Source organism: Citreimonas sp. (assembly GCF_042096055.1).
Classification (GTDB): domain Bacteria; phylum Pseudomonadota; class Alphaproteobacteria; order Rhodobacterales; family Rhodobacteraceae; genus Citreimonas.
Genome location: NZ_JBELMH010000017.1, coordinates 1 through 42,111 on the forward strand (window position 1 = coordinate 1; position 42,111 = coordinate 42,111).

General features: G+C 68.0%; 39 protein-coding genes. 31 read left to right on the forward strand and 8 right to left on the reverse strand.

Annotation, left to right across the window (positions count from 1 at the left end):
* Positions 1–177: 177 nt before the first annotated feature.
* The gene (locus tag ACFDTC_RS06035; protein ID WP_375257977.1) at positions 178–1,194 is read right to left on the reverse strand and encodes an NAD-dependent epimerase/dehydratase family protein; all 1,017 of its coding nucleotides are present in this window, start codon (positions 1,192–1,194) and stop codon (positions 178–180) included.
* A gap of 325 nt (positions 1,195–1,519) precedes the next feature.
* Between ACFDTC_RS06035 and ACFDTC_RS06040 the strand changes: the two genes are divergently transcribed.
* The 15 genes from ACFDTC_RS06040 to ACFDTC_RS06110 all read left to right on the forward strand — a co-directional run bounded on the left by ACFDTC_RS06040 (position 1,520) and on the right by ACFDTC_RS06110 (position 16,481).
* Positions 1,520–2,170, forward strand: a complete 651-nt coding sequence (locus ACFDTC_RS06040) for a Wzz/FepE/Etk N-terminal domain-containing protein (RefSeq protein WP_375257978.1) — start codon at positions 1,520–1,522, stop codon at positions 2,168–2,170.
* A gap of 14 nt (positions 2,171–2,184) precedes the next feature.
* Complete coding sequence (locus ACFDTC_RS06045; RefSeq protein WP_375257979.1) at positions 2,185–3,669, forward strand: polysaccharide biosynthesis tyrosine autokinase; 1,485 nt, start codon at positions 2,185–2,187, stop codon at positions 3,667–3,669.
* A gap of 218 nt (positions 3,670–3,887) precedes the next feature.
* Positions 3,888–4,787: a hypothetical protein gene (locus ACFDTC_RS06050; protein ID WP_375257980.1), complete on the forward strand. Its 900-nt coding sequence runs from the start codon at positions 3,888–3,890 to the stop codon at positions 4,785–4,787.
* Entirely contained in the window at positions 4,784–5,617 is an 834-nt protein-coding gene (locus ACFDTC_RS06055) for a sulfotransferase (RefSeq protein ID WP_375257981.1), read from the forward strand. Before ACFDTC_RS06050 ends, ACFDTC_RS06055 begins: the two co-directional genes overlap by 4 nt.
* Positions 5,614–6,897, forward strand: coding sequence for a lipopolysaccharide biosynthesis protein (locus ACFDTC_RS06060; protein WP_375257982.1), 1,284 nt, complete (start codon positions 5,614–5,616; stop codon positions 6,895–6,897). The genes ACFDTC_RS06055 and ACFDTC_RS06060 overlap by 4 nt, the downstream gene beginning before the upstream one ends.
* Position 6,898: 1 nt before the next feature.
* Positions 6,899–7,867 carry a sulfotransferase domain-containing protein gene (locus ACFDTC_RS06065; protein WP_375257983.1) on the forward strand — a complete coding sequence of 323 codons (969 nt, stop codon included), beginning with the start codon at positions 6,899–6,901 and terminating at the stop codon, positions 7,865–7,867.
* Between the two features lie 12 nt (positions 7,868–7,879).
* Positions 7,880–8,563, forward strand: a complete 684-nt coding sequence (locus ACFDTC_RS06070) for a hypothetical protein (RefSeq protein WP_375257984.1) — start codon at positions 7,880–7,882, stop codon at positions 8,561–8,563.
* Positions 8,564–8,592: 29 nt separating this feature from the next.
* Positions 8,593–9,573: a glycosyltransferase gene (locus ACFDTC_RS06075; protein ID WP_375257985.1), complete on the forward strand. Its 981-nt coding sequence runs from the start codon at positions 8,593–8,595 to the stop codon at positions 9,571–9,573.
* Positions 9,570–10,808, forward strand: coding sequence for a glycosyltransferase (locus ACFDTC_RS06080; protein ID WP_375257986.1), 1,239 nt, complete (start codon positions 9,570–9,572; stop codon positions 10,806–10,808). Before ACFDTC_RS06075 ends, ACFDTC_RS06080 begins: the two co-directional genes overlap by 4 nt.
* Positions 10,805–12,082, forward strand: coding sequence for a hypothetical protein (locus tag ACFDTC_RS06085; protein WP_375257987.1), 1,278 nt, complete (start codon positions 10,805–10,807; stop codon positions 12,080–12,082). Before ACFDTC_RS06080 ends, ACFDTC_RS06085 begins: the two co-directional genes overlap by 4 nt.
* Positions 12,079–12,672 carry an acyltransferase gene (locus ACFDTC_RS06090; RefSeq protein WP_375257988.1) on the forward strand — a complete coding sequence of 198 codons (594 nt, stop codon included), beginning with the start codon at positions 12,079–12,081 and terminating at the stop codon, positions 12,670–12,672. The genes ACFDTC_RS06085 and ACFDTC_RS06090 overlap by 4 nt, the downstream gene beginning before the upstream one ends.
* A complete protein-coding gene (locus ACFDTC_RS06095; RefSeq protein ID WP_375257989.1) occupies positions 12,669–13,895 on the forward strand; it encodes a glycosyltransferase in 1,227 nt (408 codons plus the stop codon). The genes ACFDTC_RS06090 and ACFDTC_RS06095 overlap by 4 nt, the downstream gene beginning before the upstream one ends.
* The gene (locus ACFDTC_RS06100; RefSeq protein ID WP_375257990.1) at positions 13,892–14,752 is read left to right on the forward strand and encodes a sulfotransferase domain-containing protein; all 861 of its coding nucleotides are present in this window, start codon (positions 13,892–13,894) and stop codon (positions 14,750–14,752) included. The genes ACFDTC_RS06095 and ACFDTC_RS06100 overlap by 4 nt, the downstream gene beginning before the upstream one ends.
* Positions 14,749–15,921 carry a glycosyltransferase gene (locus ACFDTC_RS06105; protein WP_375258021.1) on the forward strand — a complete coding sequence of 391 codons (1,173 nt, stop codon included), beginning with the start codon at positions 14,749–14,751 and terminating at the stop codon, positions 15,919–15,921. The genes ACFDTC_RS06100 and ACFDTC_RS06105 overlap by 4 nt, the downstream gene beginning before the upstream one ends.
* Positions 15,918–16,481, forward strand: a complete 564-nt coding sequence (locus ACFDTC_RS06110; protein ID WP_375257991.1) for an acetyltransferase — start codon at positions 15,918–15,920, stop codon at positions 16,479–16,481. The genes ACFDTC_RS06105 and ACFDTC_RS06110 overlap by 4 nt, the downstream gene beginning before the upstream one ends.
* Before the next feature lie 151 nt (positions 16,482–16,632).
* Here the strand turns inward: ACFDTC_RS06110 and ACFDTC_RS06115 are convergent, their stop codons facing one another.
* A complete protein-coding gene (locus tag ACFDTC_RS06115) occupies positions 16,633–18,852 on the reverse strand; it encodes a hypothetical protein (protein ID WP_375257992.1) in 2,220 nt (739 codons plus the stop codon).
* A 356-nt stretch (positions 18,853–19,208) separates the two neighbouring features.
* On the opposite strand from ACFDTC_RS06115, the gene ACFDTC_RS06120 reads away from it, so the two are divergent.
* From ACFDTC_RS06120 to ACFDTC_RS06150, 7 genes are all read left to right on the forward strand, one after another.
* Entirely contained in the window at positions 19,209–20,531 is a 1,323-nt protein-coding gene (locus ACFDTC_RS06120; protein WP_375257993.1) for a UDP-glucose dehydrogenase family protein, read from the forward strand.
* Between the two features lie 96 nt (positions 20,532–20,627).
* Complete coding sequence (gene galE / locus ACFDTC_RS06125; protein ID WP_375257994.1) at positions 20,628–21,608, forward strand: UDP-glucose 4-epimerase GalE; 981 nt, start codon at positions 20,628–20,630, stop codon at positions 21,606–21,608.
* Positions 21,605–22,528 (forward strand): glycosyltransferase family 2 protein, encoded by a 924-nt coding sequence (locus ACFDTC_RS06130; protein WP_375257995.1) that lies wholly within the window; start codon positions 21,605–21,607, stop codon positions 22,526–22,528. Before galE ends, ACFDTC_RS06130 begins: the two co-directional genes overlap by 4 nt.
* 202 nt (positions 22,529–22,730) lie before the next feature.
* On the forward strand, positions 22,731–23,474 hold the full coding sequence (locus tag ACFDTC_RS06135) for a glycosyltransferase family 2 protein (protein WP_375257996.1): 744 nt from the start codon (positions 22,731–22,733) through the stop codon (positions 23,472–23,474).
* An 8-nt stretch (positions 23,475–23,482) separates the two neighbouring features.
* A complete protein-coding gene (gene gmd, locus ACFDTC_RS06140) occupies positions 23,483–24,607 on the forward strand; it encodes a GDP-mannose 4,6-dehydratase (protein ID WP_375257997.1) in 1,125 nt (374 codons plus the stop codon).
* A gap of 15 nt (positions 24,608–24,622) precedes the next feature.
* Positions 24,623–25,600, forward strand: a complete 978-nt coding sequence (locus ACFDTC_RS06145) for a GDP-L-fucose synthase family protein (RefSeq protein ID WP_375257998.1) — start codon at positions 24,623–24,625, stop codon at positions 25,598–25,600.
* Positions 25,601–25,613: 13 nt separating this feature from the next.
* Positions 25,614–27,044: a mannose-1-phosphate guanylyltransferase/mannose-6-phosphate isomerase gene (locus ACFDTC_RS06150; RefSeq protein WP_375257999.1), complete on the forward strand. Its 1,431-nt coding sequence runs from the start codon at positions 25,614–25,616 to the stop codon at positions 27,042–27,044.
* Positions 27,045–27,062: 18 nt separating this feature from the next.
* Here the strand turns inward: ACFDTC_RS06150 and ACFDTC_RS06155 are convergent, their stop codons facing one another.
* The 5 genes from ACFDTC_RS06155 to ACFDTC_RS06175 all read right to left on the reverse strand — a co-directional run bounded on the left by ACFDTC_RS06155 (position 27,063) and on the right by ACFDTC_RS06175 (position 30,895).
* The gene (locus ACFDTC_RS06155; RefSeq protein WP_375258000.1) at positions 27,063–28,349 is read right to left on the reverse strand and encodes an MFS transporter; all 1,287 of its coding nucleotides are present in this window, start codon (positions 28,347–28,349) and stop codon (positions 27,063–27,065) included.
* A 76-nt stretch (positions 28,350–28,425) separates the two neighbouring features.
* Positions 28,426–28,905: a DUF6505 family protein gene (locus ACFDTC_RS06160; RefSeq protein ID WP_375258001.1), complete on the reverse strand. Its 480-nt coding sequence runs from the start codon at positions 28,903–28,905 to the stop codon at positions 28,426–28,428.
* Positions 28,902–29,621: a DUF4444 domain-containing protein gene (locus ACFDTC_RS06165; protein ID WP_375258002.1), complete on the reverse strand. Its 720-nt coding sequence runs from the start codon at positions 29,619–29,621 to the stop codon at positions 28,902–28,904. The genes ACFDTC_RS06160 and ACFDTC_RS06165 overlap by 4 nt, the downstream gene beginning before the upstream one ends.
* Positions 29,622–29,631: 10 nt before the next feature.
* Entirely contained in the window at positions 29,632–30,699 is a 1,068-nt protein-coding gene (locus tag ACFDTC_RS06170) for an Mrp/NBP35 family ATP-binding protein (protein WP_375258003.1), read from the reverse strand.
* A gap of 4 nt (positions 30,700–30,703) precedes the next feature.
* Positions 30,704–30,895 (reverse strand): DUF6494 family protein, encoded by a 192-nt coding sequence (locus tag ACFDTC_RS06175; RefSeq protein ID WP_375258004.1) that lies wholly within the window; start codon positions 30,893–30,895, stop codon positions 30,704–30,706.
* A gap of 64 nt (positions 30,896–30,959) precedes the next feature.
* Here ACFDTC_RS06175 and ACFDTC_RS06180 point away from each other — a divergent pair, with 64 nt between their 5' ends.
* Positions 30,960–31,727 (forward strand): hypothetical protein, encoded by a 768-nt coding sequence (locus tag ACFDTC_RS06180; RefSeq protein WP_375258005.1) that lies wholly within the window; start codon positions 30,960–30,962, stop codon positions 31,725–31,727.
* On the opposite strand, the gene ACFDTC_RS06185 is transcribed toward ACFDTC_RS06180, so the two are convergent.
* Positions 31,721–33,670 carry a 4Fe-4S binding protein gene (locus ACFDTC_RS06185; RefSeq protein WP_375258006.1) on the reverse strand — a complete coding sequence of 650 codons (1,950 nt, stop codon included), beginning with the start codon at positions 33,668–33,670 and terminating at the stop codon, positions 31,721–31,723. The genes ACFDTC_RS06180 and ACFDTC_RS06185 overlap by 7 nt on opposite strands.
* Positions 33,671–34,044: 374 nt before the next feature.
* On the opposite strand from ACFDTC_RS06185, the gene ACFDTC_RS06190 reads away from it, so the two are divergent.
* The 8 genes from ACFDTC_RS06190 to ACFDTC_RS06225 all read left to right on the forward strand — a co-directional run.
* Positions 34,045–34,581: a DUF3305 domain-containing protein gene (locus tag ACFDTC_RS06190; protein WP_375258022.1), complete on the forward strand. Its 537-nt coding sequence runs from the start codon at positions 34,045–34,047 to the stop codon at positions 34,579–34,581.
* The gene (locus tag ACFDTC_RS06195) at positions 34,578–35,183 is read left to right on the forward strand and encodes a DUF3306 domain-containing protein (protein WP_375258007.1); all 606 of its coding nucleotides are present in this window, start codon (positions 34,578–34,580) and stop codon (positions 35,181–35,183) included. The genes ACFDTC_RS06190 and ACFDTC_RS06195 overlap by 4 nt, the downstream gene beginning before the upstream one ends.
* A 14-nt stretch (positions 35,184–35,197) precedes the next feature.
* Entirely contained in the window at positions 35,198–35,803 is a 606-nt protein-coding gene (locus tag ACFDTC_RS06200) for a molecular chaperone (protein ID WP_375258008.1), read from the forward strand.
* A gap of 124 nt (positions 35,804–35,927) precedes the next feature.
* Positions 35,928–36,113 (forward strand): twin-arginine translocation pathway signal protein, encoded by a 186-nt coding sequence (locus ACFDTC_RS06205; protein ID WP_375258009.1) that lies wholly within the window; start codon positions 35,928–35,930, stop codon positions 36,111–36,113.
* A 104-nt stretch (positions 36,114–36,217) separates the two neighbouring features.
* Positions 36,218–39,115: a formate dehydrogenase subunit alpha gene (locus tag ACFDTC_RS06210; protein WP_375258010.1), complete on the forward strand. Its 2,898-nt coding sequence runs from the start codon at positions 36,218–36,220 to the stop codon at positions 39,113–39,115.
* A gap of 12 nt (positions 39,116–39,127) precedes the next feature.
* Positions 39,128–39,721, forward strand: coding sequence for a formate dehydrogenase FDH3 subunit beta (gene fdh3B, locus ACFDTC_RS06215; RefSeq protein WP_375258011.1), 594 nt, complete (start codon positions 39,128–39,130; stop codon positions 39,719–39,721).
* A 180-nt stretch (positions 39,722–39,901) separates the two neighbouring features.
* Complete coding sequence (locus ACFDTC_RS06220; protein ID WP_375258012.1) at positions 39,902–41,155, forward strand: formate dehydrogenase subunit gamma; 1,254 nt, start codon at positions 39,902–39,904, stop codon at positions 41,153–41,155.
* Between the two features lie 7 nt (positions 41,156–41,162).
* A partial coding sequence (locus ACFDTC_RS06225; RefSeq protein WP_375258013.1) for a WD40 repeat domain-containing protein occupies positions 41,163–42,111 on the forward strand: 949 nt, incomplete at its 3' end.

Consider the following 42,111-nt stretch of genomic DNA (forward strand, 5'->3'; position numbering starts at 1 on the left):
TGATCAGGCAGAGACCCGCAAGGTCCGTGGGCTCGATCTGCATGTCCGCCGCCTTCTTCCGTCCTTCACGCGCCCGTCGCCCGCGTCCCCGTGCCGATCCAAGCCGGTCGCACACGCGGCGTCAACGGCCGCGCACACGCCGCGGCGCAGGTGTCGCCGCGCGGTCACGAGCGCCGCTTAAGCCACGTCGTAGTAGTCGCGGTACCATTCGACGAAGCGGCGGACGCCATCGCGCATGTCGGTCTGCGGCCGGTAGCCGGTCAGACGTTCGAGCAGAGACGCCTCGGCCCAGGTGGCAGGCACGTCGCCGGGCTGCATGTCCATGAAGTTGCGGGTGACCGGCACGCCCAGCGCCTCTTCGACCGCGTCGACGAAATCCAGCAGGCGTTCGGATTTGGAGTTGCCGATGTTGACCACCCGGAACGGCGCTACGGGCGACAGGCTGTCGCCCTCCTCGATCGACTCGGGGCCGTCGGGCCGCACCGGTGCCGCGTCGATTAGCAGCCGGATCGCGCGCACGAGATCGTCGACGTAGGTGAAGTCGCGGTACATCTCGCCGTGGTTGTAGACGTCGATGGGCCGGCCGTTCAGCGTCGCCTCGACGAACTTGAACAGCGCCATGTCGGGACGACCCCAGGGACCGTAGACGGTGAAGAACCGGAACATGGTCGTCGGCAGGTCGTAGAGATGGGCGTAGCTGTGGCCCATCGCCTCGGTCGCCTTCTTGGTCGCCGCGTAGATCGTCATCGGCGTGTCGGCCTTGTCGGTCTCGCGGAACGGCATCTCGGTGTTGGCGCCGTAGACCGACGAGGTCGACGCCATCATCAGGTGCCGCACGGAGTGTCGGCGCGCGGCCTCCATCACGTTGAAGGTGCCCATCACGTTGGCGTCGACGTAGGCGCGCGGGTTCTCGAGGCTGTAGCGCACGCCCGCCTGCGCGGCGAGGTGCACGATCACGTCGGGCTCGAACCCGTCGATGGCGGCATCCAGCGCCTCGCGATCCTCGAGCATCGCCTCGGTCGCCGAGAAACCGGGCGTCTGCGACAGCATCGCGTGGCGCCGGGCCTTCAAGCGGACGTCGTAATAATCGGTCATACCGTCGAAGCCCGCCACGGCGTGCCCCTCGTCCAGCAAAAGCCGGGCCAGGTGAAATCCGATGAAGCCTGCGGACCCGGTAATGAAAATGCGTTGCATCAATGCCCCCGGTCAAAGTGATGACGCGCCGCGCCGCGCGCCTCTTTCCGCGGCACCGATAAAGAACCCCGTGCCCGGAGGAAAGGGTGCCGGCACGCGGTTCATTCCGCATTCACCGCTTTTCGCTTTTCGCGCGAACGTTAAATGACAGGAAGTTCGCACCCGCATAAACCAAAGGAGTATTCGGTGCGCAAAATTCACTCTGTCAAGCCGGCCTATATTGTCCAATCCGCGAAACTGTGAAAGGCAAGCTTGGATCCATGGGACCTGAACAACAATGCTCGAGAAAACTTCGGCAACCCGCCTGACACCAGCGCAGCCGAACGTGGAAAGCGACGATGAATTCAACATCGCCGCGTTCCTCGGCGCGCTGTGGCGGGGGAAGTGGATCCTGCTGGTTTGCGCCCTGCTGACCGGCGCGGTCGGCGCCTACAACGCCTATGTGGTCGCGGTGCCCAAGTATCGGGCAACCACGACGCTGGTGTTCCAGAACACCGACAACCAGCTGGTCGATATCGAAAGCGTCGTTTCCGGCGTTCGGACCGATTTCGAAGGCATCAACACCGAGATCGAGGTGATCCGCTCTCGCGGTCTGCTCGAGTCCCTTGTGCGCGAACTGGATCTTCACGAGGACCCCGAGTTCAACCCCGCCCTGCGCCCGCCGCCGCAATATTCCCTCGACACTCTGATCGGCCCCGTCATCGACGCCGCGCGCACCGCGGCATCCGAGCTGGGCCTGCCCATCGCGCCGCCTACGGTGCCGGACAACAACGTGTCCGAGCCAGCCATGAGCGACGAGGCCGCCGCGATCAACCGTGCCGTGAACCAGGTGCGCGCCAGCATCAACGTGAACCTGCAGCGCAACACCTACCTGTTCACCATCCGCGCCACGACCGAAAACCCGCAGAAATCGGCGCTGATCGCGAACACGCTGGCGGAATTGTACATCGCCGACCAGATCGACGTGAAGTCCTGACGATCGAGAACGCGGTGTCTTGGCTGTCAGAGCGGGTGGTCGAGCTCGAGGCCGAGCTGAACGAGCGCGAGAACACGCTGAACGAATTGCGCAGCCAGATCGGCGTGACCGACCAGGCCGCGCTGGAAGCGATGAACCAGCAGCTTCAGAGCATCCGCGACCGCGTGGCTCAGACCCGCGCCGACCTGAGCGTGGCTCAGTCCCGGGTCGAGAGGCTCGAGAACGCCCGCGAGACCGGCGACATTCAGACCATGGCCGAGGCCGCCGGCGACGCGGCCCTCCAGCGGATCCTGGGCGACGACGGGGCCGCCAGCCCCGAGGACAGGGCGCTGTTCGGGGAACGCTACGCGCAGGTGCTGCAACAGGCCCGCGACGCCGCGGACCGCCTGTCGCGCCAGCAGGAGGCGCTGCAATCCTCCTTCTCGCAGCTCGAAGACGAGGCCGAGCAGCGCGCCAGCCGGCTGATCGAGCTGCAACAGCTCGAACGCGACACCGAGGCGACCCGCACCCTATACGAGACCTTCCTGACGCGCCTCAAGGAAACCTCGGTCCAGCGCGGCCTGCAACAGGCCGACAGCCGCATCCTGTCCGAGGCGCTTCCGGGTGGCTACGTCGAGCCGCGCAAGTCGCGCATCATCGTGATGGCGGCGTTGTTCGGCGTTCTCATCGGCTCGGCTTTCGTGCTGTACCGCCAGTTCGTGCACCACGGCGTGCGCAGCACCGAAGAGCTCGAGGAGATCACCGGCCTCGGCGTGATCGGCCAGGCGCCGCGCTTCCCGGTGAAGCGCCGCAACCAGCTGATTGGCTACCTCAACAGCAGCCCGACATCGGCCGGGGTCGAGGCGATCCGCAACATCCGCACGTCTATCATGCTGTCGAACGTCGATCATCCGCCGCAGGTGATCATGCTGTCCTCGGCCGTGCCGGGCGAGGGCAAGACGACCATGTCGGTGTCGCTGGCCCACAACTTCGCCAACCTGGGCAAGCGGGTGATCATCGTCGAGTGCGACCTGCGCCGCCGCACGCTGCTGAACTATTTCGACCTGCCGGGGAACACCTCGGGGATGATCGCGGCGCTGGACGGGCGCAAGTCGCTGGACGACGTCATCGTGAAAGGCGACAAGCTGGCCTTCGACGTGCTGCCGGGCGACCGCTCCAGCGTGAACGCCGCCGACATCCTGGCGTCGCAGAAGTTCAGCGACCTGATCGCGACGCTGCGCGAGCACTACGACATCGTCATCCTCGACACGCCGCCGGTGCTGATCGTGCCGGATGCGCGCGTCGTGGGTCAGCACGCCGACGCCACCGTGCTGGTGGTCAAATGGAACCAGACCAACCGCAAGATGATCCAGGACGCGCTGCGCGCCCTGCGCTCGGGCGACGTTCGGGTGCTGGGCACGGTGCTGTCGCAGATCGATCCGCGCGGGTTGAAGCGATACGGCTATGCCGGGCGGTATGGCGCGTATTCGTACTACGCTAAGCGGTACTACGATACCTGACACAGGCCCGGTCTCGCGGCGCCTCAATAATGGGCAAACGGGCACGGCGACGCTTCATTGCCGACCGGCACTATCGGCGCGCAGCACGATCGGTTTGATTGCGGTTACCGCTTGCGTAAGGTAAGGCCAAGCTGGGCCGAGCCCGGACCTCGTCCGGATGCGAAGTCGTAAAGACCCGGTTTTCAATGGTACACGTGACGCGGCGGGGCAGGTCGATCTTGGTTGGAGTTGCGAAACAGGTTTCGCGCGCGATCCGCACGCCGCTGCAGAAGGGTGCGCTGCACCTGTACGGCGGGGGCGTGCGCGTCGCGTCGGCCTTTCTGCCGCGGTTGCGGCACAATCCCGGCACCCGCTGGCTGTTCGTCGCGTGCCTGCCCAACGGCGGCTCGACGGCGCTGGCGAAGATGCTGGGCAGTTCGCGCTCGGCCGTGCGTCTCACCCCGTCGGGCGAAGGGCAGTGGCTGGTGCCCGCGATGTCCGCCACCGGGCGGCGCTGGGATCCCGACCTGCCGCTGGACTACGCGCAGATCCGCCGCGTCTGGCTGAGCCGCGTGCCCGCCGGCCGGGACTGCGTCGTGGTCGAGAAATCTCCGCCCAACCTGTGCCGCTTCCGTACGCTGACCGCCGCCTTTTCGGAAATGCCGACGCTGGCCCTCGTCATGAGCCGCGACCCGGTCGCCGTCTGCGCCAGCTGGGCCAAGCGCTACGCCCCCTCGACCGTGATCCGCACCTGGCACCCCGAGCTTGCGGGCCAGGGTCTGGAACGCGACGACATCGCCTTTCACGAGGCGCTGGGCCGGATCTGCGGCCGCCGGTTCGAGATGCTGCGCGACGCGGCGGACATTCCCGGCGCCATCGTCACCACCTACGAGGACGTCGCGCGCGACCCCGAAGCGTTGCGTGACAGACTGGCCGACGCCCTGCCGCAACTGTCCGACATCGACCCGCGCGTCAGCCTGGGCGTGAAGGATTACCCCGAGCAGAGCTTTCGCGACATGAACGCCGCGGATATCGCACGACTGTCATCTGATCAGGCTAACGCGATCCGGCGCGGCCTCGCTCCGCATGATGCAGCGCTTCGCCATTTCGGATACACGTCGACGAGCACCCCCGCATGAGCACGCTGCCGAACTTCCTCGTCATCGGGACCGCGAAGGCGGGCACCTCGTCGCTGGCGCGCTACCTCGACCAGCATCCCGAAGTGTGCTTCGCCCGGGTGCAGGAACCCAACTTCTTCGCCTTCGACCACCAGTTCGCCCGGGGCGAGGATTACTACCGCTCGCTCTATTCCCATCACGCGGGCGAGCCGCGCGCCGGCGAAAAGAGCTGGCGCTACTCGTGCAACGCCGTGTACCCGCAGGCCTTCGACCGCATCCGCGAGATGCTGCCCGAGCTGAAACTGATCTACGTGCTGCGCGACCCGGTCGCGCGGGGCATCTCGATGTGGCGCGAACTGCGCGATGCGGGTCAGGACATCGTCGACTCCGATTGCGAGCGCGCGCTGCTGACCGACCCGCTGATCCTCGACAGCATGGCCTATGCCTCGACCTATCGCCGCTTCGCCGACGCCTACGGCGCCGAGAACGTGCTGGTCCTGTTCTTCGAGGACATGGTCCGCGATCAGGACGCGTTCCATGCACGCGCCACCGATTTCCTGGGCATCTCCCGTTTTACCCCCGAGGCGCCGATCCACGAGAACCTGTCGGTGGGCCTGCGCAGCGACGGCAGGATTCTCGAATTCATGCGCCGTGCCGGGCTGGACGGCCTGGCCCGGAAGGTTTTGCCGGACAATCTGCGGGCGTTGGGACGGCAGCATTTCAAGAAGCCCATCGGCAAGGTCGAGCTGTCGCCGCAGACACGCGCGGCGTTCCTCGACAAGGTTCGCCCCGAGGCCGCCGAGGCGCTGGCGCTGGCCGGCAAGCCGGCCGATTTCTGGGCGCTCGAATGAGCTCGCCGCTCAAGCGCATCGTCAAGAACTTCGGCGTCCTGCTGTCGGGGCAGTTTATCGTCACGGGCTTGGGATTCCTAGCGCTGACGCTGAACACCCGCGCGCTGGAGCCCGCCGACCTGGGCCGGCTGTTCCTGGTGCAGGCGACGTGCGAGCTGATCTCGAAGGTGATCGCGTTCCAGAACTGGCAGACCTTCATCAAGCTGGGTGCCGAGGACGAGGCCGGCGAGAACCCGGTCACGCCGCTGTGGGTCTTCGGCGTCACGCTGGACTTCGCGGCCGCCGCCATCGCGGCGGTCATCTCGGGGGTGCTTCTGGCGTTCTTCCCTGGGGTGGTGGGCCTCGACCCGGAAACCGGCCGCTGGGGTCTGGTCTATGCGGCGGCGCTTCTGTTCTCCGGCACCAGCACCTGCATCGGCACGCTGCGGCTTTACGATGCGTTCAGCCAGGTGGTCACGGTCAACAGCGTCCAGGCCGCGCTTCTGCTGGTGAACGCCGCGGTGCTGTTCTGGCTCGACGCGCCGCTTGCGGCGTACCTGGTTGTGATTCCGCTGGTCGTCGCTGTGACCTCGGTCGCGATGATCGTGTTGGGTTGGCGCAAGCTGCGGCAGACGCATCCGGGCGACACCAGGCTTTGGCCCGACGCGGGCCAGCGCCGTCGCTTCCTCAGCTTCGCCTTCGGGGTCAGCGCGTCGGGCAGCCTGACCGCGTTCCGCCAGCGCGGCGAGATGCTGATGGTCGGCGCCATCCTAGACCCGGCCGCCGCAGCGCTGTTCGGCGTGGCCTACCGGATGTCTGCGTTGGTCGCGCGCTTCGCCCAGTCGGCGCGCGTGTCGGTCTACCCCGAGTTCAGCCGCATGGTGGCGTCGGGCGGGTTCTCCGACGCGGCGGCGCTGGCGTTCAAGCTGACGCGCTGGACCGCCGCCGTGGCCGCGATCGCCATGCTGGTCATCGTCTTCGCCGGCGGCGAGATCCTGGCGCTGCTGTTCGGCGAAACGTTCCGCGCGGCCCTGCCGAACCTGGTGCTGCTGGGGCTGGGATCGGCGATCTATGCCTGCATCTTCGCCTTCGGCCCGCTGGTGCAGATCACCTTCGGCAGCTGGCGTTTCTTCGCCTTCACGCTGACCGCCTTCGCGGGCTTCGTCGTGGCGGGCGCCCTGGGGCCGTATCTGTTCGGACAGCCGGCGGCCGGCGCCGGCGCGGCGGTCTACTCGATCATCCTCGCCACCTTGCTGACGGTGCAAATCCGCCGGCACGCAAAGAAACAACAGGACACCTGACATGGCACGGCTGCTGCTTCACCTCGGCTATCCCAAGACCGGCACGACGACGCTTCAGACCAGCGTCTTCGACGTGCTGCACCGCGCGGGCCACATCCGCTACCTCGGGATGGGCGGCTTTCACCGCGACGCTACGCCGCGGCGGCGGACCTTCTTCACCACGCTGAACGAGGCGCTGTATCTCGAATCCGACGCGGCGTTCGCCGAGGCGTTGCCCGGCCTGCGAAAGGCCTATACCGACCTGATCGCCGACCTGCCGGGCGACGGCCCGGTGGTGCTGTCGAACGAGCATTTCCTGCTGTCGAGCTGGTCCAGCCGCCAGCGCGACGCGCGCATCTTCCCGTCGCGCACCGCCCCGCGGCTGGCGCAGGTGTTCGGCGACGAGGCTGTCTCGCTGCTGATCGGCACGCGCGAGACCGCGGCGCTGATGCGGTCGATGTACGTGCAGCGCCGGTCGAACAAGGCGCACGTCAATCATGACCGCATCGAGGGCACGCTTTCGGATTACGTCGATCACGTCTGCGCCCGGCGCGACTTCACCGCCGAGATGTTCGAGTTCGACCAGAACCGCGCGCGCTACCTGGCCGCGTTCGACAACCCGCCGCTGCTGGAAATCGGCCTGGACGAGCTGGCGCGCGATCAGCGCGACACGGTGCTGCGCCTGCTGAGGTTCATGGACCTGCCCGACACCGCCGCCGACGCGCTGAGCTTTCCGCTGGACCACCACAACGTTAAGTCCAAGACCGGCAGCGGCACCGTGGTCGAGAACGTGCCCGCCTTCCTGCGGCCCGTCGCGCGCAGCCGTCTGCTGTCGCCTCTGGCCCGCCGGCTGGCGCGCTCGGGTCCGCTGGGCCGGCTGCGCGACACGCTCATCGCGCCCGAGGAGATCCCGAACCTGAGCCCCGACCAGGCGGACGCAATCCGGAACGCGTTTCCGGCCAACGCCCGCTCCGCCCGCGCCACCGACTGAGGACCGAAGCAGATGGCCCTATACCTGAAGAACGACGCGATCTTCCTGCACATTCCCAAGACCGGCGGCAGCTTCGTCTCGCGCATCCTCTACGACCAAGGGCTGGTCTCCTACCAGATCGGCGGCAAGCATTCGGACGCGTCGCACATCCTGGTGCCGCCGCTGGGCTCGAAGCGGCCCAACCGGCGACCCAAGGAGTGGCTGAAATACGCGCTGGCGGTGCGGCGGCTGCGTCGCAACCCGTCACCGGTGCTGGTGCACGCGGTGCGCAACCCGTATTCATGGTACGAAAGCTGGTTCAAGTACATGAGCGCGCCTGACCGCGCCTGGCGCGACTGGGGCACAACCGGACAACCGCTCGACTACCACCCGAACATGGAGCTGAACGGCATCCGGGGCGACGACTTCAACGCGATGATGGCGGACATGATCGAGAAGCAGCCGGCCTACGTAACGCGGCTCTACTGCCGGTTCGGCAGCTTCGGCAACACCCGCGTGCTGAAGCTCGAGACCATCGCGCAGGACCTGTGCGACCTGCTCGACGACATCGGCGCGGAATACGACCGCGACAAGGTGCTGGAAGAACCGCCATACTGGGTCAGCAAGAAGGCCCCGATCGAGTGGGATCCGAAACTGCGCGCCCGCATAGCCGAGCTGGACCGCGCCGCGTTCGAGATCTACGGCTACACCCCCTGACGCGCGCCGCGCGGCCGAGAAAGAGACCCATGTCCTGGCACTTCGTCATCCCGCCCGCCTTCGCCGAAGAGGTCGCCGCCCTGCCCGACAGGGTGCTGGGGCAGGATTATCCCTACTGGCTGGGCGGCCGGTTCAACTGGGTTGCGCAAAGCTACCTGGTGCTGCGGCAGTACCGCGAGGGCCTGACGCTGGGCATGGCGCCCGAACCGGACCGCATCAACTTTGCCCATTGCATGGGCTGGCGCGCCATGGGCGCCCGGCGCGGCGAATTCCGCATCAGCGTGCGCGCGGACTACCCGCGGCTGTTCGACGTCGATTTCGAGATCCTGCAGAATCCCGCCGTTCCGCTGGGACCCCGGCAGGCCTACCTGCCCTACTGGCCCGTCCCCGGCGTGATCCCGCGCGATCCGTCGCGGCAGGGCTTGAAGGTGCTGGCCTATGCCGGCCGGATCGGGCCGCTGAACCTGGCCGACGATCTCAAGGGGGGGCCGACCGGCCTGCCGCGGGGGCTCGAGTTCCGGATCATCCCGCCCCACCTGTGGCACGACCTGTCGCAGATCGACGCGCTGATCGCGATCCGCACCTTCGACGGCGCGCCCCATGACGCGAAACCGCCCAGCAAGCTGTTCTCGGCCTGGAGGGCGGGCATCCCGCTGATCGCCGGCGGGGACAGCGCGTTCTCGGCGGTAGGAACGCCGGGACACGACTACCTGCGCGTCCGCACCCGGGAGGAATTCACCGACGCGCTGCAGCGCCTGCACGACGACCCGGACTTCTATGCGCGGATCGCCGACAACGGCCATGCCCGCGCCGACGAGGTGAGCCACGAGGCCTTCGCCCGAGACTGGATCGCGGTCTTCGACGACCGGATCGCGCCGCGCTTCGAGGCGTGGAAGCAGGACCGGCTGAAGGGTCTCTACGCGCTGGCCGCGCGCGGGGCGGACCGCGGGCGCGACACGGCCTCGGGCCTGAAGTCGCGGCTGCGTTCCCTGTCGAGACGTCCCACATGAGAGAGCGCGCGATCACCGTCCAGCTCGGCGCCCGCCGGCAATACGCCGTACCGGCCGCATTGGCCTCGGCCGACAGGCTCGAGGCGCTGTACACCGACCTCTGCGCCGGGCGCGGCATCGGGCGGCTGTCGACGCTGATCGGCCGCGTCCCTCCGCTGGCAAGGCGTCTCAACCTCGAGCGGCGGCGCCCGCCGGCCGACGTGCTTGCCCGCACGCGCGTGTTCCCGCGCTGGTTCGTCGACATGCAAAAGGCGTTGCGCAACGCCAAGGACCCGGGCGACCGGACGCGCCGCCTGCGCGCCGCGCAAGAGGCCGCGGCGCGCCGGATGATCCGCGCGGGCTACGGCGACGCGACGCATGTCGTTTCGATGTTCGGCGAGGCGGTGGGGTATCTCGCGGAAGCGAAGAAGCGGGGGCTGGTGACGGTCACCGACATGAACATCGCCCCCAGCACCGAGGCCATCGTCCGCGAAGAGCAGGCGCGCCACCCGGACTGGGAGGCGCCCAAGATCTTCTACGGCCAGAGCTCCGCGGCCGAGGCCGGAGTCGCCCCCGCGATGGACGCGGTGCTGGCGGCGACCGACATCTTCCTGTGTCCGTCCGACTTCGTGCGCCAGGACCTGGTGCAGAATTTCGCCGTCTCGCCCGACCGCGTCCGGCTGATGCCCTACGCAGTCAACCCGAAGTGGTTCGCGCTGACCCCCGCTCCGGTCCGGGGTCGCATCCTGTTCGCCGGCGGCGCCGAGTTGCGAAAGGGAATCCACGTCCTGGCTGAGGCCGCGCGCCTGCTGGCCGAGGCCGGCGCCGATGTCGAGGTGCAGGTTGCCGGAAGTGTGCCCGACGCCATCCGCACCCGCGCCGAGACGCGCCACCTGTCGTTTCTCGACCGGCTCGACGCCGCGCGCATGGCGCAGGCCTTCGCCTCGGCGGACGTGTTCGTGCTGCCGTCGCTCGCGGAAGGGTCGGCCGGCGTGACCTACGAGGCGCTGGGCAGCGGCGTTCCCGTGGTGACCACGTTCGAGGCCGGCTCGATCGTGCGCGACGGGCAGGACGGGCGCATCGTGCCGGCCCGCGACGCGCCCGCGCTGGCGGACGCCCTGCAACAGCTGGTCGAGGACCGCGCGATGCGCGACGCAATGGCCGCGTCGGCGCGGGAGCATGCGCGCGCCCACAGCTGGGCGGCCTTCGCCACACGACTCGAGACGGCGATCTTCGGGCGGGAGGGGCAACCATGATCCTCGTCGTCGCGGTCGCGCTTGCCATCGTCATCCACGGGCTGCAGCGCCCGGCGGGCTATCTGCAGCTGCCCACGCTGATCGGCCTGCTGTGCCTGGGGTGGTTCGTGCCGCAGCTAGCGCAGATCGCCGGGGACACGACGGTGCCCGCATCCGGGCTGAACCGCCTTCTGGCGATGATAACGCTGTCGCTCGGCGCGTTCTGGGCCGGCTGGTACGCGACGCCGTCCACCGTGCGGACGCGCCCGCCGCCGGATTTCTCGCGTCTCGTGCCCGCGGCGGCGATCCTGACGTTCGTCAGCGTCGGCATCAACCTGCTGCTCGAGAGCTACCGGGCCGATATGTCGGGCATCCAGCAATGGAGCGGCCCGATCACCATCATCGCCTTCTTCGCCCAGATCCGCGACATCGCGCTGGCGGTGTCGCTGCTACTGTTCCTGGGGCATCGCACGCGCGTGACGGGCATCCTGCTGCTGTTGAACCTGGCGATCACGGTGCCGGTGGCGTTCACCCTGCTGCGCCGGTCCGAGATGATCGGCCTGGGCGCAGCCACCATCTGCGCGTTCTGGTTCGCGCGGCGCCAGCAGATCAGCATGGTGATCATGATCCCCGCCGCCCTCGCGCTGAGCGTCGTGATCTACGTCATCGGTCCGCTGCGCGGCGCCGCCCGCACCATCGAGATCATGACCGGTCAGCGCCCCAACCTCTTCGATCCCGTTCTTTGGAGCAGCATCGACCTCAACGCGGCGATCGCGAGCAGCGCGCAGAAGGCGCTGGACGTGCGCAACGCGCTGTACCTGATCGACTACCATGCGGAATCCTACGCCTACGGCTTCGGCTCTACGGTGTGGAACGGCCTGATGAAGCTGTACGTGCCGGGCCAGATCTTCGGCTACGAGTTCAAGCAGTCGCTGTATATCGGCGAACGCGGCGGCGCGTACGACGACATCCTGCTGCTGTACGACTTCCGCTTCGCCGAGGGCACGACGGCGACCGGCTTCGGCTCGGCCTTCGCGGATTTCGGCTATCTCGGGGCGCTGAACTTCCTGATCATGGCGGTGGTCCTGAAGCGCATGTTCGCGCGCGCCGAGGCGGGCAGCTTCTGGTCGCAGGTCGCCTACATGTGCTTCCTGCCGCTGGTCATGGTGTCGATGACCCACGGCCACGACCGGTTCTACATCTCGATCCCGTTCCTGGTGACGATCATCCTGCTGTTCCGCGCGATATCGGAACGCCGCTTCGTGTTTCGCAGTTCGCAAAGGGGAATTCGATGAGAACGAGGGGCACCACGCTGGTCCGCGGCTTCCACGCGATCCTGCGCCGGCTCACCATCTCGGCCCGTCTTCTGTACTACCAGGCGACCGTCTTCGCGTGGCACCGCGCGGCGCCCGCCGGAACCAAGGTCTATGGCCGGCTGCGGGTGCCGCACGTGCCCTGCGCCCTGACGATGGGGCGGGGATGCGGCTTTGGCCATGACGTCGTGCTGAGCACCGGGCGCTCCGCGCATATCCGCCTCGGCGACGAGGTCACAATCAACGACGGCTGCCTGCTGATCGCCAGCGAGGCGATCGAGATCGGCGATCGCGTGGCCATCGGCGAATACGTGTCGATCCGCGACCAGCAGCACATCCACGTGCCGGGCAAGGGCGTGCGCAACCAGGGCTTCGACGTGGCGCCGGTGCGGATCGGGTCGAACACCTGGATCGGCCGGGGCGTGTTCATCGGCCCCGGCACGCGTATCGGCGCAGACTGCATCGTCGCGGCCAACAGCGTGGTGCACGGCACGTTCCCCGACGGCGTGCTGATCGCGGGCGCGCCGGCCGTGACGAAGAAATCCCTCGTGGGCGCCGAGGTGGCGTCGTGACGCGCGTCGCGATCCTCTCGCGCCAGGTGACGGCGTATCATCACGCGCGGTTCGACGCCTGCGTCGACCGCTTCGCGAAGGTCGACGTGCTGTCCCTGGCCAACGAGGGCAAGTTCGCCCAGATCCTCGCCCGGGTCGACAGCACGCGGTACGGACTGCACCGCGTCTTCCCCGACCTCGCCACGTACCGCCAGGCAGCCGCGCAGGGGAACGTCTCGACCGAGGTGACGAGAAGGCTAGACGCGCTGGACCCCGACGCCGTGGCGATTCCCGGTTGGGCCTCGCCGGAAAGCTACGCCGCGCTGACCTGGGCGCGGGCCAACCGGCGCGGCATCGTGCTGATGTCCGACAGCCAGGCGCTCGACGCGCGGCGCAATCCGCTGCGCGACTGGATCAAGAGCCGGATCGTCCGCAGTTGCGACGCCGGTCTCACGGCGGGCCGGCGTCATCGTGATTACCTGGCGCAGCTGGGCATGCCGGCCGACAAGGTTCGGCTGGGCTACGACGCCGTCGACAACGACCATTTCCGGCGCGGCGCCGATGCCGCCCGCGCGGACGACGCCGCCACGCGCCAGCGGCTGGGCCTGCCCGCGCGCTACGTTCTGGCCTCGGCCCGCTTCATCGCCAAGAAGAACCTGCTTGCGGTGATCGAGGCCTATGCGCAGGCGGGCCGCAGCCGGCCCGACGACGCGCTGCCGGACCTGCTGGTCGCCGGCGACGGCGAGGATCGACCGGCGCTCGAGTCCGCGATCGCGCGGCTGGGGCTGGTCGATCGCATCCATCTGCCGGGCTTCTTCGACTACGACTCGATGCCCGCGCTCTACGGCCTGGCGCACGGATTCGTGCATGTGCCGCTGACCGAGCAATGGGGCCTCGTCGTGAACGAGGCCGCCGCCGCGGGCCTGCCGATGGTCCTATCTGAGACCTGCGGCGCCGCGACCGAGCTTCTGGAACCTGGCCGCAACGGCTGGATATGCGCTGCCGAAGACGGCGCGGCGCTTGCCTCGGCGCTGGGTGCGATGATTTCCCTGTCTACCGAAGAGGCCGCGCGCATGGGCGACGAAAGCCGCGCGATCGTCGCCGACTGGGGACCGGATCGTTTCGCCGACGAGCTGGCCGCCGCGGTGCGCGTCGCCCAAACCGGCCAGGGCGGCCCGCTTTCGCTGCTGGACCGCCAGATCGTTCGCTACATGAGCCGCAAGGTGATCGAGACCGTCGCATGACCGAGCCCGTCCTGAGCCGCCGCAATGCCGACAAGCCGGTTCTGATCGCGTCGCACCCGCGCTCCGGCACGCATCTGGTGATCGACCTGCTGCGCCGGCAATTTTCCAGCACCCGCAATTGGCGCTGGTGGGGCCTGCCGCTCGATCACCTCTATCTCAACCTCGAGCGGCTGGAATCGCGGAACCGGCATTTTCCCGAGGCGTTGGCCCGCCGGATCGTGAACCGCCCCCGGCGTGCGATCCTGAAGACGCATTTCCAGGCCGATTTCGCCGCAAGCTGGGTCGAAGAGGAATCCCGCGCCCCCGCGCGGCCCTGGCTGGATCTGGTCGACGGGGGGCAGACCTTCTACATCGTGCGCCATCCTCTCGACGTGATGGCGTCTTACCATCAGTTCATGGCGGGCTTCGACGCGGATGTCGCCCGGCTGTCCTTCGCCGACTTCCTGACCAGCCCGCACTGGAGCGGCGAGACCGACAGGCTGGGCTGGTGGCGCGCCCATGTCGAGGGCTGGGAAGCCCGCCCGAGCGTTAAGGTCCTGCGCTACGAGGACATCGTCAAGCGCACCGACGCCACGCTGTCGCGCATCGAAGAGACCCTGGGCGAGAAGCGGACCGGCCGCACGCCGCTTCTGCCCCCGAAGATCACGTCGATCACCCGCACCCGGCTGGACCGGCTGACGCGGCTGTCGCCGGACTCGACCGGCATCGTCGCGGATCGCGAGGCGTTTCCCGCCGCCCGCTGGCAGGAGGTTCTGGACCAAGCCGCTCTCGATGCCGTCGCCACCCGACTGTCGCCGCTGCTCGACCGGTTCGGCTATGGCCTGACCGGGGAAAAGGTGCGGCCGTGGCCGGCGTGACGCGTCCCGTCTGCCACCTGACCGGCGGCCTGACGCGTGCGTCGGGGGGCGTCATAGAGGCGATCGTCGGGATGGCCGGCGGGCTTGAACACGCAGGCCGGAGCGTCGAAGTGGTCGGCTTGGGCCAGCCATCCGACACGCGCGAGTTGCCCGGAACCCTGTCGGCCCGCGCCGTGCCGGCGCTGGGCCTCAAAGGCATGACCCGCGTCACGATTCTGCGCGAGGCGCTGCTGGAGACGGATGCCGATATCGTTCACCAGCACGGGTTGTGGAACCCGACGATGACCTTCGCGGTCCGCGGCTGGAAACGCCGCGCCGGCAGCGACTCGCGTGTCGTGATCTCGCCCCACGGGATGCTTGATCCGTGGGCGCTGACGAACAGCCGCTGGAAGAAACGCGTAGCCCTGGCGGCGTTCGAACGGCGTGCGTTGCAGCAAGCGGATTGCCTGCACGCGCTCAACGACTCGGAACTCGCGTCGATCCGCGCGCTTGGGCTGCGCAATCCCGTGGCCGTCATCCCGAACGGCGTCCACCTGCCCGACCTGGACGCGCCGCAGGCGGCGGCGAACGAGGCGGATCCGCGGCAGGTCCTTCTGTTCCTCGGCCGGCTGCACCGCAAGAAAGGCATTGCCGAGACCATGCAGGCCTGGGCGCGGCTGATCGAGGAAGAGCCGGATATCGCGCGCCAGTGGCGGCTCGTCGTGGCGGGCTGGGACGATGGCGGTCACCTTGGCACGCTGGAAAAGCTGCGCACGACGCTGGGACTGGAGGCGCATGTCGGCTTTCCCGGCCCTGTGTTCGGCGCCGAAAAGGCAGCGCTGCTGGGCAATTGCGGCGCGTTCATCCTCGCCTCGTATTCCGAGGGGTTGCCGATGGCCGTGCTCGAAGCCTGGGCGCACGCCAAGCCGGTCTTCATGACCCGGGCATGCAATCTTCCCGAGGGCTTCGAGGCCGGGGCGGCGATCCAGATCGACACCGATCCAGCCGAAATCGCGCAGGCCCTGCGGAGCCACCTTGGCGGAGCGCAACTGCAGCAAATCGGCCAATCCGGCCGGAAGCTGGTCGAGGCGCGGTTTTCGTGGAACAGCGTGGGCCTGCGGCTGGACGCGGTCTATGCCTGGCTTTCGGGAGAGCGGCCGGATGCGCCCGACGACGTGGAGACCGCATGACGGAACATGACACTGCGAGCGACGAGGACTGGGTCGCCCGGAACCGCTCGGCACGGAAATGGACGCGTCGCGAACTGGCGGGACGCGCGTTGTGGTCGCTTGGGGCGCTGGCGTTCCGCTTCAGCCCGCGCCCTCTCTGGGGATGGCGTCGCTGGCTTCTGCGCCGCTTCGGCGCGCGGGTCGGCGCGCAGGTGCATGTCTTCCCGACCGTGCGCATCGCCATTCCGTGGAACCTCGACCTGCACGATTTCTGTGCCGTCGGCGACGGGGCCATTCTGTATTCGCTGGGCCCGATCACGATCGGCGCGCGCGCGACCGTGTCGCAATACGCGCATCTTTGCGCGGGCAGCCACGACTGGCGCGATCCGACGATGCCCCTGCTGAAGCCTCCGATCAACATCGGGCGCGACGCATGGATCTGCGCCGACGCCTTCGTCGGCCCGGGCGTATCCGTCGGGGACGGCGCCATCCTGGGTGCGCGGGCCGTCGCGACCAGACCGGTGCCCGCGCAGGAAATCCATGCCGGAAACCCGGCTCGCAGGATCGGCCGGCGCGACTAGGGCCGCAGGCAAAGGCCCCGGGATGCATCCCGGGGCCTGCTTGGTCAGGTGGTGATGAACGGATCGGCGCAATTGATCCGGACCGAGACGATCGGGCGCTCGACCGTGTTGTTGATCGTCAACGTGCCGAAGGTCAGGTTGGCGCCATAGATCATCGCATTCTGCGACGTACCCCCTTCAGCGCCGCGCCGACGCTTTCGCCGTTCACGCCGCTCCAGCCGGAATGCCCCAGCACGCTGGCCACACGCCGGCCCGGTCGAGTCAGATCCACGGCCAGATCGAGTCGACTGCCGACGATGCCTGGCCCGTAGTTCCGGATGATGAGCGTCCGCGTGCCCGTCGACGGACCGGTATAGGGCCGGATGACATCGACCACGACCTCCTCGGGCACGCCGATGACCACCTGTCGGTTCAGGTTGGTGCCGTCGTAGGTGTGCGCGTCGAGGAAATACTTCGAGGTCAATTCGAGGTAGTTGCGCGTGATGCGCTGCCCCTTGGTGCCGATCATCACGTCGTCGAGCTCGGTGCTCAGCGGCTCGCAGAACGCGCCGATTTCATCACCCGCCGCAAGCGGACCGCTGACGTCGAGCCGGATGTACGCCACGTTGTCGCCGCCCCAGATCTCGCGCACCTTGCCGCCGACGCCGTTCGGACGCGTGCCCTCCGCCGTCTTCTCGACGCGGAACACCGTCCGGTCGACCTCGCACCCCATGATGAACGTGCGGCGGTTGTTGTCCTCGGTCAGGCCGGCGACGGTCAGCGTCTGCGTGCCCGCGTCCCAAGACACCCCCGGCGCGCCGATGACGACGCTGCGGACCATGGTGGACGCCATCACCGGCGGCAGTTGCTCGAGATAGCCACCCGAGATGCGCAGCTTCGACACGGGCATGAACCCCGGGATCAGGCCGATCGTGCCATCACCGTAGGTGATGTCGGCGTTCTCGATCAGCAAGCGCCGCGGCGAGATGTCGAAGCCGTCGTGGATGCGGATGCCCCCGCTCAGCTTCAACGCCTCGAGGCCGGTGCACATCGACAGCCGCGCGACGCTGCCGCCGTTGATCTCGAGGTACGAGGACACCTTGTCCACCTCGAGCGCGCCCCATTCGCCGGTATGCTCGCACTGGTTCAGCGCACCCTGTCCCAGCGAGGTCGACAGGAACCGGCCCGCCTTGCAGCGATTCAGCGTGACCCGGCGCCCGACGAGGTACCAGCTGCCCCGCGTCGCGTGCGGACCACGGATAAGCTCGATGTCGTTGTAGATGTGGTCGATGTCCCAGCGATACGTCTGTTCGATCTTGTAGATGTGCGCACGCCCGTCCCCGTTCGTGTAGCTCGACGCGTAATGAAAGTCCTCGCGGTGCTGGTACTTGAGCCGGGTGCCGAAGGTGATGACGCCGGTCGTGACGTCGACCGCGGTGATCTTGTGGTACTCGAAATACCGGTAGTTCGGCGGCGCGCCGTTCATTTGCTGGTCGAAGGAACCCAGCATGATCCACTCGCCGACCACGAAGGCGGCGGCCTCGGCGGGCACGAGGCAGGTCACCGTCTGGGACCCCGGCCGCGTGGTCGCGATCTTCGCGCTCGTCACGCAGAGGAAGCCGTCCTTGGCGGCCGCCTGCTGGCTCATGCCGTGGTGCTGCATGAAGGTCTTGTTCGCCGCCATGTGCTGGGGCGCGTCGTTGCGGAAGCGGCACCCGTTGCCGTTCAGCACCAGGCCCGCGATGTTGGTCGCCCAGAACGGATCGGTGTAGGTGTAGGTCGCGCCGGGGCGGAAGTTCACCACCGTCTTCCGGCTGGTCGTGGACTCGCGCCGTGCCCGGCGCGCCATCGCCTCGAACGCCGCCTGATCGTCGGCGACGCCGTCGCCGATCGCACCGAACGAATCGAAGGCATAGCCTTCGAGGGGCATCACGACCGCCACGCGCACGCCGCCGACCGTCTGCAGATCGAACAGCGGGTCGCCCGCCGCCAGCACCTTGTACGTGTAGCTCTGTCCGGTCACGGCGAGGGTGTCACCTTCGGCCACCGGCGACGCGGCGTCGGTGTAGCTCAGCGAGGCGTCGGCCAGCATCTCCTGGACGGTGGCGTACCCGCTCGGCGCCGCGATCGGAGTCTCGACGGTGGTCGATGAATCGATCGGCACGCCGTCCTCATCGCTCAGGACGCGGCCGCGCTCGTCCTCGATCACGATCCGGTAGATTCCATCGATGAGATAGCAGGGCGGAAAGTTGCCGTCCGCGTCCGAGGTGCTGGGGTTGGGTTGCTGCAGCGTCAGGCCCGGATCCGAATAGGTGCTGCGCAGGATGCTGCTGCCCCTGGCGTAGACGTAGCGCCGAGCGCGCAAGACGGGTGTGCCCTCCACATCGCTCACGGTCCTGGCTGAGGCAATTTTCAAAAGGCCCATCTTGGCGTTCTCCATGTAGTGCGGTCAGGTCGCCGCGCCGGGCTTTCCCCGGTGCCGCGTCCACGAATGCTGTGAAAGATCGTGGGGTGATCATTCCGCGTTGCGATTTAAGTGTTGCTCTATGGACCGCTCGGCGCCTCGCGCCTGGGGCAACGGCGGTGCCCGCGCCAAGGCGGCGCCGGCGCGAAGGTCTGCCCGAACCCGCCGCACCACCGCCACGCCGAGGACCGCATGCGTGGCGCGGAACGGATTTTCACTTGTGCGTCACACGATGCTGTGAAAAGCCGACGGGTGTTTGGCACAAATTCATCAAGGTGGTGACGATGAAGATCGCTATGATCGGGACCGGCTACGTCGGTCTGGTGTCGGGGGTTTGTTTTTCCGATTTTGGCCACGAGGTCGTCTGCGTCGACAAGGACGCCCGCAAGATCGAGATGCTCGAGAAGGGCTCCGTCCCGATCTTCGAGCCCGGGCTTGACCGCCTGATGGAGCGCAACGTCGACGCCGGCCGTCTGTCCTTCACGATGGACCTGAACGCCGCGATCGAGGGTGCCGAGGCGGTGTTCATCGCCGTGGGCACGCCCACGCGGCGCGGTGACGGTCACGCCGACCTGACCTACGTCATGGCCGCAGCCGAGGAGATCGCGAAGGCGGCGAAGGACTACATCGTCATCGTCACCAAGTCGACCGTGCCGGTCGGCACCAACCGCAAGGTGGCCGAGGTGGTGCGCGCGGCGAACCCCGACCTCGACTTCGACGTCGCCTCGAACCCCGAGTTCCTGCGTGAAGGCGCCGCGATCGACGACTTCATGAAGCCCGACCGCGTCGTCGTCGGCGTCCAGACCGACCGCGCGGCCGAGGTCATGGCCAGCATCTACCGCCCGCTCTACCTGCGCGAGTTCCCGATCATCACGACCGACCTCGAATCCGCCGAGATGACGAAGTATGCCGCCAACGCGTTTCTGGCGACGAAGATCACCTTTATCAACGAGATCGCCGCGCTGTGCGAGAAAGTCGGCGCCGACGTGAAGCAGGTCGCGCGCGGCATGGGCCTCGACAACCGGATCGGCAACAAGTTCCTGCATGCCGGGCCGGGCTACGGCGGGTCGTGTTTCCCGAAGGACACCAAGGCGCTGGCCCGCACCGCACAGGAATACGCGGCGCCGATCCAGCTGGTCGAGACCGTCATCAAGGTCAACGACGAGGTCAAGCGCCGCATGGTCGACAAGCTGCTGGACCTCTGCGACGGCAGCTTCAACGGCAAGACCGTGGCCGTGCTGGGCGTGACCTTCAAGCCGAACACCGACGACATGCGCGACGCGCCGTCGCTCACGATCATCCCGGCGCTGGTGGGCGGCGGATCGACCGTGCGCGTCTGCGACCCGCAGGGCCGCCGGGAGGGCGAGACGCTGCTGCCGGGCGTCACCTGGCACGACGACCCCTATGCCGCTGCCGCCGATGCCGACCTGGTGGTGATCCTGACCGAGTGGAACGAGTTCCGCGCGCTGGACCTCGAGGCGCTGGCGAAGCGGATGCGCACGCCGCGGCTAGGCGACCTGCGCAACGTCTACTCGGTCGAGGATGCGCGCAAGGCCGGTTTCCAGGCCTATGTCAGCATCGGCCGCGCCGATCTCATGGCCGGATAAAACTGATGGTCGCGACGACCCTCCCGGTCGCCGCACCCCAAGATCGGGACTTCATCCTTGGTCCCGACCGGTTCACGATTAGCGGAGAGTGTCCTCATGCCCGCGGATAAGCCCGTTCTGGTCACCGGCGGCGCCGGCTATATCGGCAGCCACACCTGCAAGGCGCTCGCGCAGGCGGGCTACACGCCGATCACCTACGACTCGCTGTGCCGGGGCAACGCCTGGGCCGCCCGTTACGGCCCGCTCGAGACCGGCGACCTGCTGGATGGCGAGCGTCTGCGGGACGTCATCCGAAAGCATGCCCCGATCGGCGTGATCCACTTCGCCGCGTTCTCGTACGTGGGCGAGTCGATGCAGAACCCGCTGCTCTATTACCGCAACAACGTCGGCGGCACCGCGACGCTGCTGCGCGCCATGCAGGCCGAGGGGGTATCGCGGTTCGTGTTCTCGTCGACCTGCGCGACCTACGGCACGCCCGAGCGCAGCCCCATCGACGAGGATTGCCCCCAGCGGCCCATCAATCCCTATGGCCAGAGCAAGCTGATGGTCGAGCAGATGATGAAGGACTGCGCGCAGGCCGGTCAGCTGGACGCCATCGCGCTGCGCTACTTCAATGCCGCCGGCGCAGACGCCGACGCCGAGATCGGCGAGGCGCACGACCCCGAGACGCACCTGATCCCGCTGGCGCTCGGGGCGGCGAAGGGCACGCTTCAGCCGCTCACCGTCTTCGGCGACGACCACGACACGCCGGACGGCACCTGCATCCGCGACTACATCCACGTCACCGACCTGGCCTGTGCCCACGTCAAGGCGCTCGACCGGACAGGCAACGCGCCCGGCTTCACCGCCCTGAACCTGGGCACCGGAACCGGCGTGTCGATCCGCGAGGTCATCGAGATGACGCGCGCCGTGACCGGCCGCGACGTGCCGCACAGCTACGGCCCGAGGCGCGCAGGCGATCCGGCCGCACTGGTCGCCGATCCGTCGCGCGCGGCCGCGACTCTGGACTGGACGCCGACGCACTCGGACCTGCGCAACATCCTGCAGACCGCATGGGCGTGGATGGAACGGACATGACCGTCTCCGTGGTCATCCTGACCCGGGACGAGGCCATGCACATCGAGCGCGCGATCCGGTCCGTGCAATCCTTCGCGACCGAGGTGCTGGTGGTCGACAGCGGATCCAAGGATGGCACCGTCGAGCTTGCGCAGAACGCCGGCGCGCGCGTGCTGCACAATCCGTGGACCAACCACGCGACGCAGATGAACTGGGCGATCCCGCGTGTCGCGGACGATGCCGAATGGATCATGCGGCTCGACGCGGACGAGATCGTGCAGCCCGACCTCGCCCGCGAGATCCGCGACAAGCTGCCCGGCATCGGCGCCGAGACCGACGGCATCCTCGTCGGCCGCCGCATGAGCTTCATGGGCAAGCCGATCCGCTGGGGTGGCGTCTTCCCGATCCGCATCCTGCGCCTCATCCGCAAGGGCCGCGGCCGGTGCGAGAACCGCTGGATGGACGAGCACCTCGTCGTCGAGGGTCCGACCGTCACGTTCGACAACGAGATCCTGGACGACAACCTCAAGCCGCTCACGTGGTGGACGGAAAAGCACAACGCCTATTCCAGCCTCGAAGTGGTCGACCTGCTCAACCTCGAAGCGCGCTTTCTCGACACCGATACGATCGCCGACGCGCGGGGCGGCCAGGCCGGGATGAAGCGCTGGCTGAAGGAACGCGTGTACGCGCGGCTGCCCGGCGGATCGCGCGCTTTCGCCTATTTCCTCTATCGCTACGTCGTGCGGCTGGGCTTTCTCGACGGCGTCGAGGGCACCGCGTTCCACGTGCTGCAGGGCTTCTGGTACCGCTACCTGGTCGACATGAAACTGCGCGAAACGCGGACCTACATCGCGCGGACGGGGTGCCACCCTTCCGAGGCCGTCCGCGACGTCCTCGGCATAGATCTCGGCGGGCGCACCCTGGCCGACGACGGCGCGTGAAGCGTCGCACGAAAGCTTCGAACGAATGCACGCCGGTCGGACCGGCGATCACGCCCTTGGCTCTGCGCATACGTGATTGCCCGTTTCCGCCGCATTGCGGCCGCGCGCGGGCCGGATGGCGACATAGGATTTGCGGTGAGCGATGGTGCCGTGTACCCATGCCGGCGTACCCGGTTCACACGATGTGCAAAGGTGTCGCGCGATGCTGAAGATCTCGGTCGTCACAGCGGTCTTCAATCGCGAGAACACCATTGCCGAGGCGCTCGACAGCGTCGCCTCGCAGGACCATCCCGATATCGAGCACGTCGTCCAGGACGGCGGGTCGACCGACGGAACAATGGAAATCGTCCGCGCCCGCAGCCGACCCACGCTTCTTCCGCACAGCGAACGGGACGGCGGCATCTATGACGGCATCAACCGCGGGATCGAACGCACAACCGGCGACGTCGTCGGGCTGATGCACTCGGACGATCTATTCGCGCACCCGTCGGTCCTGTCCTGGGTGGCCGAGGCGCTGTCCGATCCGGACGTCGACGGCGTCTACGGCGACCTGGACTACGTCGCGGCCGAGGATACCAGCCGCATCATCCGTCGCTGGCGGTCCGGCGAATACAGCCCGCGCAAGCTGCGACAGGGCTGGATGCCACCGCATCCCACGCTCTATCTGCGGCGCGGGGTCTTCGACCGGATGGGGCTTTACGACACCAGCTACCGCATCGCCGCCGATTACGACGCCATGCTGCGCTACCTCGTGCGGGGGAACCTGCGCCTAGCCTACGTGCCGCGCGTCTTCGTCAACATGCGGATGGGTGGCGAAAGCAATCGTTCTGTCGCAAAGATCGTGCAGAAAAGCCGCGAGGATTACCGCGCCATCCGGGCCAACGGGGTCGGCGGCGTCGGGACGCTCGCGCTCAAGAACCTCGGAAAAATTCGTCAATTCCTTTGAAAGAACCCATGACCAAACGCGCGCTCATCACAGGCATCACCGGGCAGGACGGCTCGTACCTCGCGGAACTCCTGCTCGAAAAGGGCTACGAGGTGCACGGCATCAAGCGTCGGGCCTCGCTGTTCAACACCGCCCGGATCGACCACATCTATCAGGACCCGCACGAGGTGCGCCCGAACCTGCGGCTGCATTACGGCGACCTGACCGACACGTCGAACCTGACCCGCATCCTGCAGGAGGTCCGCCCGGACGAGGTCTACAACCTCGGTGCGCAGTCCCACGTGGCGGTCAGCTTCGAGGCGCCGGAATACACCGCGGACGTGGACGGCACCGGCACGCTGCGCCTGCTCGAGGCGATCCGCTTCCTCGGGATGGAAAAGTCCTGCCGCTTCTACCAAGCCTCGACGTCGGAGCTGTACGGCCTGGTGCAGGAGACACCGCAGAAGGAGACGACGCCCTTCTACCCGCGCTCGCCCTACGCGGTGGCCAAGCTCTACAGCTACTGGATCACCGTGAACTACCGCGAGGCCTACGGCATGTACGCCTGCAACGGCATCCTGTTCAACCACGAGAGCCCGCGCCGCGGCGAGACCTTCGTGACGCGCAAGATCACGCGTGGCATGGCGAACATCGCCCAGGGTCTCGAACAATGCCTCTACATGGGCAACATCGACGCGCTGCGCGACTGGGGGCACGCCAAGGATTATGTCCGCATGCAGTGGATGATGCTGCAGCAGGACACGCCCGAGGATTTCGTCATCGCCACGGGCAAGCAATTCTCGGTGCGCGAGTTCATCACGTGGTCGGCCCGCGAACTGGGGATCGAGCTGGAATTCTCCGGCACGGGCATCGAGGAAACGGCGACCGTGGCGCGCGTCACCTCGGACATGGCGCCGGCGGTGAAGCCCGGTGACGTGATCATGCGCATCGACCCGCGCTACTTCCGTCCTGCGGAGGTCGAGACGCTACTGGGCGACCCGTCCAAGGCGAAGGCCAAGCTCGGCTGGCAGCCCGAGATCACCGCGCAGGAGATGTGCGCCGAGATGGTCGCGCACGACCTGCAGACCGCGCGCCGGCACGCCTTGCTCAAGGAGCACGGGCTGGCCGTGCCGGTTAGCCTGGAAGACGGCTGAGGGGAGGACGGACCGATGCCCAGGATTTATGTGGCAGGCCATCGCGGCATGGTGGGCGGCGCCATCCTCCGCGCGCTCGAAGCGCGCCGCGAGGCCGGCGAGGACCTGACCCTGCTGACCCGCACCCACGCCGAACTCGACCTGATCGACCGTGCGCAGGTGCGTGCCTTCTTCGCCGATGAACGCCCCGACCTCGTGATCCTGGCCGCCGCCAAGGTCGGCGGGATCATGGCCAACAACACCTATCCGGCCGAGTTCATCCACGACAACCTGATGATCCAGGCCAACGTCATCCACGAAGCCTGGAGCGCGGGCGTCACCAAGCTGCTGCAGCTCGGCAGTTCGTGCATCTACCCGCGCATGGCGCCCCAGCCCATGGCCGAGGACGCGCTGCTGACCGGTATGCTCGAGCCAACGAACGAGCCCTACGCCATCGCCAAGATCGCCGGCATCAAGCTGTGCGAAAGCTACAACCGGCAGTACGGCGTCGACTACCGCTCGGTCATGCCGACGAACCTCTACGGTCCCGGCGACAACTTCCACCCCGAGAACAGCCATGTACTGCCCGCGCTGATCCGCCGCTTCACCGAGGCGCGCGAGACCGGACAGGACAGCGTCACCATCTGGGGCACCGGCTCGCCCCGGCGGGAATTCCTGCACGTGGACGACATGGCGCAGGCCAGCCTGTTCGTGCTGGACCTCGACGCCCAGACCTATGCGCGCGAGACGCAGCCGATGCTGAGCCACATCAACGTCGGCACCGGCACCGACGTGTCGATCCTGGAACTGGCGCAGATGGTGGCCCGGGTCACCGGCTACGAGGGCCGAATCGAGACGGATCCCAGCAAGCCCGACGGCACGCCGCGCAAGCTTATGGATGTCAGCCGTCTCGACCGGCTGGGCTGGCGCGCCTCGATCGATCTGGAAGAGGGGATCGAGGGCACCTATCGATGGTTCCTGCAGCACCGCGACGATTTCCGCGGACGCGCGTGACGAAGGAGTGGCCATGACCGACCTCATCCATCCCCTGCTGCTGTGCGGCGGCTCGGGCACGCGGCTGTGGCCGTTGTCGCGCAAGAGCTACCCCAAGCAATTCACGCAGCTGATCGGCGACGAAAGCCTGTTCCAGGCCTCCGCCCGGCGCCTGTCCGGCCCCGGCTTCGCCGCGCCGATCGTCGTCACCGCATCCGACTTCCGCTTCATCGTGACCGAGCAATTGGCCGGAATCGAGACCGCCGCGGCGGCCACGCTGATCGAGCCCGAGGGCCGAAACACCGCACCCGCTATCCTGTCCGGCGCGCTGGTGCTGGCGGCCGAGGACCCCACAGCATTGATGCTGGTGGCGCCCTCCGACCACGTCATCCCAGACCCCGCCCGCTTCCGTGATGCGGTGCAGGCCGCGGCGCCCGAGGCGCGTGCAGGGCGGCTGGTGACCTTCGGCATCCGCCCTGACCGGGCCGAGACCGGCTATGGCTGGCTCGAGCTCAGCAGCGATCCCGGCGATTTCGCGCCGGTCGCCCAGCCCCTAAAGGCCTTCGTCGAAAAGCCCGATGCCGCGACCGCGCAGACGATGCTCGAGGGCGGACAGCACCTGTGGAACGCCGGCATCTTCCTGTTCCGGGCGGATGCCCTGATCGCCGCGTTCGAGGCGCACGCCCCGTCGATCCTCGCCGGCGTCCGGGATGCCGTCGCGCGGGCGAAACGCGACCTGAGCTTCACGCGGCTCGACCCGGATGCCTGGGCCGGACTCGACGACATCTCGATCGATTACGCGGTGATGGAGAAGGCCGACAGCCTCTCGGTCGTGCCCTATGCCGGCGCGTGGTCCGACCTCGGCGGCTGGGACGCCGTCTGGCGCGAACAGGGCCCCAACGAGAACGGCGTGGTCACCACCGGCCCCGCAACCGCGATCGACTGCGAAGGCACGCTGCTGCGGTCCGAACACGAAGGCCAAGCGCTGGTCGGCATCGGCCTGCGCGACATGATCGCGGTGGCTATGCCCGACGCGGTCCTCGTCGCCCCGCGCGACCGTGCGCAGGACGTCAAGAAGGCGGTCGCGGCGCTCAAGGCCAAGGGCCAGCCGCAGGCCGAGACTCTGCCGCGCGATTTCCGCCCCTGGGGCTGGTTCGAAAGCCTGGTGGTCGGCCCGCGCTTCCAGGTCAAGCGCATCCACGTGCATCCCGGCGCGGCGCTGTCGCTGCAAAGCCACCACCACCGGGCCGAGCACTGGATCGTCGTGCAAGGCACCGCCAAGGTCACGATCGACGACGAGGTCAAGCTGGTGACGGAAAACCAGTCGGTCTACATCCCGCTCGGTGCCGTGCACCGAATGGAAAACCCCGGGAAGGTCGACATGGTCCTGATCGAGGTACAGACCGGCTCCTACCTCGGCGAGGACGACATCCTGCGCTACGAGGACGTCTACGCCCGCACCTGAGGCACGGCGAGCGGCCCTTCAGGCCCGCACGATGTCGGCCCGCGCCTGCGCGGCGCCAAGAAACTCGGCCTCGTCGTCGCCCTCGGCCAACGCGGCAGTTTCCGGGGTCGCGGCCCGGGTGGAGCCGAAGATGCGGAAGTTGCCCTTCGCCGAGCTGGCGACGGCGGGGCTGCGGTAAATCCGGTACAGCGTGAAGGCGATCAACGCCGCGTGCGAGATCACCGTGGCCACGAAAAGGCCCCGCGGCCCGAAGTAGTCGGTCATCAGGAAGCCCGCGGCTAGCGGGCCCACGATCGAACCCAGGCCGAACACCATCAGAAGGCCGCCAGAGACCTGAATAGACGTGCCGGGCGGCGCGTGGTCGTTCGCATGCGCCACGATGATCGGGTACATCGAGAAGATCGCCGCGCCGAAAAGGCCCACCAGCGCCAGGTTCACCATCCGGTCCTCGGGCGCCAGCAGAACGAAGGCCAGGTCCGCCGCCAAGGCGGCGAGCGCCACGGCGATCAGAACGACACGGCGATCCATGCGGTCGCTCGCGAAGCCGATGGGAATCTGCGCGGCCGCCCCGGCGAGGACCGGGATGCTTGCGAACAATGCGATCGCGGTCAGGTTCAGCCCGATCCGGTCGGCGTAGACCGCCGCCAGCGCCCCGAAGGACGCGTTCGACACGCCCACCAGGAAGACGGCCACGACCGCGACAGGCGAGTTCCGCCACAGCGCCGGCAGGTTCAGCTTGACCGAGGTCAGCGGCGCCGGCGTCGCCTGCGTGGACAGCGCCGTGGGCACCAGCGCCAGCGCGTAGACGATCGCCGCGATCGCAAAGAAGACAAAGCCCGATGCGTCGCCCAGAGAGATCGCCATTTGCCCGGCCGTGACCGCGGCCAGGTTCACCATGGTATAGACGCCGAAGATCTTGCCGCGGGTCGAGGGCTGCGCGCGGTCGTTCAGCCAGCTTTCGACGATCATGGCCGCGCCGGCAAAGCAGAAGCCGGCGATCGCGCGCGTCGGGATCCAGGCCCACATCTCAACCAGCAGCGCCTGCAACAGCACCGCGACGGCGGCAAAGGCGCACATCACGCCGAAGGTGCGGATATGCCCTACCGCGCCCACCAGGCGCGGCGCGAAGACGCAGCCCAGCACGTAGCCCACGGCCCATCCCGTCCCCAGAAGGCCCAGCGCATAGGCGCTGAACCCTTCCGCCGACCCGCGCACGGGCAGGATCAGCCCGTTCAGCCCGCCTGCGAAAAGAAGCAGAGCCGACCCGAGCAGCAGCGCGGTGACCGGAAGGAACTGTCTGACCATGCCGTGCCTTCGTCCGGTGTCTTGTGCGTCGCCATCCGTCCTCGCCCAATCGGGCGCGCGACGCAAGTTCCGGGCGTCACTCGTCGGGCGAGCCGTGGATCGCGAACTGCTCGAGGCCGGCGTCCTGCGCCTCGATCACGCGGTAGCTTTCGCGCACGCCGGCATCGGTCAGCTCGCGCGCCACGGTCAGCAGCGTGTTGGGCGCGTGATCCTCGCACAGGTCGATCATCTGGCCGATCTCCTCGCGCGCGACGGGCTTGGCCGCTTCGACCGAGGGCGCGCCGTAATAGGTGACGAAGTGCTGCGCCAGCAGCGCGACCAGCGTCTCGACCTCGGCCGGTTCGATCTGCGTGACCGCGACGAAGGTGACCCGGCCGCCGGTCTCGAGACCCATCCAGCCGTTGGCGAAGGCCTGACGCGGCTTGCCGGTCAGGTCGCCTTCGGTCCAGTCGGAAAACTCGAACCCGCCCGAAATGCACCATTCGCCGGTCCGCGCCGGGCTGGCAAAGACGTGCTGGTCGGATTCGTCGAAATGAATGGCGCGTGCCAGTTTCATGGCGTGTCCTCCAGAACAACGGTCAGCGGGATCAGGTGCGTGCGCGCGTCGTCGCGCAGCAGCATGCCAAAGCGTTCGTCGACTCCCAGGAACGTGCCCGTCCGGCCGTCCGCGGTGATCTCTTCGCCGATGCCGTGGGCAAGGCCGCGCCATTCGGCGTGCAGCGGCTTGGTGCCTTCGGCCTCCCAGCGGGCGATCCAGTTCAGGCTGTGCCGGGCCCAGGATTCCACCAGCCGACCGGGGTCCACGTCGGCGCAGCCCTCGGCGTAGAGCGCCGTGCGGTCGGGCTCGAGCCCGCCATCGGCCAAGTCCAGCAGCGGCATTTCGAAGCCGACGACCAGCCACAACGGCACGGCGTCCGCCTCACGCTCCGACGCGACCGCGCGGAAGCCGCCACAGGACGCGCCGTTGACGCGGACGCCGCCGGTCCATTCGAGGTGCACGGCGACCTCTGGCGGGGCCAGCGCGCCCAGCGCGTTCTGCAGGCCGACACCGCACAGCGGCAGCATCGACATGGCGTCCGCCAGCGGCACCTCGGGCGCGAAGACCAGCGCGGCCCCCACCCGGTCGGCCGCCACGCGATAGCAGATCAGGCCGGCGTCGCAGCCCTGGATCGCGCGCATCACGGCGATCTCCAGCGGATCGTCCGTCACCGCCTCGCCCGTCATCGCGGGCGGAAAGGTCAGCACGTCGGGCGAGGCTTCGAGGTCGGACATGCTCATCTCCTCAGGCCGCGCCCCGAGCCACGAGCGCCGAGGCGATGTCGTGGAAGGCCTTCGCCTGCGGGCTGTCGGGCTGGCTGACCGCGATCGGCGCACCGCCGTCCGACGCGAGCCGGATCTGCAGGTGCAGCGGCACCTCGGCCAGCAGCGGAACGCCCAGCTTCTTCGCCTCGGCGGCGACGCCGCCATGGCCGAAGACGTGCTCCTCGTGCCCGCAGTTCGAGCAGATATGCGTGCTCATGTTCTCGATCATCCCGAGGATCGGCACCTTGAGCTGGTTGAACATGTCGATGCCCTTGCGCGCATCCAGCAGAGCCACGTCCTGCGGCGTGCTGACGATGATAGCGCCGTCGACCTGCGCCTTCTGCGCCAGCGTCATCTGCACGTCGCCGGTGCCCGGCGGCAGGTCGACCAGCAGCACGTCGAGCGCTCCCCACTGCACCTGGCTCATCATCTGCTGCAACGCGCCCATAAGCATCGGGCCGCGCCAGACCACGGCCTGGTCCTCGTTCGTCATCAGGCCGATCGACATCATCGTGACGCCGTGGTTGCGCATCGGCAGGATCGTCTTGCCGTCGGGCGAGGCCGGCCGGCCCGACACGCCCAGCATCCGCGGCTGGCTGGGGCCGTAGACGTCGGCGTCCAGCAGGCCCACGCGGCGACCCTGCGCCGCCAGCGCGCAGGCAAGGTTCGCCGAAACGGTCGACTTGCCCACCCCGCCCTTGCCGCTGGCGATGGCGATGATCCGGTCGACGCCGGGGATCTTCTCGGGGCCCTTGGGCTCGGCCGCCTTGCGGGGGCGCAGCTCGGGCGGGGCCTTCTCGGTGTGGCCGGTCATCACGATCGAGACCGCCGACACGCCCTGCAGCGCCTTCAGCGACGTCTCGGCCTGAGCCTTGACCGCCTCATAGGCCTGGGCACGCTGCGGCGCGATCTCCATCACGAAGCGCACGGCGCCCGCCTCGTCGACGTTGAGCGCGCGCACGACGCCCGCGCCCACGATGTCACCCGAGCCCGACGGATCGGGGATCTGCTTGAGAGCCTCGAGAACCGTATCCCTGCTTGCGCTCACGGGTTCACTCCTGGCCCTTGATGGTGCCGTCGACCTCGTGCGTCACGCCCAGCTCGGGGATCGTGACCACGGCCTTGACGGCATAGCTCTTGCCGGCGGTATCGTGCTGGCGCATCGCCTCTTCGATCGCCTGCTGCGAGGTCACGCCGACCTGCTTGAGGAACTTGCGCATCGACATGTTGAAATCGTCGCTCATCGTCGTCTCCCTGTTCCGTTCGTCACGATTGACGCGCTGGATGCGCGCCGACTACCCTGCTTGCATGACCCGTTCCGGCCTGCTTCACGCCTCGGCGTTCGCCTTCGCGCTGGTTCTCGCGCTTGCCCTGCCGCAGCGGGCGGACGCGCAGGACGACCGCACCGTCAGCCTGTACGCGCCCGCGGCGCTGGTTGAAACCGGTGTGATGGATTACATACTGCCGCGGTTCTCGCTCAAGACCCAGATCCGCGTCAGGCTGGCCGACGCGCCCGACAAGGCCGACATTGTTCTGGGCGACGACGGCCGCGCTCTCTTCGAGGGCGGACAGGTCTGGCACATGCGCGTCCGGTCCGAAGGCCACGCGCCGACCGACCGGTTCGCGCAATGGCTGACCGGCGACATCGGCCGCGACACGATCCTGGCCTACGCCCCCGACGGCGAGCCGGTCTTCAGAGAAGCCGCGCCGCCCGAACGCGCGGTTCGCGCCATCGCCTTCGACGGCGACCCGACGCTGGGCCACGCCGTGTCGGTCGCGAAATGCACGCGATGCCACGCGGTGGACGAGGCGACGCGCAGCGCGGGCATCGGCTCGACCCCCAGCTTCGCCGTCCTGCGCGCCCTGCCCGACTGGGAGCAGCGTTTCACCGCGTTCTACGCGCTCAACCCGCACCCGGCCTTCACCATCATCCACGAGGTCACGCCGCCCTTCGACGAAAGCCGGCCCAGCCCGATCGTGCCCATCGCCCTGACGCTGGACGAGGTCGAGGCCGTGCTGGCCTACGTGGCCGAGATGCAGGCCGCCGATCTGGGGGCGCCGCTGGCGCATCAGTGATCGCGCCGCTTCGACAGGTAGTCGTCGGTCGTGCGCGGCCGCGGCCGCTCGCGCCCGGCGAAGGGGTTGTCCTGCGAGTGGAACTGCGCGTTGACCCGGCAATCGTCGCACATCTGGATCATGCGCAGCTTGTCGCCGCCCTGGAACATCGAATGGCCCTGCAGCTTCTCCGTGATCCGCTCGATCGTCGACTTCACGCCGAACAGGCTGCCGCACTCGATGCAGGCGAAGGGCTCTTCCTCGTTGATGACCTCCTGCCGCAGCGCGGCGCCGGTCAGGTCGAGGCGGGGTTCCAGCGTGATCGCGTCCTCGGGGCAGATGTTGGCGCAGAGACCGCATTGCAGGCAGGCATCCTCCTGGAAGCGCAGCTGCGGCAGGTCCGGGTTGTCGCCCAAGGCACCCGAAGGGCACAGCGACACGCAGGACAGGCATAGGGTGCAGGCGTCCTTGTCCACCAGCACGGCGCCGTAGGGCGCGCCTTCGGGCAGCGCCAGGATCTCGGTCTCGGGATGCAGGGCGCGGGCCGCCTGGCGGGTGATCTGCCGCCGCGTGCCCATCGGGCGCACGGGCGTCGCGACCGGCGCGGGGGCGGTCTCGTCGTAGAGCGCGTCGCTCATCACGTCGGGGTCCGGCGTGTCCAGCACGCGCACCCGGCCCTCTCCGGCGATGGCCTGCGCCAGCGCGACCTGCGCCGAAAGCGCGTCCACGTCCGCCTTCGGCCCGGGCAGCAGCGCGACCGACGCGAAGCCCGCGGCCAGCGCGGCGACCACCTCGGCATGGCCGAAGGCGCCGATCGCCGTCATCTCGAGCGGGATCACGTCGGCGGGCAGGCCTCGACCGTGGCGGGCCGACAGGCCGATCATCTCGGTGCCGTGGCTGTCATGGATCAGCAGGCGCGGCGCCTCGCCGCCCGCGTCCAGATACGCCTTGGCCAGCGTCTGCACCCGGCGGAAGGTCAGGTCGACCGGCGGCGCATCATAGCTGATCGCACCGGACGGGCACACCGCCGAACAAGCACCGCAGCCGGCGCAGATCATCGGATCGACCGTCACGTGGTCGCCGTTGGGCACGATCGCACCGGTCGGGCACAGGTCCAGGCAGCGGGTGCAGCCCGTCTGTTCGGCCCGGCTGTGGGCGCAGAGCATCGGCTCGGTCTTGACGTAAAGCGGCTTCTCGAAGGTGCCGACGAGATGCGAGGCCGCCATGACCGCCGCGGCCACGCCGGCGGGGTGGCCGGGGTCCGCGCGCAGGTAGCCTTCGCGCTTGTCGTGCGCGGGAAACAGTGGAACGTCGCCGCGCAGGTCCACGATCACGTCGCATTGCGACACGCCGCCGTCCTTCGCCTCGGTCAGGTCGAACCCGCCGCGGCCGCCGGGCTCGATCTGGCGCAGGGCATCGATCACGACCTCGAACTGGCCCAGCGCGCCGGTCGCGCGGCGCAGACGGCCGGTGATCACGTCGTAGGCGCGGGTGTCGGGGATCTCGTCGCCCTCGGCCAGCAGCACCGTCACGGACAGGTAGTCCGACAGCTGCTCGGCCGCGGGCAGCGCGACCTCGGCCCGGCCGATCACCAGGCACAGACCCTCGGCCACGACGTCGAGCGATTTCTCGGCCGCCGGCGGCAGCAGGGACTCGGCGATCAGGGCGGACATTTTGGGCACATTGGACCGGGTGTCCTCGGTCCATCCAGCCCGGTCGCGCAGGTCCAGGACCGGGGCCGGTTCGACCCCCAGCTCCTCGGCCAAGGCGTCGAAAGTGCGGGCCTCCTGCGTGCAGCAGAAGACGGCGTTACCCTTGGTCAAGGCGGCTGCGGCGCGGTCGATCTGACGGGTGCACAGGGCGGTGCAGGGGCTCTGCACGTCCATCCCCGTGGCCTTCGACAGCGCGTCGGCGTCGACCGTCTGGCTACCCAGACAATCGCACGTAATCAATGACTTGACCATGGTAGCTCTCCCCTCGCAAGCCCCTGACCAGAAGGGTTTTCCGGTGCCCGCGCGGCGATCAACTACACATGATTCGTGGCATCCGACAACCGGTTTGTCGGCACGATCCCGTGCGTTCGCGCGACCCGCGAGGGTCGATGTGGCGGGGTGATTCGCCGAATCGTCACCGGCTCGCTTTCCGATGGATTTTGTCGGGTTAGACAATTCGTCCATGCCCTTCCGGGACGCCTCAACGGACTACCCAAAGTGTCCCGATCCGGCCCGGAATGCAGTCGTGTACAAAATGCCCTCTTCCCCGAACGCCCACGGATGCGCCACGGTTCCATGCGACAGGGAGGTCATTTGTGATCCACAATCCGAACGCCTACCGAACCATGCCGGTCGGGATCGTGCTGCGGCGCGCGCCCGGCGTGACCCGTTGGGTGCCGTGGGTCTGGACGGCGACCGCGGTGCTGCCCGGCGCCGGGCCCGCCAACTGGCACGTCGTCCGCCGCGAAGGTGAGACCGTCGAATACCACGCCGCGACGCCGACGCTGGAGCTGCACGGCGCCGACACCGAGGCGTACCTGCATGGCATCTCGGCCCAGGTGCCTTGCCTCTACGTGGTGATGCGCGAGTCGCTTCGGGACGATTGCCCGCTCGACGTCGTGCTGGTCACCGCCTCGCCCTACGAGGCGCAGGACTACACCGACAGCGGCGAGGAGATCGTCGAGAAGGTGCCGATGCCGCACGGCCTCGTCGCGTGGGTGCGCGACTTCATCGAGGAGTTCCATCAGGACGAGGTCTTCGTGAAGCGCCGCCGCGACCGCAAGCGGGTCGACCTGGTGCAGGACGGCATCGGCGACCCGCGCGTCGACAAGCCGGCCGATGTCTACGCCTCGCCGGCGCTGAAGCGGAGGCGCCTGCAATGAGCCGCAATGACCATCGCGACGCGTCCGGCGGCTTCTGGGCCCGGCGCCGCGCCGCCGTCGAATCCGAAAGCCGTGCCGAGGCCGAGGCCCGCCGCGCCGAGGAGGCCGCCGCCGAGGAGGCGCGTCTGGCCGAGCGCTCGGACGACGAGATCCTCGCAGAGCTGGGCCTGCCCGACCCCGACGAAATGGAGCGCACCGACCAGGTGCAGGCGCTGCTGCGCGAGGCCGTCCCGCAGCGACTGAAGACGCGCGCGCTGCGTCGGCTGTGGCGGCTGAACCCGGTGCTGGCGAACGTCGACGGGCTGGTCGATTACGGCGGCGACTTCACCGACGCCGCGACCGTCGTCGAGAACCTGCAGACCGCCTACCAGGTCGGCCGCGGCATGATGAAGACGCTGACCAACGAAGACGAAGACACCGAAAACCCGGACGAGACAGGCACGGACGAGACCATCGCCGAGGCCGAGGAAGCCGAAGTGGAGCTGGCCGAGGCCGAGCCCGAGGAAGAGGCGCCCGCCTACCGGCACGTCTACGACGAGGACGACAGCGACACCGCCCCCGCGCGCACCGCGCGGCGCATGCGCTTCGCGTTCGACACATGACCGGAAAGGACACCATGACCGCAGCCGAAACGATCACCCTTGCCGACGAGGACCGCCAGCGCGCGGATCTCTACAATTTCCTCGGCGTGATCCTGGCCTCGCCGCCCGACGAGCTTTTGCTGGCGCAGACCGCGTCGCTGCAGGGCGATGCGTCCGACCTGGGCCGCGCGATCGCGACGCTGGCGAAGATGGCCAAGGTGACCAAGCCGAAGTCGGTCGAAAGCGAATACAATCGTCTGTTCATCGGACTCGGCCGGGGCGAACTGCTGCCTTACGCTTCGTACTACCTGACCGGGTTTCTCAACGAAAAGCCGCTCGCCCTGCTGCGCCAGGACATGACCGCGCGCGGGCTGGCCCGGTCCGAAACCGTGTTCGAACCCGAGGACAACATCGCCTCGCTGATGGAGATGATGGGCGCGATGATCGTCGGCCGCTTCGGGACCCCGGCGTCCCTGTCCAGCCAGAAGACGTTCTTCAACAAGCACGTCGGGCCGTGGGCGTCGCATTTCTTCGCGGACCTCGAAAGCGCCAAGAACTCGGTCTTCTACGCGCCGGTGGGCACCATCGGGCGCAGCTTCATGGAGATCGAGACCGAGGCGTTCCGGATGAGCGGCGAATAGGAATTGCCGTCCGGGGCCCAGTGCCCCGGGCGTCGCGCGGGCGACCGCGCATCACCGACCGGGCGACCGGTCATACGATCGGCGGGTGATACCGCCGGAACGCCACCAAGGGAGGACCTTGACCATGGCAGGGGAAAAAGAGGCTTCGCGCCGCGCTTTCCTGAAACTCGCCGGCACCACGGCGCCGATCGCGGCCGTCGCGATCGCCACCGGCGGGACCGAGGCCGAAGCGGCCGAGCCTGACCTGACTCTCGAGAAGATGCAGGACACCGCGCACACGCGCGCATACTACGCCTCCGCCCGGTTCTGACCGGACGGATCAGCGGTGGAACAAACTGGTAGCGTGAGGCCCGACCGTTCCGCCTGATCACAGCCACGCGTGCCCGCGACGGGTACGTGAAGGGGAGAGAAACCATGCTTAGGAAAAAGACCAACGGGGTTGCGCGACGCCCCCAGCGGACAAGTATCCTTTCAGAGGCCGCGAACGCCTCGGTCGACCGCCGCGCCTTCCTGCGCGGATCCGGTCTGGCCATCGGCGGCCTTGCCGCCATCGCCGCCACGGGGGGAACCGTAACGCAGGCGACGGCCCAGACCGCCGCCACCGGCGCGGTCGAACTGCGGAAATCCGTCTGCACCCACTGCTCGGTGGGCTGCACGGTCGTCGCCGAGGTATCGGACGGCGTCTGGGTCGGGCAGGAGCCCGGCTGGGACAGCCCGTTCAACCTGGGCGCCCACTGCGCCAAGGGCGCGTCGGTGCGTGAACACGCGCACGGCGAACGCCGCCTCAAGTATCCGATGAAGAAGGAAGGCGGCGAGTGGAAGCGCATCAGCTGGGAACAGGCGATCAACGAGATCGGCGACCAGATGATGACGATCCGCGAGGAAAGCGGCCCGGATTCGGTGTACTGGCTGGGCAGCGCCAAGCATAACAACGAACAATCCTACCTGTTCCAGAAGTTCGCCCGCTACTGGGGCACGAACAACGTGGATCACCAGGCCCGGATCTGCCACTCGACCACCGTGGCCGGCGTTGCGAACACATGGGGCTACGGCGCCATGACGAACTCGTACAACGACATCCACAACTCGAAGGCGATCTTCATCATCGGCGGCAACCCGGCCGAGGCGCACCCCGTCTCGCTGCTGCACGTGCTGAAGGCCAAGGAAGAGAACAACGCCCCGCTGATCGTCTGCGACCCGCGCTTCACGCGCACCGCGGCGCACGCGGACGAGTATGTCCGCTTCCGTCCCGGCTCGGACGTGGCGCTGATCTGGGGCATCCTGTGGCACATCTTCGAGAACGGGTGGGAGGACAAGGAGTTCATCCGCACCCGCGTCTGGGGCATGGACCAGATCAAGGCCGAAGTCGCCAAGTGGACGCCCGAGGAAGTCGAGCGCGTCACCGGCGCGCCTGAAAGCCAGCTGCGCCGCGTCGCGATGACGATGGCGAACAACCGTCCCGGCACCGTGATCTGGTGCATGGGCGGCACGCAGCACACCAACGGCAACAACAACACCCGCGCCTACTGCATCCTGCAACTCGCGCTGGGCAACATGGGCGTCTCGGGCGGCGGCACGAACATCTTCCGCGGCCACGACAACGTGCAGGGTGCGACCGACCTCGGCGTCCTGTCGCACACGCTCGCCGGCTACTACGGCCTGGCCAAGGGCTCGTGGGAGCACTGGGCCCGCGTCTGGGGCGAGGACTGGGACTGGCTGAACGGCCAGTTCGCCAAGGTCGAGGGTGCCGACGGCAAGACCAAGGACCTGATGTACGAGACCGGCATCCCGGTGTCGCGCTGGATCGACGGCGTCCTCGAGGACGCCGAGAACATCGACCAGCCCAACAACGTCCGGGCCATGGTCCTGTGGGGTCACGCACCGAACTCTCAGACCCGCATGGTCGAGATGAAGAAGGCCATGGAGATGCTCGACACGCTCGTCGTGATCGACCCCTTCCCCACGGTCTCGGCGGTGCTGCACGACCGCACCGACGGCGTCTACCTGCTGCCGGCCACCACCCAGTTCGAGACCTACGGCTCGGTCACCGCGTCGAACCGCTCGATCCAGTGGCGCGAGAAGGTCGTCGATCCGCTCTTCGAGTCCAAGCCCGATCACGAGATCATCGGCCTGTTCGCGAAGAAGTTCGGCTTCCACGAGCGGCTGTTCCGCAACATCGCGATCGAGGATGACGGCGTCACGCCGAACATCGAGGACACGCTGCGCGAGATTAACCGCGGTATGTGGACGGTCGGTTACACCGGCCAGTCGCCCGAGCGGCTCAAGCTGCACATGGCCAACCAGCACACGTTCGACCGCACGACCCTGCGCGCGAACGGCGGTCCGGCCGACGGCGACTACTACGGTCTGCCGTGGCCCTGCTGGGGCACCGCAGAGATGAACCATCCGGGTTCGCCGAACCTGTATGACATCTCGAAGCCGGTGGCCGATGGCGGCCTGCCCTTCCGCGCCCGCTACGGCGTGGAGCGCAACGGCGACAACCTGCTGGCCGAAGGGGTCTCGAACCCGGGTGCCGAGCTGCAGGACGGCTACCCCGAGTTCACCATGCAGATGCTGATGGATCTCGGGTGGGACGGCGACCTCACGGACGAAGAGCGCGCGTCGATCGAAGCCGTCGCGGGCCCCAAGACCAACTGGAAGACCGACCTCTCTGGCGGCATCCAGCGGGTCGCGATCAAGCATGGCTGCGCCCCGTACGGCAACGCCAAGGCCCGTGCCGTGGTGTGGACCTTCCCGGACCCGGTGCCGCTGCACCGCGAACCGCTCTACACCAACCGCCGCGACCTGGTGGCCGACTACCCGACCTACGAGGACCGGAAGTTCTACCGCCTGCCGACGATGTACGCATCGATCCAGAAGCAGGACTTCAGCAAGGACTATCCGATCATCCTCACCTCGGGCCGTCTGGTCGAATACGAGGGCGGCGGCGACGAGACGCGGTCGAACCCGTGGCTGGCCGAGCTGCAGCAGGACATGTTCGTCGAGATCAACACCCGCGACGCCAACAATCTCGGCGTGCGTGACGGTGCCCAGGTCTGGGTCGAAGGTCCCGAAGGCGGCAAGGTCAAGGTGATGGCGATGGTGACCGAGCGGGTCGGCGAGGGCGTCGCCTTCATGCCGTTCCACTTCGGCGGCCACTTCCAGGGCCAGGACCTGCGGAGCAAGTACCCCGACGGGGCGGATCCGTACGTGCTGGGTGAATCCACCAACACCGCCCAGACCTATGGCTACGACAGCGTGACCCAGATGCAGGAGACGAAAGCGACTCTCTGCAAGATCATGCCAGCGTAAGGAGAACGAACTATGGCAAGAGCTAAGTTCCTGTGTGATGCCGAGCGCTGCATCGAGTGCAACGCCTGCGTCACCGCGTGCAAGAACGAACACGAGGTGCCGTGGGGGATCAACCGCCGCCGCGTCGTGACCATTCAGGACGGCACGCCCGGCGAACGATCGATCTCGGTCGCCTGCATGCACTGTTCGGACGCGCCCTGCATGGCCGTCTGCCCGGTGGATTGCTTCTACCAGTCCGAGGACGGCGTCGTCCTGCACAGCAAGGACCTGTGCATCGGCTGCGGCTACTGCTTCTACGCGTGCCCGTTCGGCGCGCCGCAGTACCCGCAGGCGGGCAACTTCGGCAGCCGCGGCAAGATGGACAAGTGCACCTTCTGCGCCGGCGGCCCCGAAGAGACCCACTCGAACGCCGAGTTCTCGAAGTACGGCCGCAACCGGATCGCCGAGGGCAAGCTGCCCATCTGCGCCGAGATGTGCTCGACCAAGGCGCTGCTGGCCGGTGACGGCGACGTGGTGTCCGCGATCTACCGCGAGCGCGTCGTGGCCCGTGGCTTCGGCTCGGGCGCATGGGGCTGGGGCACCGCCTACGACCAGAAGGGCGGCTGATCCGTCCACGCGGGCCGGGCACGCGCCCGGCCCGCAGATCATCGAGCCGATGGGCCCGTCGTCGCGGGCCCATCGCCTTTGACCCGACCGGCCAAACCGGACGGAATACCGGTCTTCTGGCCGCGCATGCGGGCCGGAACCCGTGGCGAACGCTACAGGACAGGCTTTGAGGAATACGACATGACAAAGAGATCGACCGGGTTCGCATGGTTCCTGGGTCTGGCGCTGGTTCTCGGCGTGCTGGCGGTGATCTTCCGCCCCGCGCCGCCTCCCGTCGGCCCGAGCCCCGAGGCGCTGGCCGAGGCGCGCGAGGCGACCGGCGGCGCGCAGACGCTTCAGGACATCCTGGCCCGCCAGGAAGGCCGCGACATCGACCCCAGCTTCCGCCAGAGCGAGATCGGTGACGACACCGCCGCCGGCATGGCCGCGCAGCTGGGAACGCTCGGCGGCGAATCCGACTCCGAGATCTGGCGCGCCCTGCGCTACGGCTACGACACCGTCGAGGTCAGCGCCGGCGGAGACGTCGCGCGCGTGCTGATGCAGGATGGCGGCATGGGCTGGTACCAGTTCCGGCAAGGGCCTCTGGCCACATGGGGCGGGTTGGCGCTGCTGGGCACGATCGGCCTTCTGGCGCTGTTCTTCGCCTTCCGCGGCCGCGTCCGCGTCGATGAGCCGATGACCGGTCGCAAGGTCACCCGCTTCAAGGCGTTCGAGCGGTTCTCGCACTGGATGCTGGCGGGCAGCTTCATCGTCCTGGGCCTGTCGGGCCTGGTCGTGCTGTTCGGCCGCAGCTTCATCGCGCCGGTCTTCGGCCGCGAGGTCAACGCCGTGCTGCTGACGGGCGCGAAGTTCGTGCACAACAACCTCGCCTGGCCCTTCATGCTGGCGCTGGTCTTCGTGTTCTTCCTGTGGGTCTGGCACAACATCCCGAACCGCACCGACATCACATGGTTCAAAATGGCCGGCGGCATCGTCGGCAAGGACCACCCACCCGCGAAGAAGTTCAACGCGGGCCAGAAGATCATCTTCTGGTCGGTGATCCTGCTCGGCGCGTCGATCTCGATGTCGGGTCTGTCGCTGCTGTTCCCGTACGAACTGCCGCTCTTCGCCAAGACCTTCGGCATCCTCAACGACACCGGCATCCCCCAGGTCCTGGGCTTCGGCACCCTGCCGACCGAGCTGGCGCCGCAAGAGGAGATGCAGCTGGCGCAGGCGTGGCACGCGATCGTCGCCTTCGTGCTGATGGCGATCATCATCGCGCATATCTACATCGGCTCGATCGGGATGGAGGGCGCCTTCGACGCCATGGGCTCGGGCGAGGTCGACGAGGCCTGGGCGCATCAGCACCACTCGATCTGGCTGGACGAGATCCGCGCCAAGGAAGGCTCGACCGAGCCGTCAGCGCCGACACGTCCGGCCACGGCGGCCGAATAGGTCCACCATGCGGAAGGCGCTGCTTTCTGCTGTGATCGGCATCTGCGCGGCGGGGTCTCTCGCCGCGCAGGACTTCACCACGCTCAAGGGGCATGGCGGGCCGGTGATGGGGCTCGACGTGTCGCCCTCGGGGAAGGTCGCGTCGGCCAGCTTCGACAATTCCGTCGGCCTCTGGACGGGTCGCGCACCCGCGTGGCTGGAGGGGCACGAGGCCGCGGTGACCACCGTCGCCTGGGGGCCGGACGGCACGCTGTACTCCGGCGGCGACGATTTCGCCGTGCGCGCCTGGGGCGACGCGCCGCGGGTGCTGGGCCGGCACCAGGGCAAGGTCGCCGCGCTGGCGGTCTCTCCGGACGGCCGGACGCTTGCCAGTGGCAGCTGGGACGGCTCGATCCTGCTGTGGCCGGTCGCCGACGACGCCGAGCCGCAAACGCTCGAACGGCCGGGCTCGGGCGTGAACGCCGTCGCTTTTTCCCAAGACGGGCGCTTTCTGTTCGCCGGCACGTCGAACGGAGACCTGCTGCGCTACGACCTCGCCGAGGGCGGCGCGCCCTACCCGATGGTCCAGCACGGTTTCGGCGTGAACGAACTGGTAGTCGGCCCGGACTGGGTCGCCTACGGGGCGGTCGACGGCGGCACGCGCGTCGTGGACGCCGTCACGGGCGGGGCGATCGCCGACTTCACGCTGGACCGCCGGCCGATCCTCGCGATGGATCACCACCCAGGCACGAACCGGCTGGCGGTGGGCGACGGTCATGGCTTCATCATGATGCTCGATACAGCAGAATGGGCCATCGCCAACGACTTTCGCGCTACGCGCGAGGGGCCGGTCTGGGCGCTGGCGTTCTCGTCCGATGGCGCGATCATCCACGCCGGCGGGCTGGACGACGTGGTCTATGCTTGGCCGGTCGCGATGCTCGACAGCTTCGACGCCGAGATGGGCCAGGAACGCGCCT

Bases quoted from the DNA above. Each gene is read 5' to 3' on its own strand.
- ACFDTC_RS06075 (WP_375257985.1), top strand. From the start codon at position 8,593: ATGTCCTGGCACTTCGTCATCCCGCCCGCCTTCGCCGAAGAGGTCGCC.
- ACFDTC_RS06205 (WP_375258009.1), top strand. From the start codon at position 35,928: ATGGCAGGGGAAAAAGAGGCTTCGCGCCGCGCTTTCCTGAAACTCGCC.
- ACFDTC_RS06150 (WP_375257999.1), top strand. From the start codon at position 25,614: ATGACCGACCTCATCCATCCCCTGCTGCTGTGCGGCGGCTCGGGCACG.
- ACFDTC_RS06070 (WP_375257984.1), top strand. From the start codon at position 7,880: ATGGCCCTATACCTGAAGAACGACGCGATCTTCCTGCACATTCCCAAG.
- ACFDTC_RS06190 (WP_375258022.1), top strand. From the start codon at position 34,045: ATGCCGGTCGGGATCGTGCTGCGGCGCGCGCCCGGCGTGACCCGTTGG.
- ACFDTC_RS06210 (WP_375258010.1), top strand. From the start codon at position 36,218: ATGCTTAGGAAAAAGACCAACGGGGTTGCGCGACGCCCCCAGCGGACA.
- ACFDTC_RS06135 (WP_375257996.1), top strand. From the start codon at position 22,731: ATGCTGAAGATCTCGGTCGTCACAGCGGTCTTCAATCGCGAGAACACC.
- ACFDTC_RS06085 (WP_375257987.1), top strand. From the start codon at position 10,805: ATGATCCTCGTCGTCGCGGTCGCGCTTGCCATCGTCATCCACGGGCTG.
- ACFDTC_RS06065 (WP_375257983.1), top strand. From the start codon at position 6,899: ATGGCACGGCTGCTGCTTCACCTCGGCTATCCCAAGACCGGCACGACG.
- ACFDTC_RS06130 (WP_375257995.1), top strand. From the start codon at position 21,605: ATGACCGTCTCCGTGGTCATCCTGACCCGGGACGAGGCCATGCACATC.
- ACFDTC_RS06080 (WP_375257986.1), top strand. From the start codon at position 9,570: ATGAGAGAGCGCGCGATCACCGTCCAGCTCGGCGCCCGCCGGCAATAC.
- ACFDTC_RS06180 (WP_375258005.1), top strand. From the start codon at position 30,960: ATGACCCGTTCCGGCCTGCTTCACGCCTCGGCGTTCGCCTTCGCGCTG.
- ACFDTC_RS06160 (WP_375258001.1), bottom strand. From the start codon at position 28,905: ATGAAACTGGCACGCGCCATTCATTTCGACGAATCCGACCAGCACGTC.
- galE (WP_375257994.1), top strand. From the start codon at position 20,628: ATGCCCGCGGATAAGCCCGTTCTGGTCACCGGCGGCGCCGGCTATATC.
- ACFDTC_RS06185 (WP_375258006.1), bottom strand. From the start codon at position 33,670: ATGGTCAAGTCATTGATTACGTGCGATTGTCTGGGTAGCCAGACGGTC.
- ACFDTC_RS06110 (WP_375257991.1), top strand. From the start codon at position 15,918: ATGACGGAACATGACACTGCGAGCGACGAGGACTGGGTCGCCCGGAAC.
- gmd (WP_375257997.1), top strand. From the start codon at position 23,483: ATGACCAAACGCGCGCTCATCACAGGCATCACCGGGCAGGACGGCTCG.
- ACFDTC_RS06165 (WP_375258002.1), bottom strand. From the start codon at position 29,621: ATGTCCGACCTCGAAGCCTCGCCCGACGTGCTGACCTTTCCGCCCGCG.
- ACFDTC_RS06120 (WP_375257993.1), top strand. From the start codon at position 19,209: ATGAAGATCGCTATGATCGGGACCGGCTACGTCGGTCTGGTGTCGGGG.
- ACFDTC_RS06145 (WP_375257998.1), top strand. From the start codon at position 24,623: ATGCCCAGGATTTATGTGGCAGGCCATCGCGGCATGGTGGGCGGCGCC.
- ACFDTC_RS06035 (WP_375257977.1), bottom strand. From the start codon at position 1,194: ATGCAACGCATTTTCATTACCGGGTCCGCAGGCTTCATCGGATTTCAC.
- ACFDTC_RS06195 (WP_375258007.1), top strand. From the start codon at position 34,578: ATGAGCCGCAATGACCATCGCGACGCGTCCGGCGGCTTCTGGGCCCGG.
- ACFDTC_RS06060 (WP_375257982.1), top strand. From the start codon at position 5,614: ATGAGCTCGCCGCTCAAGCGCATCGTCAAGAACTTCGGCGTCCTGCTG.
- ACFDTC_RS06220 (WP_375258012.1), top strand. From the start codon at position 39,902: ATGACAAAGAGATCGACCGGGTTCGCATGGTTCCTGGGTCTGGCGCTG.
- ACFDTC_RS06200 (WP_375258008.1), top strand. From the start codon at position 35,198: ATGACCGCAGCCGAAACGATCACCCTTGCCGACGAGGACCGCCAGCGC.
- ACFDTC_RS06175 (WP_375258004.1), bottom strand. From the start codon at position 30,895: ATGAGCGACGATTTCAACATGTCGATGCGCAAGTTCCTCAAGCAGGTC.
- ACFDTC_RS06055 (WP_375257981.1), top strand. From the start codon at position 4,784: ATGAGCACGCTGCCGAACTTCCTCGTCATCGGGACCGCGAAGGCGGGC.
- fdh3B (WP_375258011.1), top strand. From the start codon at position 39,128: ATGGCAAGAGCTAAGTTCCTGTGTGATGCCGAGCGCTGCATCGAGTGC.
- ACFDTC_RS06155 (WP_375258000.1), bottom strand. From the start codon at position 28,349: ATGGTCAGACAGTTCCTTCCGGTCACCGCGCTGCTGCTCGGGTCGGCT.
- ACFDTC_RS06090 (WP_375257988.1), top strand. From the start codon at position 12,079: ATGAGAACGAGGGGCACCACGCTGGTCCGCGGCTTCCACGCGATCCTG.
- ACFDTC_RS06100 (WP_375257990.1), top strand. From the start codon at position 13,892: ATGACCGAGCCCGTCCTGAGCCGCCGCAATGCCGACAAGCCGGTTCTG.